The organism is Kitasatospora sp. NPDC057015 (assembly GCF_042673745.1).
Lineage (GTDB): Bacteria > Actinomycetota > Actinomycetes > Streptomycetales > Streptomycetaceae > Kitasatospora.
The window spans coordinates 114,328-171,101 of record NZ_JBHUSG010000012.1 but is presented as its reverse complement, the minus strand read 5'-3'; the positions used below and the strand labels follow the sequence as shown (position 1 = coordinate 171,101).

The window sequence follows — 56,774 nt, the reverse complement described above, 5'->3', positions numbered from 1 at the left end:
CAGCCGGCCGCAACTCACCCACATCGAGTCGGGCGGCCGCGTCCCGCAGCGCAACCTCGTGACCGCCTGCGACCGGATCCTCGGGACGGGCGGTGATCTCCTGGCCATCTGGGAGGAGATCGACTGGTACGTGCCGGTCGAGCATCCGAACTGGTTCCAGCGGTATGCGGGGATCGAGGCCAAGGCGGCGGTGATCCAGGAGTTCAACGTCCTTCGGATCTCTGGGCTGCTGCAGACCGAACGCTATGCCCGCGCACTGTTCCGGCATGGCGACGCGGCAGGGGATCCGGAGCTGGTCGAGGAGCGGGTGGCCGCCCGACTCGGTCGCCAGCAGCGCTTCAGCGGAGCGAACGCCCCGCTACTGATTGTCGTCCTCGCGGAGGCCGCCGTGCGCCAAGTGGTCGGCGGTCCGGAGGTGATGTACGAGCAGCTGCAGCACCTGCTGGACGTCGGTCGGCGCCCGAACGTGGTCATCCAGATCGCGCCCTACAGTCTGGGGGAGCGGGTGTCGTTCGGCACCTTCACCTCGCTGGTCGTGTCCCCTGACTGCAAGCGGCGGGTGTACTCGGAGAGCCTTGATCGGGGCCACTTCATCGAGGACCCGCAGGAGGTCCAGCGTCGGCAACAAGCCTATGATTTGCTGCGAGCCGATGCATTGTCGGTGCAGGAGTCGGTGCAACTGATTCGCAGTGTGATGAGGGGACTTCTCAACATGGCTACCAGTGCTCCCGACTTGTCCGCCGCGTCGTGGCGGAAGGCTTCCTACAGCGACAACAACGGCGGCGCCTGCGTCGAGGTGGCCGACGGGTTCCCCGGTCTGGTGCCGGTGCGGGATTCGAAGGACCCCGACGGTCCGGCGCTGGTGTTCCCGGCGGAGGCGTGGTCGTCGTTCGTCGCCGACGTCAAGTCGGGTCGCTACCGCGTGCTTTGAGGCCTCGACCCGTGGTCGCGTCCGCCGGGTGAACCCGGACGCCCCCGTGGTCCGGCTCGGTGGGCCGGACCACGGGGGCGCGATGGGCGGTGGTGCCGCGGGCGGCGCCGGCTACTTCACGGGGGCCCAGACGCGCTCCAGGGCCTGGCTGCCGGAGCGGCTGCGGTAGGAGCGGGTCCAGGTGCTGGTGGCCTCGCGCTTGGTGCGGTCGGAGAGCACGTAGTAGTCCATCTGGACCTGGTCCGGGGTGACGTCCAGGACGCCGTAGCCGTGCGAGTCCAGGTCGATCCACTTCAGGTGGCGGTTGGCCGCCTTCAGGGCGCCGGCGGCGACCAGGGAGACCGTCTGCGGGGCCACCTTCAGGAAGTCGTCCACGTTGTCGGAGGTCACCGAGGTGACCACGAACTCGGTGGCGACGCTGCCCGAAGCCGGGTAGGTGGCGGCCTCGTTGGGCACGTCGGCGGCCCAGGCGGAGTGGATGTCGCCGGTCAGGAAGACCGTGTTGCGGATGCCCTGGGCCTTCAGGTGGCCGAGCAGTTCGCGGCGGTCGTGGGTGTAGCCGTCCCACTGGTCGGGGTTGATCGCCAGGCCCTCGCCGGGGAGGCCGAGCAGCTTGGCCAGCGGGCGGAGCAGGTAGTCCGGAAGGGAGAGGAAGGCGACCGGCGAGATCATCACCGAGTTGCCGACCAGTCGCCAGGTGGTGTCGGAGGCGGACAGCCCGGCCTTCAGCCAGTCGAGCTGCGCCCGGCCGGTGATCGTACGGTCGGGGGAGTCGATGTCCCCGCTGCCGACCTTGGCCTGGGCGGTGCGGAACGAGCGCAGGTCGAGCAGCGAGAGGTCCGCCAGCTTGCCGTAGCGCAGCCGGCGGTAGGTGGTGCCGGCGATGGACGGGCGGACCGGCATCCACTCGAAGTACGCCTGCTTCGCCGCGGCGACCCGGGCCGCCCAGTCGCCCTCGGTGGCCGGGGTGTGGTTCTCGGCGCCGACCGAGGAGGCGTCGTTCGCGAACTCGTGGTCGTCCCAGATCGCGATGGTCGGGATGGTCGCGTGCAGGGCCTGGAGGTCCTGGTCGGTCTTGTAGTTGCCGTGCCGGGTGCGGTAGTCCGCGAGGTTCAGGATCTCGTGGGCCGGCAGGTGCGGGCGCACCACCTTGCCGGCCGCGCAGAACTCGCCCGTCTTGTACTCGTAGATGTAGTCCCCGAGGAAGAGGAACACGTCCAGGTCGCCCCGGGCGGCCAGGTGCCGGTAGGCGGCGAAGTAGCCCGCCTCCCAGTTGGCGCAGGAGGCGACGCCCAGGCGCAGCCGCTGCACGGCGGCGTCGGCCGCCGGCGCGGTGCGGGTGCGGCCGGTCGGCGAGGCGACGCCGCCGGCGGTGAAGCGGTACCAGTACGTGGTGTCGGGCCGCAGGCCGCGGGCGTCGACCTTCACGGTGTGGTCGGTGCCGGCCGAGGTGACCACCGTGCCGCTCGCCGCGACGGAGGCGAAGGCGCGGTCGGTGGCGAGCTCCCAGCGGACCTCGGTGTCCGCTCCGGCGCCCGAACCGGGCACGGCGGCCGGGGTGGGGGTCACCCGGGTCCACACCACGACACCGTCGGGGAGCGGGTCGCCGGAGGCGACGCCGTGGAGGAAGGCGGGAGCCTCGGCGGGCAGCGCGTCGGCGACGGCACGCTCGCCGAGCGCCAGCGGCAGGGTCGCCGCCCCGGCGGCGATGGCGGTGGCCTTCAGCACCTGGCGGCGGCGCGGGCGGGTGGTGGCGTCCGCGGGGGAATTGACATGTATGGGATGAGTCACGCGCTCAGGCTACCGCCCGGTAATGCGGCCTCACAGAGGTGGGACTGACTGTTCGTCGACTCTTCACCACGGCGTGGGTGCCGGCCCCGCCCGGCGCCCGCCAGGTCACCCGGCGGCCACGCGGCGGGCGGGGCGGCGGGCATGCGGAGCGAGCGGACGGGACCGGCGGCGGCAGGGGTCGCGGCGTGCGCCGAGGGCTACCGGGGGATCATGCGAGATCATGGGAGGCGACCCAGTCGAGATCGCGAAGGAATGCACCCGTGGCCCAGATCGTCCTCCTCCACTCCGCCTACGGGCTGCGCCCGGCCGTCCACGCGGCCGCCGACCGGCTGCGCGCCGCCGGTCACCAGGTGCACACCCCCGACCTCTACGACGGCCGGACCTTCGACACCGTCGAGGAGGGCATGGCGTACAAGGAGGAGCTCACCAACGACGAACTCCTGCGCCGAGCCGTCGCCGCCGTCGTCCCGCTGCTGACCCCCGCCAACGGCACCACGCCGCCGGACCGCCTCGTCTACGCCGGGTTCTCGCTCGGCGGCGCCCTCGCCCAGAACCTCGCCCTCGCGGACGAGCAGGCCAAGGGTCTGCTGCTCCTGCACGGGACCTCCGACATCCGCGACGACGCCGCCACCGCGATCCCCGTCCAGCTGCACGTGGCCGAGCCCGACCCCTTCGAGTCCGAGGACTGGTTGAACGCCTGGTACCTGCGGATGCGCAAGGCCGGAGCCGACGTCGAGGTGCACCGCTACCGGGGTGCCGGCCACATCTTCACCGACCCCGAGCTGCCCGACTACGACGCCGAGGCCGCCGAGCAGACCTGGGCCGCCGCACTGGACTTCCTGGCGGAACTGGACGACTGACGGGGGCGAGTGCCGGCCGCCGACCGACAATCATCGGCTGACGGCTGACGGCTGACGGCTGACGGCTGACGGCTGACGGCTGACGGCTGACAGATGTCAGACGCTGACTGACGGCGGTCCGATGACCGATGACGGATGCCCGATGACAGCCGATCGTCGTCGGCCCGCATTCGTCCCGCCGGCCCGCCCGTCACGTGTCGAGCACGGACAGGTCGAGCCGTCGGAGGCGCTCCGGGTCCGCGAGGACGTCGATCCCGACGATCAGTCCGCCCCGGACGGTGAAGCCCATCACCGAGAACGGTTCGCCCCGAGGTGCGGTGAGCAGCCCGGGCGTTCCGTTGACGAGCACCGGCTGGGCGAACCGCGCGGCCTGCGAGAAGGTGACCGCGCCCCGGGCGACGGCCGCCGCGCCGCGCACCGTCCGCGAGGCAGCGCCGAGGGCCGACCCGCCGTAGTCCGCACGGAGCACCACTTCGGGGTCGAGCACCGCCACCAGGGCGTCGAAGTCGCCGTCCCGGGCGGCGGCGAGGAAGGCGTCGACCACCTCGCGCTGCCGGGAGAGGTCGCCCTCCGCTGAGGGCGTGGCGCCCTGCACCCGGCGGCGGGCCCGGCTGGCGAGCTGCCGGGCCGCCGCCGGCGAGCGGTCCACGATCGGGGCGATCTCGTCGAACGGCACCGCGAACAGGTCGTGCAGCACGAACGCGAGGCGTTCGGCGGGCGGCAGCGTCTCCAGCACCACGAGCAGGGCGAGCCCGACCGAGTCCGCGAGCAGTGCCTGCTGCTCGGGGCCGGCCCCCTCCGGGCTGCTGATGATCGGGTCCGGCAGATGGACGTCCAGCGGGTCCTCGCGCCGCGTCCGGCGCGAACGCAGCATGTCCAGGCAGACCCGCCCGACGACCGTCGTCAGCCACCCGCCCAGGTTCCCGACGCCGTCCGACCCCGCCCGGCCGAGCCGCAGCCAGGCCTCCTGGACGGCGTCGTCCGCCTCGCTGAGCGAGCCCAGCATCCGGTAGGCCACGGCCCGCAGGTGGGTCCGGTGTTCCTCGAACCGCAGCGCCAGGAACTCCTGGTCGTTCATCGTCGTCAGCCTCCCGCTCGTGTGCCGTCACCGTGATGACGTACGAAACGGTGCGGATGTGACAGCGGCCCGCAGGTGGCAGGTGGCAGGTGGCAGGTGGCAGGCCGGCGCGGGTGCCGGTCAGCCGGGGTGGCGGTCCTCCGGCGCGGAGGCCGCCGGGGGCACGGGCGGCGGCGCGGCGGGCCGCGGCGGGGTGGACGGCTGGGCGGAAGCGTAGGGCTCCGAACCGTAGGAGGGGGTCGAACCGTAGGACGGGGGCGAACCGTAGGGCTGAGCGGAACCGTACGGCTGGACCGGGGCACCCGGCTGCGCCTGCTGCGGGGCGGCCTGCTGCGGCGCCTGCGGCTGGTACGAGAGGTACGGGTTCGCCGGAGGCGGGGCGGGGGCGTCGAACAGGACGGGTCCGCCGGAACGGGCGCCGGAGGGGATGGTGGATCGGGTGGCGGCCACCACGATCGCCACGACCACGGCCACCACGAGGATCAGCACCCGGGTGAGGTTGAGCAGCAGGTTGGTGAGCGGTTCGGCGAAGTGGCCGCGGCCGGACCCGTCCGTCAGCTGGCTGATCAGGAACACCCCCGAGGTGTAGGCGTCCACGGCGAACAGCACCACCGCGGCCGACCGTACCCAGCGCCCGCCGCTGAACGCCCCGATGGCCAGCGCCAGCAGCGCGACGGACAACCCGGTGTCGTAGCCGTAGAAGCCGACCGGGACGTCGAAGACGGCGTGCTCGTAGCTGAAGCCGAGCGCGACGGGCAGGTAGGAGACGCCCTCCCGGCTGATGTCGTAGGCGAGAACGCCCAGTTCGGAGAGGAGCAGCAGGGTCGACAGGATGCCGATGGCGACCAGGCCGCCACCGGTGCTCCGCCGTACGGGAGCCGCCCCCGGGTACCCGCCGGTCGGTACCGGTCGGTACGGGTCGAACGTCATGAAGTCCCCTTTGCGGTACCGGATTTCGCGTGGTCGGTCGAGGCTAGCGTGCCCTGATCGCCGGGGGAATACGACTGGTTCGCCGGGGAATGCGGCAGGTTCGGCGGGGAGCGCGGCGGGCCATGCGGCGTCGGTCTCGTCGGCCTCGTCGACTCCGTCGGCGGCCCGGGACCGGCGCCGCACCCCCGGCAGCCCCGGCCGCCACCGGCGGGAAATTCCGCGCAGCACCGCACGGCCCGGGCGTACCCTCGCGCGCATGGCATCCGATCCCCGGCACGGACACCCCGGACCAGCACCCCTCGGCCACCAGGGCGGAGGTGAGGTCGAACCTGACGGCGAGGGCGAACCCGGCGAGCGCAACGGCCCCGGCAAGCGCAACGGCCCCGGCGGGGCAGCGGGAGGTGGGCGTCCGGTCGTCCGTCGGGAGGTTGCCGCCGACCACCCGGCCGTCGGGGAGCTCCACACCCGGGCCTTCGGAGACGACGGGCGGGTCTCCCGGCTGGTGGACGCACTCCGGGTCGCCGGGGCGGGACCGGCGCCGATGTCCTTCGTCGCGGTGGCGGACGGCGCCGTGGTCGGGCACGTCCTGCTGAGCCACGGCCGGCTGGACGCCCCGCGCCGGATCGTCGACGTCCTCAGCCTCTCACCGCTGGGCGTGCTCCCGGAGTTCCAGGGCCGGGGCATCGGGACGCGGCTGATCGCCCACGCCCTCGCGGCGGCGGCGGAGGCCGGCGCGCCGCTGGTCTTCCTGGAGGGCGATCCGGGTTACTACCGCACCCGCGGGTTCGAGCCGGCCGGTCCCGCGGGCTTCCGCTCCCCGTCGCTGCGCATCCCCGAACCGGCGTTCCAGGTCGCCCGCCTGCCGGCCCACGAGCCCTGGATGACGGGCACCTTCGTGTACTCGGAGACCTTCTGGGCGCACGACTGCGTCGGCCTCCGCGACCCGGAGGCCTGACGGGGGCTCCGGACCTCGCCGCCTGACCGGGAGGCCCGACGGGGGAGGGATCGCCTCCGAGGAGCACACGGGACGCGGGCGCGGCCCCGGGGCGGGCCTCCTGACGGAGGGTCGCCCCGGGGCCGCGCCCGGTCTCTCGCCGTACCGGTCTCTCGCCGTACCGGTCTCTCGCCGTACCGGTCTCGCGCGATGTCGGTCCGCCCCCGCGGATCAGCGCGGGGGAGGTCCGGGCGGGGCTACTTCGGCGCCTGCGAGATCCGCACCATGTTGCCGGAGGGGTCGCGGAAGGCGCAGTCGCGCGGGCCCCACGCCTGGTCGATCGGCTCCTGGAGCACCTCGGCGCCGGAGGCCCGGAGCTTCTCGAAGGCGGCGTCGACGTCGTCCGCGCGGAAGACGAAACTCGGCAGCACGCCCTTGGTCAGCAGCGCCTGGAGGGCGTCGCCGTCGGCCTGGGAGCGGCCGGCGTGCGGCTCGGAGAGCACGATCTCCAGGCCCGGCTGGGCCGCGCTGCCGAGGGTGACCCAGCGGAAGCCGCCCGAGGCGACGTCGTTGCGCTCCTCCAGGCCGAGCGCGTCGCGGTAGAAGGCGAGCGACTCGTCCACGTCGTTGACGGTGATGTTGCAGTACTGAAGTGCGATGTCCATGCGAGCCACGTTAGGCGGCGCTCGGATCGCCCGCTTCTCGAATCCTGCTCGCCGGCGGCCCCGTCCTGAGGGGCCGGGTGCGGACCTTCGCCACGCACGCGGGCATCGCCTCCACCGCCGAGTGCTCGCGGGTCCGGTACGCGCTCGGCGTCTCGCCCACCACCTCGGTGAAGCGCGAACTGAACGATCCGAGCGAGGTACAGCCGACCGTCATGCAGGCGTCGGTCACGCTCATCCCGGCCCGCAGCAGCGCCATCGCGCGCTCGATCCGGCGGGTCATGAGGTAGTTGTACGGCGTCTCGCCGTAGGCCGCCCGGAACTGCCGGGAGAAGTGCGCGGGGGACATCAGCGCGTGCCGGGCCATCGTGGGCACGTCGAGCGGGCGGGCGTAGTCCCGGTCGATCAGGTCCCGGGCCCGCCGCAGGTGCGCCAGGTTGGCGAGCTCCTCGGGGGTCATGGGTCCAGGGTACGGCGCGGCTGCGCCCCGGCGGGTGGGGTCGTCGGGGCCGGGGAGGAATCCGCGGGTCGGGGCGGGGGACCGCTTCCGCGGGTCGGGGCCGCCGCCCGGGAGCGGACCGCGGCCCCGACCCGACACCGTGGATCCGGCCTCACAGCCCCGGGATGCGGCCGTTGCGGAACAGGTCGACGAAGATCTGGTGGTCCTGGCGGGCGCGGGCGCCGTAGGCGTGGGCGAAGTCGACCAGCATGCCGGTGAAAGCGCTCTCATCCTTTCCGATCGCGGTGTCGATGGCGTGTTCGGTGGAGAACGGCACCAGGGTGTGGCCGCTGGAGGACTCGTCCGCGGCGGCGTGCATGGTGGCGGTCGCGCGGCCGAGGTAGTCGATCACCGAGTGGAGGTCGGCCTGCTCGTTGAGGTCGGTCCAGTCGAGGTCGGTGGCGTACGGGGAGACCTCGGCGACCAGCTGCCCCCGGCCGCGCAGCGAGGCGTAGCCGAGCCAGGGGTCGCTGTGGGCCTGGAGGGCGCGCTGCGAGATGACGGTGCGGTGGCCCTCGTGCTCGAAGTACTCCCGGATCTCGGGGTCGGTGACGTGCTGGGAGACGGCCGGGGTCTGACCCTGCTTCATGTAGATGATGACGTCGTTCTCCAGGGCGTCGGTGTGGCCCTCCAGCAGCAGGTTGTAGGAGGGCAGTCCGGCGCTGCCGATGCCGATGCCGCGGCGGCCGACGACGTCCTTGACCCGCAGGGCGTCCGGGCGGGTGCGGGTGGCGGTCGGCAGGGTGGTCAGGTAGGCCTCGAAGGCGGTGAGCACCTCGGCCCGGGTGGCCTCGTCGAGTTCGAAGGCGCCCCCGCCCTTGCGGAAGCGGCGGTCGTACCCGTCGATGACGGTCTCGGAGTCCAGCAGCGCGACCCGGGTCTGCAGGCGGGCGCGGCGCAGGGTCTCCAGGATCGGGCCGGTGGCGGTGTCCAGGGTGACGGCGGCGCCCTCGTCGCCGCGGACCAGGGCGGAGATCCGTGCGCGGTACGCGGCGGCGAAGGTGCCGACCAGTTCGGTGATGGTGCGGTCGGAGAGCGCCTTGGCGTAGCCGATCAGGGCCAGGCTGGCGGCCAGCCGCTGGACGTCCCAGGTGAAGGCGCCGACGTAGGCCTCGTCGAAGTCGTTGACGTTGAAGACCAGCCGGCCCTCGGAGTTGAGGTAGCTGCCGAAGTTCTCGGCGTGCAGGTCGCCGTGGATCCAGACCCGGCTGGTGCGCCCGTCCAGGAACGCGGCGCCGTACGCCTCGTAGGGCTCGGTGGTGAGGTCGGCGTAGAAGAGGCCGGCGGTGCCCCGGTAGAAGGCGAAGGCGGAGGCGGCCATCTTGCGGAACTTCACCCGGAACGCGGCCGGGTCCTGGGCCAGCAGCTCGCCGAAGGCGGCGTCGAAGACCCGCAGGATGGTCTCGGCGCGCTCGGGTTCGCGGAGGGCGGCGGTGAGCTGGTCGGGCATGGGCGTGTCCTTCTGTGACGCATGGCCGTCCCCGCGCGGGGACGAGTCGGCGGGCGTGGCCATCCGGGAGACTATCGCTCCGGCGACGGCGTCCCGTACCGGTGCCGGACGGTGCGTCGTGCGACGCCGTGCGTGGGGCGCCGGCGGCCCCCGGTCGGCTGGCCGCGGTGCGATCCGATGCCGCCTCCCGCTGATGATCCTTGTGCCGATTGCGCGTCAGGTCACTTCTGTAGCAGTTCAGTTGGCATTGTTGACGCGCTCATTCAACGATGTAAAACTCGCTGCGCGGTCTGGACCAGTTCTACAGAGAGCGCTCTCTCCCCGTAAGGCAGGCCCCACCCCGCCACGGATCAGAGGAGTTCAACGGTGCGGAACATCGTTGCCCGGGTGGCTGTCGCCACCCTCATGACCCTGTCCACCCTCGGCCTCGGCGTCTCCGCCGCCTCGGCCGACGACCGTACGAGCGCCACCACCGCCGACCAGGCCCGGCCGCTGTCGCCCGGCCTCACCGAGGCACTCCGGCGCGACCTCGGCCTCACCGAGGGTCAGGCCGCCCGCCGGCTGGCCCGGGAGGACGCGGCGGCCCGGCTGACACCCCGGGCCGAACAGCTCGCCGGCCCCGCCTACGCCGGCTCCTGGTACGACGCCGACCGGGAGGCCCTCGTGGTCGCGGTCACCGACGCGGCGCACAGCGCGGCCCTGCGGGCGGCTGGGGCCGAACCGGTCCTCGTCCGGCACTCGCAGGCGGAGCTCGACGCCGCCAAGGCCGCCGTCGACGCCCGCTCCCGCAGCTCCGCCGCCCCGGCGGGGGTGAGCAGTTGGCGGGTCGACCCCCGGCGCAACAGCGTGGTGATCGAACTCGCCCCCGGCGCCCGGCAGGACGCCCGGGTGGCGGCCTTCGTCGCCGCCGCCGAGCAGGCCGGCCCGGTGGCCGTCGAGGAGCAGAGCGCCGACCGTACGCCGCGCACCCTGTCGGCCGGCGTGGTCGGCGGGGACCCGTACTACATCAACGGCAACACCCGTTGCTCGATCGGCTTCGCGGTGCAGGGCGGCTTCGTCAGCGCCGGGCACTGCGGCGGCGCGGGGAGCAGCGTGGTCGGCTGGGACGGTTCGGCGATGGGCTCGTTCGCCGGCTCGTCCTTCCCCGGCAACGACTACTCGTTCATCCGGATCGGCAACGGCTGGTGGACCGTCCCGGTGGTGCTCGGCTGGGGCACCGTCAGTGACGTGCTGGTCCGCGGGTCCTGGCAGGCGCCGGTCGGCTCCTCGGTCTGCCGCTCCGGCTCCACCACCCACTGGCACTGCGGCACGGTGCAGGGCCTCAACGAGACGGTGAACTACAGCCAGGGCGCGGTCTACCAGGTGACCCGCACCAGCGTCTGCGCCGAGCCGGGCGACTCCGGCGGCTCCTTCATCACCGGCGACCAGGCGCAGGGCGTGACCTCCGGCGGCTGGGGCAACTGCAGCAGCGGCGGCCAGACCTGGTTCCAGCCGGTGAACGAGATCCTCTCGGTCTACGGCCTCTCGCTGGTCACGGCCTGACCTGCCGAGGGCCCGACCCCCGCGGCCGGTACGGTACCGGCCGCGGGGGGACGGCCACGCCGGTCCGGGGCCGCCGCGCACCGGTGGCGGCGGCCCCGAACCGGCATACCCAAACCGGCGTACCGAACCGGCGTACCGACCCCCGGTCAGATGCTCCAGGCGGAGGGCCCGAGCAGCGTCTTCACCTCGCTGGCGAAGGCGTTGTCGGTGTTGACCAGGAAGCCGAGCTCGTACAGGACGTTCTTCTGCCGGCTGGTGGTGAGCAGGCGCACCGGTACGTCGCCGGGGTGGGCCCGCAGTGAGCGCTTGAGCTCGCGGATCATGTGCGGGTTGACCTTGGTCTCGGGCACGGTGATCTGGATCGGCGGCTTGCCGCCGTGCTCGGCGGAGGAGATGTCGAGCTGGACGATCTCCTGCCCGAAGATGCTCAGCGAGCCGTCGCGCTCGTTGAGCCGGCCGCGGGCCGAGATGACGTTGTCCTCGACCATCTGGTCGGCCATCAGGTTGTAGGTGGCGGGGAAGAACAGCACCTCGACCGAGCCGTCGCGGTCGGCCAGGGTGATGATCGCCCAGGCGTTGCCCGCCTTGTTGATCCGCCGGTCGACCGAGGTGATCAGGCCGGCGAGCTTGACCTCGCCCTCGGTGCGGCCGGAGCCGAGGAGTTCGGCGATGGAGATGTCGCGGTTGCGGGAGAGGATGTGCTCGGCGCCGTCCAGCGGGTGGCTGGAGACGTACAGGCCGAGCATCTCCCGCTCCAGGCTGAGCAGTTGCTTGCGCGGCCATTCGCGGTCGGTGAGCTCGAAGTCCAGGCCGATGGTCGGGATGTCCTCGCCGGTGTCCATCGCGCCGAACAGGTCGTCCTGGCCGATGGCCTGCTGCTTCTTGACGCCCGTGACGGCGTCGATGGCGTTCTCGTGGACGGTGGTCAGCGACAGGCGGGTGTGTCCGAGCGAGTCGAAGGCGCCGGCCTTGATCAGCGAGTCGATGGTGCGCTTGTTGCACACCACCAGCTCGACCTTGTCCAGGAAGTCCGCGAAGGAGGTGTACTTGCCCTTCTCGCCGCGGGTCCTGACCAGCGACTCGATGACCGGCACGCCGACGTTGCGGACGGCCTTGAGGCCGAAGCGGACGTCGTTGCCGACGGCGGTGAAGTCGACCACGGACTCGTTGACGTCCGGCGAGAGGATCTTGATGCCCATCTGGCGGCACTCCGCCAGGTAGACGGCCATCTTGTCCTTGTCGTCCGCCACCGAGGTCAGCAGGGCGGCCATGTACTCGGCCGGGTAGTTGGCCTTGAGGTACGCGGTCTGGTACGAGACCAGGCCGTACGCGGCGGAGTGCGATTTGTTGAACGCGTAGCCGGCGAACGGGACCAGCACGTCCCAGACCGCCTGGATCGCCTCGTCCGAGTAGCCGCGCTCCTTGCAGCCCGCGTGGAAGGGGACGAACTCCTTCTCCAGGACCTCCTTCTTCTTCTTGCCCATCGCGCGGCGGAGCAGGTCGGCCTGTCCGAGGCTGTAGCCGGCCAGCACCTGCGCGGCTCGCTGCACCTGCTCCTGGTAGACGATCAGACCGTAGGTGGGGCCGAGGACCTCCTTGAGGGGCTCCTCCAGCTCCGGGTGGATCGGGATGATCTCCTGCTGGGCGTTCTTGCGCAGCGCGTAGTTGGTGTGCGAGTTCATGCCCATCGGGCCGGGCCGGTACAGCGCCGAGACGGCGGAGATGTCGGCGAACTCGGTGGGCTTCATCAGCTTGAGCAGGGCCCGCATGGGGCCGCCGTCGAGCTGGAACACGCCCAGGGTGTCGCCGCGGGCCAGCAGCTCGTACGTGGTCGGGTCGTCGAGGGCGATCTTCTCGATGTCGACCTCGACACCGCGGTTGGCCTTCACGATCTTGATGCAGTGGTCGATGATGCCCAGGTTCCGCAGACCCAGGAAGTCCATCTTGATCAGGCCCATGGCTTCGCACGACGGGTAGTCGAAGCCGGTGATGATCACGCCGTCCTTGTCCCGCATGTGCAGCGGGACGAGTTCGAGCAGCGGGGTCGAGGAGAGGATGACGGCGGCGGCGTGCACGCCGGTGCCGCGGATCAGGCCCTCGATGCCCAGCCCGGTGTCGATGATCTTCTTGACGTCGGGCTCGTTCTGGTAGAGCGCCCGGATCTCGGTGCCCTCGTTGTACCGGGGGTGCTTCTCGTTGAAGAGGTCCGCGAGCGGGACGCCCTTGCCCATCACGTCCGGCGGCATCGCCTTGGTGATCCGGTCGCCCATCGCGAAGGGGTAGCCGAGGATGCGGTTGGCGTCCTTGACGGCGGCCTTGGCCTTGATGGTGCCGAAGGTGTTCACCTGGGCGGTGTACTCGGCGCCGTACTTGTCGGTGACGTAGCGCACCATCTGGTCGCGCTGGCGGTCGTCGAAGTCGATGTCGACGTCCGGGGGGTTGATGCGCTCGGGGTTCAGGAACCGCTCGAAGAGGAGGTCGTGCTCCAGCGGGTCCAGCTCGGTGATCCGGGTGAGGTACGAGACCATCGAGCCGGCCGCGGAGCCACGGCCCGGGCCGACCGGGATGCCGTTGTCGCGGGCGTACTGGCAGATGTCGGCGACCACGAGGAAGTACGCGTCGAAGCCCATCGGGGAGATGACGCCCATCTCCAGCTCGACCCGGTCCAGCACCTCCTGGCTCGGGTTGTCGCCGTAGCGGACCTGCAGGCCGGCCTTGATCTTCTGGCGCAGGAAGGACGCCTGGGTCTCGCCCTCGGGGACGTCGAACTGCGGCATCCGGTCGACGTAGTTGAAGACCTCGTCGTACGGCTCGATCCGCTCGGCGATCGCCAGGGTGTTGGCGCAGGCCTCCGGGAGCTCGCTGAACAGCGCCTGCATCTCGTCGGCGGTCTTGACGTAGTAGCCGTCGCCGTTGAACTTGAAGCGGTTCGGGTCGTCCTTGTTCTTGCCCACGCCGACGCAGAGCAGGCTGTCGTGGGCGTCCGCCTGGTCCGCGGTCACGTAGTGCGAGTCGTTGGTGGCCAGCAGCGGGATGTTCAGCTCCCTGGCCAGCCGCAGCAGGTCCTGGCGGACGTCCCGCTCGATGGACAGGCCGTGGTCCATCAGCTCCAGGAAGTAGTTCTCCCGGCCGAAGATGTCCTGGTAGGCGCCGGCGGCCTTGACCGCCTCCTCGTACTGGCCGAGCCGCAGGCGGGTCTGCACCTCGCCGGAGGGGCAGCCGGTGGTGGCGATGATCCCGGTGGAGTTCGCGGCGATCAGCTCGCGGTCCATCCGGGGCTTCATGTAGTAGCCCTCCATCGACGCGAGCGAGGAGAGCTTGAAGAGGTTCCGCAGGCCGGTGACGTTCTGCGCCCACATGGTCATGTGGGTGTAGCGGCCGCCGCCGGAGACGTCCTTGCCGCCCTCGCCGTCGGCGCTCACCTGCCGCTGCCCGCCCGGTGCCCAGAAGGTCGGCTTCTTGTGGAAGCGCGAGCCGGGCGCCACGTACGCCTCGATGCCGATGATCGGCTTCACGGCGCCGTCGAGCTTCTTCGCGCTCTGGAAGAACTCGTACGCGCCGAACATGTTGCCGTGGTCGCTCATCGCGATGGCGGGCATGCCCTGCCGCTGGGCCTCCGCGAACAGCTTGCCGTTCTTCGCGGCCCCGTCCAGCATCGAGTACTCGGTGTGGACATGCAGGTGAACGAAGCTGTCGGCCACGTGGGAATGACTCCTCGGACATAGATCTCCGGCGGGGGAAACCCCCACCCTAGCGCGGTCCGAAGATCGATTCCCGGTGCCTGACGGGGTGTCCGGGACGGGTGCGACAGTGACCGTCACTGCCCGTCGCCGGGTGGCGACCGAGCCGGTTCGGGGCCGCCCGGTGACCGGATCCGGTGCCCGCCCGCGGCCCGCCCGGTCCGCTGTGAGACCGGTCACGCCGACGGCCCCCCGGACGCCCGCGGCCCGTCGGCCACCGGCGCCCGGCAGGCCGCCCTCAGCCCTCCTTGACCACCACGGTGGTCGCCGCCTTGTCGTGCAGGCACTGCTGGAACGGCTTGTCCCACAGCTGCCACAGCACGTCCACCAGCGCGAACAGGCTGCCGACGCAGTAGACGGCGGACGGCAGCCCGTAGAGGGCGGCGCGGGTCCACAGGGCGCCGTCGGTGGGCCGCCCGCCGTGCTGCAGGGACACCACCCGGATCCGCATCGCCTTCTTGCCCACGGTCTGGCCCTGCTGGGTGAGCAGCATGACGATCTCGTACCCGAAGGTCGCCAGCCCGAGCAGCAGGTACAGCGCGATCGAGCCGGTGCTCGCCACCAGTGCCCAGAGGATCACGCACGGGATCAGCAGGACGGCGAAGTCGATCAGCCGCGCGAGGAACCGGTCACCGGGGGAGGCCAGGGCGCGGGTCCCCGGCGCGGGCGGCCCGCCGTACGGGCCGGGCGCGGCCAGCCACTGCGGCCAGGCCGCCTGCTGCGGGCCGTAGCCGGGCGGGGCGTAGCCGGGCTGGCCGTACGGCGGCTGCCCGTACCCGGGTTGGGCGGGCGGCTGCTGCCCGTAGCCCGGCTGCGCGTAGGGCTGCTGCTCGTACCCGGGTTGGGCGGGTTGCGGCTGCTGCCCGTAGCCGGGCTGGGCGTAGGGCTGCTGCTCGTACCCGGGCTGGCCGTAGGGCTGCTGCGGCGGCGGGGGAGGCCCGTACCCGGGCTGTCCGGCGGCGGGTTGCGGCTGCCCGTACGGCGGTTGCTGGCCGTACGGCTGCGGTTGCCCGGGCGGGGGCTGCGGTTGCCCGGGTGGTGGTTGCTTGCCGTACGGGGTCTGGCCGTACGGGTTGTCGGGGTCGGACGGATAGCCGTATCCCGGCGTGTTGTGAGTGCTCATGTTCCCGGCTCGCTCGTCGTTGCGTGTCCAGCCCGTTGTAGCCGTGCCGGGGCGCGCCCGGGGGGCGTTCGCGGCAATCCGCCCGTGGGCGGGCGGCTGCCGGTCGGGCCCGCCGTACCCGCCCGGCGCGGCTCAGCTCCAGCGGTAGCGGAGCTTCAGCCGGTCGACCACCAGGTTGAACCGGGCCCGGTCGAGGGCGCAGGCCTCGCGGCGCATCCCCTCGTCGTGCACCCGCAGCACCCGCTCCAGTGAGACCCAGGAGTCCCGGCCGGTGCGGTCCCAGGGGCCCGCGCCGATCGGCACCCAGTCGCCGTCCGAGGAGTGCGCCTTGCTGGAGAGCATCACGGTGAGCAGCGTCCCGCCCGGCTCGCGCGCGACCACCAGCACCGGGCGGTCCTTGCCCCGGCCGTCGTTCTCCTCGTAGGGGACCCAGGTCCAGACGATCTCGCCCGGGTCCGGGTCGCCGTCGTGCGCCGGGGCGTACTCGGTGCGGACGGGGCCGATCCGCGAAGGGTCGACCTCGCTGGTCGCGTGGGGGCCCCGGGCACCCGGGGCCTGCTCGGATCGGTGCGTCAATTCGGCCATGCGCGCAGGCTAGTGACCGCCCGCGAGGTGATCAAGGCCGATCCGGTGAATTCGACCGGGAGCCCGGCCCGGCCGGGGGCGGGCCGGTGCTCAGGGCGCGGTGTCCGGAGCCGGGCGGCCGGTGTCCAGGCCCGGCGGCAGCGCGGTGCGCAGGGCCGCGGAGAAGGCGGCCACCGCCGGGTGTGCGGCCGCGCCGCTGCGGAACGCCGTCCGGGTGCGGCGGCACATCGCCAGCCGGGTCAGGGTGACGCCCGCGAGCTCCTCCGGAGCGCCCAGCCGGGGCACCAGGGCGACCCCCTGGCGGGCCGCCACCAGGGCCAGCACGGTGGCGAACTCGTCGACCTGGTGGCGCACCCGGGGAGTGAAACCGGCCGCCTCGCAGGCCCGTTCGGCCATCGTCCGGCAGAGCGTGCCGGGGGTGCCCATGATCCACGGCGACCGCCGCCAGCGGCCGATCGGATCCGGGCCCGCGAGGACGGTGCGCGACGCCGTCGCGGCGATCCGGGTGCCGGCGCCGCCCGCCCCGGCCGCCCCGGCCGCCTCCACCGCCGCGTCCGCGCCCGCCGGGTCCTCGCCGGCCGGCGACGCCAGGTACATCGCCTCGCTGAACAGCGGATCGGTGCTCAGGCCCGGTTCCTCCGGCGAGGGGACGAAGTCGTAGTCGTGCACGAGCGCGACGTCCAGCTCGCCGGCCCGCAGGGCGTCGGCGACCCGGGCCGGGTCCATCTCGGCGACCATCGGCTCCAGTCCGGGGTGGTCGCGCGCCAGTGCGATCAGCGCGCCGGGGATGATGGCCCGGGCGGCGGACGGGAAGGTGCCGATCCGCAGCGGCCCCGCCAACCCCTGCCGGGCGTCCGCCAGTTCGGCTCCGGCCAGCTCCAGCCGCGCCAGCACCGCCTCGGTGTGGCGGACGAGGTTGCGCCCGGCCGGGGTCAGCGCGACCCGGCGTCCGGTGCGCTCCAGCAGGGGCACCCCGGCCTCCCGCTCCAGCACCGAGAGCTGCTGGGAGACGGCGGACGGACTGAAGGCGAGCGCCTCGGCCACGGCGGCGATGGTGCCGCGGTGGGCGAGCTCCCTGAGCAGGCGCAGGCGTCGTACGTCGAGCATCGGCTCAGCTTACGGTTCTCGCCACAAATATGAACTGGACCCGGTGATCGGGTACCGGCGAGGCTGATCACCATGAACCACACCCAGCTGCGCGGGATCCTCGTCCCCCTCGTCACGCCGTTCGCCACCGACGGCTCGGTCGCCCGCCCTGCCCTGGAGGCGCTGGCCCACACCGCCCTGGACGAGGGCGCCACCGGCCTGGCCGCCCTCGGCACCACCGCCGAGGCGGCCGCGCTCGACGAGGCCGAGCGCCGCGCGGTCGTCGAGGTGGTCGCCGGGGTCTGCCGCGAGCGCGGTGCCACCCTGCTGGTGGGCACCGGCGGCGCGGGCACCCGCGGGGCCGGCGAGGCACTGCTCGCGCTCGCCAAGAACACCCCCGAGGCGGCGGCCGCGATGGTGACCGTCCCGGCCTTCACCCGGCCGGGCGAGGCCGGCGTGGTCGCGCACTTCCGCCGGCTGGCGGAGGTCAGCCCCGTCCCGCTGGTGCTCTACCACGTCCCGTACCGCACCGGGCAGCAGCTGGGCGCCGCCGCACTGCTGGAGCTCGCCGCCGTCCCCGGCGTCGCGGGTGTGAAGTACGCCGCCGGCGGCATCGACCAGGACACCGTCGAACTGCTCGGCCGCGCGCCGGCCGGCTTCGCCGTGCTGGCCGGCGACGACGCCTTCGTCTCCCCGCTGCTGGCGCTCGGCGCCGCGGGCGGGATCCTGGCCTCGGCCCACCTGGCGACCGCCCGCTTCGTCGAACTCGCCGACGCCTGGCAGGCCGGTGACGTCGCCCGCGCCCGGCCGCTCGGCCACCGGCTCGCGGGGCTGGCCCTGGCCTCCTTCGCCGCCCCCAACCCGACCGTGATCAAGGGCGTGCTGCACGCCCAGGGCCGGATCCCCACCCCCGACGTCCGGCTGCCGCTGCTGCCCGCCGCCCCCGCCGAGGTCGCTGCCGCGCTCGCGCACACGGAGCAGCTGGCGGGTTGAGCCCGGCGGGCATTTCGCGGGGCGGACCGGAGGGGGCCGTTCACGCCTTGGAATGCCTGGCGGCCCCGGCCCGGGGACAGGGCATGATGGGCAGAGTGCGGCTGTGAACAGCAGGAACATCCAGATGGAGGAGTAGTCGGATGAGGATCGGCATTGTTGGGGCCACCGGCCAGGTAGGCGCCGTGGTGCGCGGCATCCTGGCAGAGCGCGCGTTCCCGGTGGAGCAGCTGCGGCTGTTCGCATCGGCCCGTTCGGCCGGGCGCACGCTGCCGTGGCAGGACACCGAGATCACCGTCGAGGACGCGGCCACGGCCGACTACAGCGGCCTGGACATCGTGATCTTCTCGGCCGGCGGCTCGACCTCGAAGGAGCTGGCGCCCAAGGTGGCCGCGGCCGGCGCGGTCGTGATCGACAACTCCTCGGCCTGGCGCCGCGACCCCGAGGTCCCGCTGGTGGTCTCCGAGGTCAACCCGGAGGCGATCGCCGACCGCCCCAAGGGCATCATCGCCAACCCCAACTGCACCACCATGGCCGCCATGCCCGTGCTGCGCCCGCTGCACGAGGAGGCGGGGCTGACCGCCCTGGTCGCCACCACCTACCAGGCCGTCTCCGGCTCCGGGCTGGCCGGCGTCGCCGAGCTGCACACCCAGGCCTCCAAGGTGGTCGGCGAGGCCGACCGCCTCACCCACGACGGCGAGGCCGTGGAGTTCCCGGCCCCGGCCGTCTACCAGCGGCCGATCGCCTTCAACGTGGTGCCGCTCGCCGGCAACCTGGTCGACGACGGCTCCTTCGAGACCGACGAGGAGCAGAAGCTCCGCAACGAGTCCCGCAAGATCCTGGGCATCCCGGAGCTCAAGGTCTCCGGCACCTGCGTGCGGGTCCCGGTGTTCTCCGGCCACTCGCTGCAGATCAACGCCCGCTTCGCCGGCCCGATCAGCGTCGAGCGCGCCTACGAGCTGCTGAAGGACGCCCCCGGCGTGGAGCTCTCCGAGATCCCCACCCCGCTCCAGGCGGCCGGCAAGGACGCCTCGTACGTGGGCCGGATCCGGGTGGACGAGACGGTCGACAACGGCCTCGCGCTCTTCCTCTCCAACGACAACCTGCGCAAGGGCGCCGCCCTGAACGCCGTGCAGATCGCCGAGCTGGTCGCCGCCGAGCTGAGCTGACCCGACGGACGAGGTCCGAGGCCCCACCCGCCGTCCGTGCGGGTGGGGCCTCGTCGGCTCCGGGCCCGCCCGACCCCACCCGGCGCACGTCGACGCCGGCGGGGCGACCACCTGCGCCGACACCGACGCGAGCCGGCGCACGCCGGCGCGGTGCGCCGTCCCCGTACGAAGGGATCGGCCGGTCGGGGTGCGGCGTGGACGGCGGAGGTTCACCGCCCGAAGCCTGGGTAAAGGAGATCCCAACGATCGGGCGGGCCCGGGCGCGGCCGGTCGTGGCGATCGGCGTGGTTCGTGACACCGCGGCCGGGCCGGTCGGGCAGACTGCTCCCTACGCCGCGCGCCGGGCCCCGCCCGAGCGCTGGGCGGACCGCGCCCGCTCGGGGCCGCCGGCCGGCGGCGCCGAACCCGGGGCCGACCGGAAAGAGGTGCGGACGTGGACCGCTGTGTCGTCCTGGTGGATGCCGGGTACCTGCTGGGCGCCGCCGCCAGCCTGCTCGCGGGGGACCCGTCCCGCTCGCGGGTGACGGTGGACCACACCGCCCTGATCGCCGCGCTGCGCGAACGCGCCGAGGACGAGACCGGGCTGCCGCTGCTGCGCATCTACTGGTTCGACGCCGCCCCCGACCGGCGCCCGATGCCCGAGCACCGCCGGCTGCGGGTGCTGCCCAGGGTCACCGTCCGGCTCGGGGCGCTGACCCGGGCCGAGGGACGCTGGGTGCAGAAGGGCGTGGACGCCGCGATGCACGCCGAACTCTCCGAACTCGCCCGCAACCGGGCCTGCGCGGACGTCGTGCTGATCACCGGCGACGGCGACCTGCTGCCGGGCATGATGTCGGCCAAGGAACACGGCGTCGTGGTGCACCTGTGGGCGCTGCAGGCCGCCGACGGGGACTTCAACCAGTCCGAGGACCTGGTCGGCGAGGCCGACGAGCGGCGGGTGCTGGACCGCGAGTGGATCGAGCGCTGGGTCAGCCCCCGCGAGACCCAGCCGGTCTTCCCCGCTCCGGGGCCGCGCCCCGAGATCGCCAAGATCCTCTCCGCCCCGCCCGCCGCCCGACCGCCCGCCGCGCCCTCCGTACCGGCGCGCCCGCGCCCGGCCGCCGCGATGGCCGGCGCCGCGGTGGGCCGCATGACCGGCCCCGCGATCCCCGGCCCCACCACCGGCGGGCAGACGGTGGCCGTGAACGGGCTCAAGGTCGTCCCCACCCCCAAGGACCTCGCCGGCCGCGCGCCCGCCCCGGCGGCGGCGCACGCGGTCGGGGCGGCGGCCGGCGGCCCCGTCCTGCGCTGGTCCTCCGACCGGGGCTGGGTCGACCGGCCCGGCGCCGACACCGCCGGCGCCGGCGACGCCCTGCCCACCCTCGCCCAGCTCACCACCGCCGAGCAGCGCTGGGCCGACCGCGAGGAGGACATCACCTCCGTCGGCGGCGACGCCCACGAGGTCGGCCAGGTCTTCGCCCGCCGCTGGACGGAGCGCCTGGGCGACGCCGAGCGGCTCACCGTCCTGTGGCCCGACTACCCGCGCATCCCGCACCGGGTGGACGGCGAGCTGCTCCGCTACGCCGCCCGCTTCGGCCTGCTCGCCCACAAGGACGACCAGATCGACGAGCACGACCGGTATGCGATCCGGGCGGGCTTCTGGAAGGAGCTCGCCGCCCGCGTCCCCGGTGGCGACCTGATCGTCGTCGACGACTGATCCCGCCCCGGGTCCACGCCCGATCCACGCCGGACCCACGCCGGATCCGCGCCGGATCCACGTCCGATCCACGCCGGTTCCGCGCCGGCCCGCGCACCGGGCCGGATTCGCCGGATCAGGCCCCCTTGTCCGGTTCTGGCACCCCAGCGCGTAGAGTCTTCGCTCGTGAGCGAGACCGACCGGCGGACACCACGCGCCGCGCCCCGGGGCGAGGCCGCCGGTACGCCGGGGCGGCGTGCCGGGCGCTGCTGCGCCGTGCGCGACCTGGTGAAGACGTACCCCGCCGGCCGGGGCTCCGGCGCCGGACCGATCCGCGCCAACGACGGCATCAGCCTGGACATCCGCGAGGGCGAGGTGTTCGGACTGCTCGGGCCCAACGGGGCCGGCAAGTCCACCCTGGTCCGCCAGCTCACCGGGTTGCTGCGCCCGGACAGCGGCAGCGTGGAGATCCTCGGCCACGACGTGGTCCGCCACCCCGAGCGGGCGGCGCGGCTGCTCGCCTACCTCGGCCAGGAGTCCAGCGCGCTGGACGAGCTCACCGTGTCGCTGGCCGCCGAGACCACCGGCCGGCTGCGCGGCCTCAGCCGCTCGCAGGCCCGCGGCCAGGCCGCCGACGTGCTCACCGAACTCGGCCTGGAGGGCATCGCCGCCCGGCCGCTCGCCAAGCTCTCCGGCGGCCAGCGCCGGCTGGCCTGCTTCGCCGCGGCCCTGGTGGGGGAGCGCCCGCTGCTCGTCCTGGACGAGCCGACCACCGGCATGGACCCGGTCGCCCGGCGGGCCGTCTGGTCCGCCGTCGACCGGCGCCGCGCCGAGCACGGCGTGACCGTCCTGCTGGTCACCCACAACGTCATCGAGGCGGAGACCGTGCTCGACCGGGTCGCGGTGGTGGACGAGGGCCGGGTGATCGCCTGTGACACCCCCGGCGGGCTCAAGGCCCTGGTCGACGGCGACGTCCGGCTCGACCTGGTCTGGCGCACCGAGGCACCCATGGACGTGCCGGCCGTCGCCCGGCTCGCCGAGCGGGCCGAGCGCACCGGCCGCCGCTGGACCGTGCGCACCAGCCCCGAGCAGGCCCGCGAACTGGTCGCGGCCGTCACCACCGGCCCCGCCTTCGCAGCCCTGGACGACTTCACCCTGGCCACCCCGAGCCTTGAGGACGCGTACCTCAAGCTGGGCGGCCGCCACGGAGGACTGGCCAAGTGACCCTGCTCTCCGCCCCGCCACAGACCACGGCCGCCCCCGCGCCCGCCCCGCTGGCGCCCGCCGCCCGGCTGCTGCCGGCGCTGGCCGCCGTCTACCGGGCCCAGCTGGCCCGGGCCCGGGTGGCCCGGATCCCGCTGCTCTTCGTCGCGACCTTCCAGTCGCTCGGCATCCTGGTGATGATGCGCGGGGTCGTCGACCCGGGGAACAACGCCGCCGCGCACGGCGTGGTGGCCGGCTCCAGCGTGCTGGTGGTCGCCTTCGTCGCGCTCAACCTGCTCGCCCAGTACTTCGGCCGGCTGCGGGCCACCGGCGGGTTGGACCACTACGCCACCCTGCCCGTCCCGGCCGCCTCGGTGGTGCTGGGCGCCGCCGCCGCGTACGCGTCCTTCACGCTGCCCGGGGCACTGGTCACGGCCGCCGCCGGGGCCTGGATGTTCGAGCTGCCGCTGGCCCACCTCTGGGTGCTGCTGGCGGTGGTGCCGCTGGCCGGGGCGGCACTCTCGGGCCTCGGAGCGGTCTGCGGGCTGCTCGCGCCCCGCCAGGAGATCGCCACCCTGCTGGGCCAGCTCGGCATGTCGGCGGCGCTGCTGCTGGGCGTGCTGCCGGTGGAGCGCCTGCCGCAGCCGGTGCTGTGGCTGCGCGACCTGCTGCCCTCGACGTACGGCGTCGAGGCCTTCGCCCGGACCTTCACCGCGAGCCCCGACTGGGCGGCGGTGACCGGTGACCTGGCGGTCTGCGCGGGCGTCGGCCTGGTCTCGCTGGCCGCCGCGACCCTCGCGTACCGCCGGGCCACCACCCGCTGACCGCCGGCCCACCCGTCCCGGACGGGCGGGTCACCGGCCCGGTACCGCCGGGCCGGCGGTACCGGCAGCGGCCTGTTCCCGGGCCCGTCCGAGGGGCCCCGCCGGGCCCGGCGGCCCGCCCGGGGCGTGGGCCGCACCGCGTCCACCGGGCCGATCGTGAAACGATGGGCGGGTGACCGTACCGAACACACCTCCGGATCCCGGCAAGGTCCCCGCCGGCGAGCTCACCGGCCCCGCCGCGGGCGCGGCCGGGAGCGCCGGTCCGCCCGCGCCCCAGGGCCCCGCCGGACAGGCCCCGCCCGCGGCCCCGTACCCCTACGGTGCGCCGCTGGTCCTGGAGTCGGCGAAGGCGCCCAGGCGCCCGCTGCTGCCGGAGCTGCGGATCGGGGCGCTGACGGTGGCCGTCTGCCTGCTGCTCGGCTTCGCGATGGCCGGGCTCTGGGTCTGGCTGGCGCCGCAGGTGCCGCTGCTGGTCAAGGGCAACCGGATCCTGTACGCCGACCCCGAGGGCGAGCAGCGCGCCGGTGCGGACGCCGTCTTCGCGCTGATCGGTCTGGGCGCGGGTGTGCTCACCGCGCTGGGGGCGTTCCTGCTGACCCGCCGCCGCGGTGGCGGGATCGCGGTGGCGATCGGCCTGACCGTGGGCGGCCTGCTCGGTTCGCTGCTGGCCTGGCGGCTCGGCATCCGGCTCGGCCCGACCACCGACGTGATCGCGCACGCCCGGCAGGTCGGCGACGGCCACCAGTTCACCGACGCGCTCCGACTGGGCGCCAAGGGTGCGCTGCTGGTCTGGCCGATGACGGCGATGGTGCTGCTGCTGGCCCTGTCGGCGGCCTTCGGCAAGCGCGAGCAGGACCCGCCGCCCTACTGGGAGGGGGCGTCCTGGCCCGCCCAGGCCCCGGCGTACGGGCCTCCGGCGTACGGGGGACCTGCGGACGGCGTCCCCCCGGGCCCGGCGCCCACCCCCGTCGACGCGCCGGCCGGCGACCGCGCCGCGGGGAACGACCACCCCGGCGAGCGTTCGTCCGGCGACCGTTCACCCGTCGACGAGCGCCCGGCCCCGCCGGCCTGACCGCTTACGGTCCGGCGCGGCGCGCCCGCGCCCGGTCGCCCCGACGGCCCCCTGCGCCTACCGGCCGATGGGGGCCGTCCGCGCGTCCGTGAGCGCCACCAGGTCGGCGGGGGCGAGCTCGACCTCCAGCCCGCGCCGGCCCGCCGAGACGTACACCGTCGGGTGGTCCAGGACGCTGTCGTCCAGCACCGTGCGCAACGGGCGCCGCTGGCCCAGCGGCGAGATGCCGCCCAGCACGTAGCCGCTGCTGCGCTCGGCGGCGGCCGGGTCGGCCATCGCGGCGCGCTTGCCGCCGACGGCGGCGGCCAGCGCCTTCAGGTCCAGTCGGCCGGACACCGGCACGACCCCCACGGTGAGGGTGCCGTCGACCTCCGCCACCAGGGTCTTGAAGACCCGGGCGGACGGGATGCCGAGCAGTTCGGCCGCCTCGCCGCCGTAGGACTCGGCGGCCGGATCGTGCTCGTAGGCGTGCACGGTGAAGGGCACGCCGGCGTTCTCCAGGGCCACCGTCGCGGGCGTGCCCTGCCCGCCCTTCTTCGCCTTCCTGGCCATCCGGCTCTCCCCTCGGTGTGGTGTCGCGGGCCGCCCGCCCGGGCCCGGTCGGCCGGGCCCGCGGCACCGGCCCCGTGCGGGGCGGTCAGTTCGGGCTGAAGGACTGCCGGGTCAGGTCGACGGCCGGCAGCGAGGGCAGCCAGGCCAGCACCGCCGTCTCGCGGCGCAGCAGCTCCAGTTCGGCGGTCAGCCGCTGCGCGGTGTCCGGGCAGGCGAGCAGCCGCTGCTTGACCGGGGTGTCGAAGACCGAGGCGGCCGCCACCAGGTACGAGAGCACCTGCGGGTCGGCCGGCAGCTCCTGCTCGCCGACGACGCTGGCCTCCCGGGCGCCCGCCAGCCGCTTCTGGTAGAGCCGGAAGGCCCGCTCCACGCCCGCCGCGAGGGCCCCGGCGCCCTCGCCCTGGTCCTCCCCGATCGTCTCGATCTCGCCCGTGAGGTACGGGCCGCCGGTGTCGACGCTGCGCAGCCAGAACCGGGTGGTGCCGGTGACCAGGAGCTCGTAGCGGCCGTCCGGCTGGGGCTGCACGGAGGCGACGTCGGCCACGCAGCCGATGTGGTGCAGCGCCTCCAGCGGGTCACCGGTGACGGTGCCCAGCCCGTCCAGCGGCCCGGCCGGGCCGTCGCTCTCGCGGACGGGGGAGACCTCCCGGCCGTCCTTGATCGCGAGGACCCCGAACCGGCGGGGCTGGTCCTCGGGCAGCGCCAGCAGGTCGGCGACGAGACGGCGGTAGCGCTCCTCGAAGACGTTGAGGGGCAGCACCAGGCCCGGGTAGAGGACCGAGTTGAGCGGGAAGAGCGGCAGCCGTTCTGTCACGGCGCTCAGCGTAGTTGCCCGGAGCGGCGCGGCGCGCCAGGATTGCCGCCCGCTCCCGCCCCGGCGGCCGCTCAGCCGCGCTGCAGCAGCCGGGTCGCGCCCGCCACCACCGTGGTCGCCAGCACCCAGCCGACCACGACCAGTCCGGCGCTGACCCACTGCCCGGCCCCGGCCGGGTTCCAGCCGCCCTGCCCGAAGTCGACCACCGGCAGCAGCTGGCTCAGCGTGTACAGGGCGGCGTTCCAGTGCGGCCGTTCGTCCGCCTTGAGCGGCTCCGGGGGGTGCTGGTGGAAGAAGAGCGTGCCCAGCACCCAGGCCAGCAGCAGCCAGAGCGCGGCCCGGCCGGGCCGGTAGCCGTACCCGACGGTGGCCTCCTGGAGCCGGCCCCAGACCCGGCTGGGCAACGGCAGGGTGGCCTGGCGGCGGCGCTGCTTGGCGTACAGCACCTCTCGGGCGTCGTCGTCGGCGCCGTCCCGGCGCAGCGCGGCCGCCAGCTGCTCGTACGACTCCGGCTGGAAGTCGACGGAGGCGCTCTCCAGCCAGGCGATCCGTTGCCGGACGCCGAACGGCGCCAGCGGGCGCAGGACCTCGTAGGTGAACCCGGTCAGCCCCAGGTGCCTGCCCTGTGGCCAGCTGCCGGGCGCGTCCACCAGGTTGCCGACCTTGGCGCGGGAGAGCGAGACGGTGCCGGTGGGCCGCATCCGGCAGGCGAAGCGCAGTTCGGGGGTCTGGATCCGGCGCAGCGACAGTTCCTCGTCCGCCCCGAGGTGGAACTCGCCCGAGACGAGGCAGGCGCTCTCGAACCTGGCGTCGGAGAGCCGGACCCTGCCGTACGCGCGGAACGGCGTGCTCGGCGAGTTGAGCGGCGCGTGCTCGCCGTACCCGGAGCCGTAGTACGAGCGGGAGCCCAGCCAGCCGCCGTCCGCCGAGCTGGTCAGGTAGAGGGTGTGGCCGACGGTGAGGCGCACCGCGTTGAGGCAGGTGCGGTTCTGCTCGGTGCAGCGCAGTTGGGCGCCGCGCAGCGAGAGCCGGCCGCCGATCCGGGCGGTGCGCAGGCTCAGCTCGCCGTTGGACTCCAGCCGGTCGGCCTCGAAGTCCTGGCTGATGTTCATGCCGTCGGCGGAGAGCGAGCGGCCGAAGCGGTCGGCGCCGACCACGGCCTGGTTGAGCAGCAGGTCGGTGCCGATCCGGGCGTCGGTCAGCCGGATGCCCTCGGGTATCCGGCAGCGGGCGAGATGCAGGTCGCCGTCGGTGGCCAGCCGGGACGCCTCGATCCGGGGTATCAGGCAGCTGACGAACCGCAGCGTGCCGGCCCGCGCCTCGGACATCAGCACGGTGTTGCGGAACCGGCAGTCGTGCAGTTCCACGTAGTGCGCGATGGTGCCGCCGGCCAGCACCAGCCGCCCGGTGATGTACGCGCCGGTGAGCTTGAGCGCGGCCACCCGGCCGGGTACGGCGGCCGGGCCGTCCAGCAGCAGCCGGGCGATCACCTCGGCGCGGATCGTCCGCTCCGGGCCCCAGAGCGACTCGCCGAAGACGGCGTCCTGCTCCTCGACGTCGGTCGCCAGGGTGTAGATCTCGCCCTTGCGGAACGCCTCCCACAGGCCCTGTTCCACGGGTGTCCAGTCGTCCGGTGCCTGCTCCACGATGCTTCCCCCCATGATCCCCGACCGTCTCGGCTTTCGTATCACGGACTGAAATGCGGGGCCGCCCGTTCCGGCCACTCCTTACACTGGGTGGCGTGATCTCTCGAATCGACCTCCGCGGCTCTCTCGAAGACCCGCGTGACCTGCTGCCCCGTGCCGAGTTCGACGTGGAGGCCGCCCTGGAGAGGGTGCGGCCGATCTGCGAGGACGTACGCCATCGCGGGGTCGCGGCGCTGATCGAGATCACCGAGCGCTTCGACGGCGTGACGCTGGCCTCCACCCGGGTGCCCGAGGCGGACATCACCGCCGCGCTGGAGACCCTGGACCCGAAGGTCCGCGCCGCGCTGGAGGAGTCGATCCGCCGCGCCCGCCTGGTGCACCGCGAGCAGCGCCGCACCGACCACACCGTCCAGGTGGTGCCGGGCGGCACGGTGACCGAGCGCTGGGTGCCGGTCGACCGGGTCGGCCTGTACGTGCCGGGCGGCCTGGCCGTCTACCCGTCCTCCGTGGTCATGAACGTCGTCCCCGCGCAGGAGGCGGGCGTGCAGGGCATCGCCGTGACCTCGCCGCCGCAGCGCGACTTCGGCGGATCCGTCCACCCGACCATCCTGGCGGCCTGCGCGCTGCTCGGCGTCACCGAGGTGTACTCCGTCGGCGGCGCCCAGGCGGTCGCGATGTTCGCGTACGGCACCGAGGAGTGTCGCCCGGTCAACCTGGTGACCGGCCCCGGCAACATCTACGTGGCCGCCGCCAAGCGCCTGCTCAAGGGCCGGATCGGCATCGACGCCGAGGCCGGGCCGACCGAGATCGCCGTCCTCGCCGACGACAGCGCCTCGCCGCGCGACGTCGCCGCCGACCTGATCAGCCAGGCCGAGCACGACCCGATGGCCGCCTCGGTGCTGGTCACCGACTCCCTCGCGCTCGCCGACGCCGTCGAGACCGAGCTGAAGGCCCAGGTCGCGAACACCAAGCACCGCGAGCGGGTCACCGAGGCGCTGGCCGGCCGGCAGTCCGGCATCGTGCTGGTCGACGACGTCGAGCAGGGCCTCGCGGTGGTCAACGCCTACGCCGCCGAGCACCTGGAGATCCAGACCCGCGACGCCCGCGAGGTCGCCGCCCGGGTCCGCAACGCGGGCGCGGTCTTCATCGGCCCGTACGCCCCGGTCTCGCTCGGCGACTACGCCGCCGGCTCCAACCACGTGCTGCCCACCGGCGGCTGCGCCTGCCACTCCTCGGGCCTGTCCGTGCAGTCCTTCCTGCGGGGCATCCACGTCGTGGACTACAGCCGCGAGGCGCTGGCGGACGTCGCCGCGCACGTGGTCAACCTCGCCGACGCCGAGGACCTGCCCGGCCACGGCGACGCCATCCGTGCCCGCTTCGACTGGACGGTACCGAACGCCTCGTGAAGATCGACGACCTGCCCGTACGGGACGAACTGCGCGGCCAGTCCCCGTACGGCGCGCCGCAGCTCGACGTCCCCGTCCAGCTGAACACCAACGAGAACCCCTACCAGCTGCCCGAGCCGCTGGTGGCCCGGATCGCCGAGCGGGTCGCCGAGGCGGCGCGCAACCTCAACCGCTACCCGGACCGCGACGCCGTCGAGCTGCGCACCGAGCTGGCCCGCTACCTCACGCGCACCACCGGGTTCGAGCGCGCCCCCGAGCAGGTCTGGGCGGCCAACGGCTCCAACGAGGTCATCCAGCAGCTGCTGCAGACCTTCGGCGGGCCCGGCCGCAGCGCGCTCGGCTTCGAGCCCTCGTACCAGATGCACGAGCTGATCTCGCGCGGCACCGGCACCCGCTGGATCGCCGGCCCGCGCCGCGCCGACTTCACCATCGACGTGGACGCGGCCGTCGCCGCGCTCGCCGAGCACCGCCCGGACGTGCTGTTCATCTGCTCGCCGAACAACCCGACCGGCACCGCCGTCGACGCCGCCACCGTGCTCGCGCTCCACGACGCCGCCCAGGCCGTGAAGCCGACCATGGTGATCGTCGACGAGGCGTACGTCGAGTTCTCGCACCGCGCCTCGCTGCTGCCGCTGCTCGAAGGCCGCCCGCTGCTGGTGGTCACCCGCACCATGTCCAAGGCCTTCGGCGCGGCCGGTCTGCGCCTCGGCTACCTGGCCGCCGACAAGGCGGTGGTGGACGCCGTGCAGCTGGTCCGGCTGCCGTACCACCTGTCGGCCGTCACCCAGGCCACCGCGCTGGCCTGCCTGGAGCACACCGACACCCTGCTCGGGTACGTCGAGCGGCTCAAGGCCGAGCGGGACCGCCTGGTCGACGCGCTGCGCGCGCTCGGGCTGGACGTCACCGAGTCCGACTCCAACTTCATCCAGTTCGGCACCTTCGAGGACCAGCACGCCGTCTGGCGCGCGATCCTCGACCAGGGCGTCCTGATCCGCGACAACGGCGTCCCCGGGCAGCTGCGCGTCACCGCCGGCACGCCCGCCGAGAACGACGCCTTCCTGGACGCCGTCCGCACCGTCACCAAGGAGCTTTGAACCCTATGTCCGCGAAGAACGACGGTGCCCGCACCGGCCGGGTCGAGCGCACCACCAAGGAGACCTCGGTCCTGGTCGAGATCAACCTCGACGGGTCGGGGAAGACCGACATCTCCACGGGCGTCGGGTTCTACGACCACATGCTCGACCAGCTCGGCCGCCACGGACTCTTCGACCTGACCGTGAAGACCACCGGCGACCTGCACATCGACACCCACCACACCATCGAGGACACCGCCCTCGCGCTCGGCGCCGCCTTCAAGCAGGCGCTCGGCGACAAGGTCGGCATCTACCGCTTCGGCAACTGCACCGTCCCGCTGGACGAGTCGCTGGCCCAGGTCACCGTCGACCTCTCCGGCCGGCCGTACCTGGTGCACACCGAGCCGGAGTCGATGGCGCCGATGATCGGCAGCTACGACACCACGATGACCCGGCACATCTTCGAGTCCTTCGTGGCCCAGGCGCAGGTGGCCCTGCACATCCACGTCCCGTACGGTCGCAACGCGCACCACATCGTCGAGTGCCAGTTCAAGGCCCTCGCGCGTGCCCTGCGCTACGCCTCCGAGCGCGACCCGCGCGCGGCGGGCATCCTCCCCTCGACCAAGGGCGCACTGTGAGCAAGGCCGCAACCCTCCTGATCATCGCCGGACTCTTCCTGTCCGGCGGCGTGTACTCGTTCTGGAAGCAGAAGCAGTCCAAGAGCCTGGTCGCGGTCCTCGCGATCGGCGCGGCGCTGTGCCTCGTTTCCGGCGTCATGCGCCTCTAGAGACTGGACGACAACCTTCATGGCCAAGAACGTGGTGGTCCTCGACTACGGGTCGGGAAACCTGCGCTCCGCCCAGCGGGCCGTCGAGCGCACCGGCGCCAACGTGACGGTGACCTCGGACTTCCAGACCGCCCTGGACGCCGACGGCCTGCTCGTCCCCGGCGTCGGCGCCTTCGAGGCCTGCATGCGCGGGCTGAAGGCGGTCCGCGGCGACGTGATCATCGGTCGCCGGCTGGCCGGCGGCCGCCCGGTGCTCGGCATCTGCGTCGGCATGCAGATCCTGTTCGAGCGCGGCGTCGAGCACGGGGTGGAGAGCGCCGGCTGCGACGAGTGGCCCGGCACCGTCGAGCCGCTGGACGCGCCGATCGTCCCGCACATGGGCTGGAACACCGTGGACGCCCCCGAGGGCAGCCGGCTGTTCGCCGGCCTGGACGCGGACGCCCGCTTCTACTTCGTGCACTCCTACGGCGTGCGCCACTGGGAGCTCCAGGTCACCAACGACAACATCGCCGCCCCGCTGGTCACCTGGGCCACCCACGGGCAGCCGTTCGTCGCGGCGGTCGAGAACGGCCCGCTCTGGGCCACCCAGTTCCACCCCGAGAAGTCCGGCGACGCCGGCGCCGCCCTGCTGACCAACTGGGTCAACACCCTCTGACATCCGGAGAGTTGCAACTCCATGAGCAACCGCCTCGAACTCCTCCCCGCCGTCGACGTCCGCGACGGCCAGGCCGTGCGCCTGGTCAAGGGCGCCTCCGGCAGTGAGACCTCCTTCGGCGAGCCGCTCGCCGCCGCCCTGGCCTGGCAGAGCGCCGGCGCCGAGTGGCTGCACCTGGTCGACCTGGACGCCGCCTTCGGCACCGGTGACAACCGCGCCCTGGTCCGCGAGGTCACCGAGCGCCTCGACATCAAGGTCGAGCTCTCCGGCGGCATCCGCGACGACGCCACCCTCGCCGCCGCGCTCGCCACCGGCTGCCGCCGGGTCAACCTGGGCACCGCCGCCCTGGAGACCCCGGAGTGGGTCGCCAAGGTCATCGCCGAGCACGGCGACAAGATCGCCGTCGGCCTGGACGTGGTCGGCACCACCCTCAAGGGCCGCGGCTGGACGAAGGACGGCGGCGACCTCTTCGAGGTGCTCGCCCGCCTGGACGCCGAGGGCTGCGCCCGCTACGTCGTCACCGACGTCAACCGCGACGGCACCCTGACCGGCCCCAACCTCCAGCTGCTGCGCGACGTCTGCGCCGCCACCGACCGCCCGGTGGTCGCCTCCGGCGGGGTCTCCTCGCTGGCGGACCTGCGGGCCATCGCCACCCTCGTCCCCGAAGGTGTCGAGGGAGCGATCGTGGGCAAGGCACTCTACGAGCAGAAGTTCACCCTCGAAGAGGCCCTGGAGGCCGTGTCATGACAGATCGTCAGATCGTACGCGGCAAGCTGGCCGGAGCCTCCCCCTGGGAGGACGACTTCGGCTACTCGCGGGCGGTGGCGGCGGGCGACCACGTCGTGGTGGCCGGCACCACCGCCTGGGTGAACGGGAAGATCGAGCACGAGGGCGACCCGTACAACCAGACCCTCGCCGCCTTCGGCGTGGGCCTCGGGGCCCTCGCCGCGTACGGTCTGACGGCGGACGACGTCGTCCGCACCCGGATGTACATCACGCACGTGCGCGACGCCGACGAGGTGGGCCGGGCCCACAAGAAGCTCTTCGACGCCGCCCGCCCGGTCGCCACCATGGTCGTGGTCGAGGGCCTGATCGACTCCCGGATGATGGTCGAGATCGAGCTGGAGGCCTACCGCGCCGGGCTCGCAAGCACTTTGGAAGGCAAACAGCCGTGACCCTCGCTGTACGTGTGATCCCCTGCCTCGACGTCGACGCGGGCCGGGTGGTCAAGGGCGTCAACTTCCAGAACCTGCGCGACGCCGGTGACCCGGTCGAGATGGCCAAGCTGTACGACGCCGAGGGCGCCGACGAGCTGACCTTCCTCGACATCACCGCCTCCTCCGGCTCCCGCGAGACCACCTACGACGTGGTCCGCCGCACCGCCGAGCAGGTGTTCATCCCGCTCACCGTCGGCGGCGGCATCCGCGCCGTCGAGGACGTCGACAAGCTGCTGCGGGCCGGCGCCGACAAGATCGGCGTCAACACCGCCGCGATCGCCCGCCCCGAGCTGATCCGCGAGATCGCGCAGCGCTTCGGGCGCCAGGTGCTCGTCCTGTCGGTGGACGCCCGCCGCTGCCCCGAGGGCACCGAGACCGCCTCCGGCTTCGAGGTCACCACCCACGGCGGGCGCAAGGGCACCGGCCTGGACGCGGTGGAGTGGGCCGGCCGGGCCGCCGAGCTCGGCGCCGGCGAGATCCTGCTCAACTCGATGGACGCGGACGGCACCAAGGACGGCTACGACCTGGACATGATCCGGGCCGTCCGCAAGACCGTCTCCATCCCGGTGATCGCCTCCGGCGGCGCCGGCAGGCTCGCCGACTTCGCCCCCGCGGTCGAGGCCGGGGCGGACGCGGTGCTCGCCGCCAGCGTCTTCCACTTCGGCGACCTGCGGATCGGCCAGGTCAAGGACGCCCTGCGCGAGGCCGGGCACCCGGTCCGCCAGGCGCACTGACCACGAGCGCCGTGCGCGGCCACAGGGTCTGATCACGGCGAAGGCCTCCGGTCCGGTTCGGCGTCGAGGCGCCGCACCGCACCGGAGGCCTTCGTGTTCCACCGCGATGCCCGGCGCCGGTCGGGGCGTCGTGGAGCCGGTCGTGCGCGCGGGCGGTGTGCGGACGCACCGAGCTACTCCGGGGGGATGCCGCGCGCGGTCACCCGCTCCCGTGGTGTGGCGCAGGTCACTTCTGCTCCATGTCACGAACGGGAGGGCAGCCTGCGTCTGGTGGTCGTCCCCGCAGCGGGGGCCACCGGCACGAAGGAGACAGCAGCGATGAACGCGACAGCAGCGCAGCGGCACGAGGTCCTCGTCCTGGGCGCGGGCTACGCCGGGCTCTCCGCCGCGATCCAGCTCGCGGCCCGCACCAGGAAGCGGGTGGACCTGCGGGTGACCCTGGTCAACCCCCACGACACCTTCACCGAGCGGCTGCGCCTGCACATGACCGCCACCGGCCAGGAGACGGCCGCGATGAGCATCCCGGAGCTGCTGGACGGCACCGGCGCCGCCTTCGTCCGCGGCTGGGTCACCGCCGTGGACGCCGAGGCGAAGACCGTCCGGATCGACGACGACCGGGTCCTGCACTACGACACCCTGGTCTACGGCCTGGGCAGCGTCGCGGACACCGTCACCGTCCCCGGCGTGGACGAGCACGCCCACACCCTCGACGGCCCGCAGGACGCCGCCCTCCTCGCCGACCGGCTGACCCGGCTCGACGACGGCGGGAGCGTGGTGGTGGCCGGCAGCGGCCTGACCGGTGTCGAGGCCGCCGCGGAGATCGCCGAGCGGCACCCGCGGCTCCGGGTGCTGCTGCTGGGCCGGCAGGAGCCGGGCGCGACCATGCACCCCAAGGCCAAGGCGTACCTGGACGCGGCGCTCGCCCGGCTCGGCGTGGCGGTGCGCAGCGGCGTCGACGTGAGCAAGGTGCTGCCGGACGGCGTCGAGCTGGCGGACGGCTCCGGCGTCCCGGCGGCCGCGGTGCTGTGGACCAGCGGTACCCGCGTCCCGCCGCTCGCCGCCGCCGCGGGCCTGACCGTCGACGAGCGCGGCCGGGTGGTCACCGACGGTGCGCTGCGCTCGGTCTCCCACCCGGACGTCTACGCCGTGGGCGACGCGGCGGCGATCCGTCAGGGCTACGGCGTGATGCACGGGACCTGCCAGGGCGGCATGCCCACCGGCGTGCACGCGGCCCTGTCGATCCTGCGGGTGCTCGCCGGCAAGGAGCCCAGGCCCTTCCGCTTCGGCTACTACCACACGCCCGTCAGCCTGGGCCGCGGCGACGCCGTCGTGCAGTTCACCCACCCCGACGACAGCCCGCGCCGGGTCGTGCTGACCGGCAGGCGGGCCGCGAAGTACAAGGAGACGGTCTCCGCCGCGCCGTGGGCGACCTTCGCCCGCATGAAGAGGATGCCCGCCTCGGGCGCCCTCTGGCCGCACGGTGGCCGCCACACCCGGACGAGGAGCGCCAAGTGACCCAGCACCAGCAGGCCGGCCCCGACCAGCTCGCCTTCCAGCAGTACCGCACCCTGCTCTTCTCGGTCGCCTACCGCATCCTCGGCAGCGCCGCCGACGCCGAGGACGTGGTCCAGGACGCCTGGCTCAAGTGGTCGTCGGCCGACCGGTCCCAGGTCGCCGACCCCAAGGCCTACCTGGCCCGGATCATCTCCAACCTGGCGATGGAGCGGCTGCGCTCCACCCGCCACCAGCGGGAGACGTACGTCGGGCCGTGGCTGCCCGAGCCCGTCCTCACCGGCCCGGACACCGCCGACGGCGTCGCCACGGCGGACTCCGTCTCGATGGCCCTGCTGGTGGTCCTGGAGACCCTGAGCCCCCTGGAGCGGGCGGTCTTCGTGCTGAAGGAGGTCTTCGCCTTCAGTCACGCGGAGATCGCGGAGGCGGTGGAACGCTCCGAGCCGGCGGTCCGGCAGGCCGCGCACCGCGCCCGCGAGCACGTCCGGGCCCGCCGCCCCCGCTTCACCGCGGACCGCGCCCGCCGGCGGGACGTCACCGAGCGCTTCCTCGCGGCGGCGACGGGCGGCGACATCAACACCCTGATGGAACTGCTCTCCCCGGACGTGACGCTCTGGACCGACGGCGGCGGCAAGGTCCGCCAGGCCCTCAAGCCGGTCGTCGGCCTGGAGACCGTGGCCCGCTGGTTCGCCGCCCTCGGCACCGTGTCCTACCAGGGCGTCGAGCCCGGGCAGATGCGGGCGGAACTCACCTGGATCAACGGCGGCCCGGGCGTGGTCTTCCGCGGCCCGGACCGCGTGGTCGCCACGCTGACCTTCGACCTCGATCCGGAAGGCCGCATCTCGACCATCCACAACGTGGCCAACCCGGACAAGCTGCACGCCGTCGCCGACGGCATCCGGCTCGAACTCCCCTGAGCCGCCGGATCGTTGCCGGCGCCCCCGGAACCCGCGCCGGGGCCCGGGGCGGCCGTGCGGTGGTCGGCGGCGGACAGGCCCTAGGGGCAGGACTGGCCGCCGACCGCGCCGGGGGGCAGCGGAAGCGCCCTGCCCAGTGCGGCCACCGCCTCCTCCGGGCCCTCCACCTCGACCTCGGCGCGGGCGCCGCGGCCCCCCGCGAACAGCACCAACTCGCCGGGATCGCCGATCACTTCGACGTAGTCGCCGCCGCCGGAGCCGACCTCGATCCGGCCCTGCCCGACCGCCCGCAGCCCCAGCCGCACCGGTGACCTCGGGGCCGCCTCCAGCCGCGCCACCATCGGCAGCCGGCGCCACAGCGCCGCGGCCAGGGCGGGCGAGACCTCCAACGGCTCCCACGGCCCGGCCCGGCGGACGTCCTCCGCGTGCACGAAGTACTCGACGGTGTTGGCCGCCTCGTCTGCGCCCGGCAGCGCGAACGGCGACAACCGCGGCGGCCCGGCGCGGAACATCCGCACCAGCTCCTCGTACGGCCGCCGCGCGAAGCCCGCCTGCACCCGCGCCGTCCACCCGGCCAGCGGACCGATCCGGATGCCCGCGGCCGCGTCCATCCGCCGCTCGCGCAGCACCAGGTGGGCGGCGAGGTCCCGGGTGGTCCACCCGGTGCACAGGGTCGGCGCGTCCGGGCCGGCCGCCGTCAGCAGGTCGGCCAGGCGGTGGCGCTCGGTACGGGCGTGGTTCGACATGGCGCTCACCCTACGCCGGGCCCCCGGCCGCCCGCCGGAAGTTCGTCCACCCCGCAGCCTTCCACGCCAACGCCGCCCGCTCCACGGCCGCCCACGGGCCGTCGTCGCACCGGCACCCTCAGCGCAGACTGCCCGTCAGCTTGGTGCCGCCCTGCTTGTTGCTGGCCGCCAGCGTGCAGGTGGCGTCCCGCATGCCCTGCTGGTAGTACGCCAGGTACGGCCCCAGCGGGAACCCGAAGTAGGGGCCGCCACCGCCCTGGCGCTGCTCCGCGCCGGCCACGGCGGCCGTGCAGGCCTCCCGCAGGGCCCGGCCGATCTGGCTGTCGCTGGTCAGGCCCTCCGGCAGCAGCACGTTGGCGATCGACTCGGCGTCGTGCGGGCCCTCGCAGGGCCGCGCCTCGGACTTCGTGATCACCTTGCTCAGCTGCGGGTGGTCCAGGCAGGTCCCGACCGGGAAGAACGGGTACGGCAGCACCTTGGTGGGCGTCGGGGTGGGCGTCGGCGTCGGGGAGGGCGTCGTGGCGGTGGGGGAGGGCGCGGGCGGCGGCAGCGCCACCGGCCTGCTCTCGGGCCACAGCAGCACGGTGGCGACCACCCCCAGCAACACCACCAGGACGGCGGCGACGGCGAGGACCAGGCCCCGCGACGGACGGGCGGCGGCGGGCGGCGGCTCGGTGCTCATGGTCCGAGAATGGCCCACCGGGCCGCCTCCCGGCAGGCGGTTCGCACAACTCGTGCCCGCCGGCGGCCCGCCGCGGGGGATCCGTTCGTCCGTACCGGCGGCCCCACCCGGTGGCTTAGGCTGGCCGCGGCACGACACGTTCCCAGGAGTAGCGGATGCGCGTCGGAATCACCGGGTACCAGGGGCTTTCGGGCATCACCGAGATGCTCGTACGCGGCGACCTCTGGAAACTGGTCACCACCTTCGGCCCGTACGAACTGGTCGGTGTCAGCTGCGTGGAGGAAGGACCGGAGAGCTGGTTCGCGCAGTGCGTCCTGGACCACGGCGGCAAGCTGGAGGTGATCGTCCCCGGCGGGGCCTCGGTCTTCGCGACGGTCGGCGACACCCACCGCAGCACCCGGCTGCGCCTGATGAACGAGGCGAACGCCGTCCACCGGCTGGCGCCCGTCGAGCTCGGCGGCCTCGGGGACGACACCGGCACCGCACTGGTCGGCATGGTCGACGAGGTCATCGCCGTCTGGGACGGGGCGCCCGGCACCGCGCCGGGCCGGGTCTCGGACCTCGCGCACCGGGCCGGCCTCTACGTCCACCGGATCTGGCCCGACGGCTGCGAGCCGCCCGCCTGACGCCCCGCCCGGCGGTGCTGGCGCGGGCGCCGGCACCGCGTGCTGACAGAATGGGACGCATGTCCACCACACCCGCCGCCCCCGGCAGCACCGCCCTGGCCGCCGACATCGCCGCCCGCCTCAAGCGCACCCCCGACGGGCTGCTGCCGGCCGTCGCGCAGCAGTACGACTCGGGCGAGGTGCTGATGCTCGGGTGGATGGACGACGAGGCGCTGCACCGCACCCTCACCACCGGCCGCTGCACCTACTGGAGCCGCAGCCGCAGCGAGTACTGGGTCAAGGGCGACACCTCCGGGCACTTCCAGCACGTCAAGTCCGTTGCCCTGGACTGTGACGGCGACACCCTGCTGGTCAAGGTCGACCAGGTCGGCGCCGCCTGCCACACCGGCGAGCGGACCTGCTTCGACGCCGACGTGCTGCCGCTCACTCGCTAACCTTTCCCCAGCCATCCCGCCGCTCGTACGCCTCCCGTCCGCCGTACAGGACGCCACACAGGAACCGGTGCCGCCGCTCATGGACCTCGACGCCTTCCGCAAGCTCGCCGTGGACACGCGGGTCATCCCGGTCACCCGCCGGCTCCTCGCGGACGGCCTCACCCCGATCGGGCTCTACCGCAGCCTGGCCGGCGAGCGCCCCGGCACCTTCCTGCTGGAGTCGGCCGAGCAGGGCAGCTGGTCCCGCTACTCCTTCGTCGGCGTGCGCAGCGCCGCCACCCTGACCGCCGGGCCGGACGGCCGGGCCCGCTGGCACGGCGAGGTACCGGTCGGCATCCCCACCACCGGCGACCCGCTCCAGGTGCTGCGCGCCGCCGTCGAGGCCCTGCACACCCCCCGGCACACCGACGGCCTGCCACCGCTCACCGGCGGCCTGGTCGGCTACCTCGGCTACGACGTGGTGCGCCGGCTGGAGAAGCTCCCCGAGCTGACCCCGGACGACCTCAAGCTGCCCGAACTCACCATGCTGCTCGCCACCGACCTGGCCGTCCTCGACCACTCCGACGGCACGGTGCTGCTGATCGCCAACGCCGTCAACCACAACGACCTGGCCAGCGGCGTCGACGAGGCGTACACGGATGCGCTGGCCCGGCTCGACGCGATGGAGGCCGAGCTGCGCAAGCCGGTCGACCCGGGCCTGGCCACCTTCACGCCCACCGCCGTCGAGGCCGTCTCGCCGTTCGGCGGGGCGCCCTACCGGGCCGCGGTGGAGGAGATCAAGGAGCGGATCCGGGCCGGCGAGGCCTTCCAGGTGGTGCCCTCGCAGCGCTTCGAGGCACCCTGCCCGGCCTCCGCGCTGGACGTCTACCGGGTGCTGCGCACCACCAACCCCAGCCCGTACATGTACCTCTTCCGGTTCCCCGGCCCGGACGGCGGCGCCGAGGGCGGCTTCGACGTGGTCGGCTCCAGCCCCGAGGCACTGGTCAAGGTCACCGAGGGCCGGGCGATGGTCCACCCGATCGCCGGCACCCGGCACCGCGGCGCCACCCCGCAGGAGGACGCCGACCTCGCCGCCGAGCTGCTGGCCGACCCCAAGGAGCGGGCCGAGCACCTGATGCTGGTCGACCTCGGCCGCAACGACCTCGGCCGGGTCTGCACGCCGGGCAGCGTCGAGGTGGTCGACTTCATGTCGGTCGAGCGCTACAGCCACGTGATGCACATCGTGTCCACCGTCACCGGCGAGGTCGCCGCCGGCCGGACCGCCTTCGACGTCCTCACCGCCTGCTTCCCGGCCGGCACCCTCTCGGGCGCGCCGAAGCCGCGCGCGATGCGGATCATCGAGGAGCTGGAGCCCACCCGCCGCGGCCTGTACGGCGGCTGCGTCGGCTACCTGGACTTCGCCGGGGACTCCGACACCGCGATCGCCATCCGCACCGCGGTGCTGCGCGACGGCACCGCCTACGTCCAGGCGGGCGCCGGGGTGGTCGCCGACTCCGACCCGCACAGCGAGGACACCGAGTGCCGCAACAAGGCCGCCGCCGTGCTGCGCGCCGTGGCCACCGCGAACACCCTGCGCGCGCCGCTATCGTGAGGGGTGCCGGTCCGTCCAGCCACGCAGGGAGGTGCCGGGGATGACCGGGACGCCTCCGGAGAGCGCCTGGGACGAGCCCGCGGTGGCGAAGCCGCCGCAGGGGTACCGGGTGGAGATCACCGACGGGAAGGTCATCATGACGCCCCAGGGCATCAGCAGGTGGAAGGTGATCCTCCGGGCGGCCCCGCAGATCGAGGCCCAGCTGGCCGGGCACGGGGACGTGCTGTCGGGTGTCCCGCTGGACTTCCCGTCCGCCCGCTCCGGCTACGCCCCCGACCTCGCGGTGCTGGCGCCCGGCGCCGTCGTCAACGCCCGTGGCCGCTACGAGTGGCACGACCTGGAAGCCGCCCTCGACGTGGTGCCCAGGCCCGACCAGGACGAGGACTTCGTCAAGAAGCTCCGGGTGTACGCCCGGAGCGGCGTGCCGCTGTACGCGGTCGTCGACCCGGCCGAGGCGGTCTGCACGGTGCACAGCGACCCGCAGGACACCGGCTCGTACCGGGACGCCGAGCGGGTGCCGTTCGGCAACGACGTCTACCTCCCGCTGGGGGAGCGCACGCTGGTGGTCCGCACCGACGAGTTCCCCGCCGAGGGCGCCGCGCCGACCCCGGGCGCCTGACCGGCCGCGAGTTCCCTGCCGAGGGCGCCGCGCCGACCCCGGGCGCCTGACCGGCCGCGAGTTCCCCGCCGAGGGTGCCCCGCCGACCCCGGGCGCCTGACCGGCCGACCCCCGGGAGACACTGGACGGGTGAGCGCACTTCCCGCACCCCGAACCGAAGAGGCGGCCCCGGCCGCCCCCGCCACGCCCCCCGCGGCGGCGGGCCGCCGCACCCTCGGGCCGATGCTGCTGCTGACGGTGCTCGGCGCGGTGCTGGTGCTGACCGCCGCCGGCCGGGTCTGGGCCACCGGCACGGTCGCCGGCGTCACCGGCGGCACGCTGCGGGTCTCGGTGACCGGCGGTACCGTCTCGGGCCTGCCGACCGGCCTGGCGCTGACCGCCCTGGCGGCGGCCGTGGCGGTCTTCGCGGTGCGCGGCGCAGGGCGGATCGCGGTCGGCGTCCTGACCGTGCTGGCCGGCCTGGGCGTCGCGGTCGGCGCCGCCCTGAACGCCGGCGACGCCACCGCGCTGCACGCCGAGGCGGCCCGCAAGCTCGCGCTGGCCGGCGCCCGGGCCGAGCAGGTCGACCACAGCGTCTGGCCCTGGCTCGCGCTGGCGGGCGGCCTGCTGATCGCGCTGGCCGGCCTGCTGACCGTCCGCTTCGGGCGGAGCTGGCCGGGCATGGGCAGCCGCTACGACGCCCCCACCCGCAAGGCGCCGGCGAAGGCCGCCGGGGACACCCCCGCCGACCTCTGGAAGGCGCTGGACCGCGGCGAGGACCCGACCGCGACCTGACGCCCGGGGCCGACCGCTCGGCCCGGCCGGGTGACCGGACATGTGAGCCGATAGACAGCGGCCCCCCTTTGGGGCCCGGCACGGCGGCCCGGCACAATGGACTACGACAACCCGCCAGGAGCCCCCGGACCTGCCTCGACCCCGCAGTCCCGGCCGGACCCCGGAGAACCAAGGAGCAGCATCAGATGTCGGCAGCAGCACACGGCCACACCCCCGCCGCCTGGACCGGCGTGACCATCGCCTTCATCGGCTTCACGGTCAGCGGCGTCGCGATGATCATTCCGAACGTCGCCCTGGTCTGGGCCGGCCTCGCGGTCGTCCTGCTCGCGGGTGTCGTCGGCAAGGCGATGTCGATCGCCGGCATGGGCCGCCAGCCCAGCCCGTACTACGAGGACGCCCCCGCCGTCGCCGCCGAGAAGCAGAAGGCCGCCGTCGCCGCCTGAGAGCCGGCGGCTCCCGGTAGCGCACACGTGCTCCCGGTGCGGCGGGCGCCACGCCCGCCGCACCGCTTCGCCCCCGCCGGAGGTCCGGCGGGGGCAGAATCGTCCGGGTGAACGCCGCTCCCGCCGCCCCCGCGCCGCAACCCTCCGTACTGCGCCGCCTGGGCACCCCGCTGGCCGCCCTGCTGGCCGTGGCCGCGCCCACGATCTACGTGGCCGCGGTGGACCCGAACGCCCCGGGCCACTACCCCACCTGCCCGTTGCTCCAGGCCACCGGCTGGTGGTGCCCGGGCTGCGGCGGGCTGCGCAGCGTCCACGCGCTCACCCACGGCGACCTGCTGTCGGCGGCGCACGACAACGTCCTGGCGGTGGCGCTCGCCGCGGTGCTGGCGGTGTTCTGGATCCGCTGGACGTGGGCGGCGCTGAGCGGCGGCCGGGCGCCGGTGGTCGTCCTCGGGGCCCGGCGCGCGGTGCTGCTGGGGTTGCTGCTGGTGGTCTTCATGGCGCTGCGCAACCTGCCGCTGGGGGCCGGGCTGGCGCCTCCGGTGGTCTGAACGGGTGCGCGCCGGGCGCGGGCGGATGCCCGCCATGTGGTCGGGGCGGTCCGCTCCGCGAGACGCGCGCCGGGTGGATGCGCCCCGCGCTCCCCGGTGCCGATACCATCGAAGTGCCGACGAGGGCGTACGGGCACAGAATCCTCACCGATCTGTGTGACATCGCAGCCGTCGGCTCGACTGGACTGCCAGGCCGGGAGGACCGCAGGTCGCCCGGGCTCGCAGCTCGCAGAACTAGCAGAATGATGGGGGCGCCCGCGTGAGTGTGCTCGACGAGATCATCGACGGGGTCCGTGAGGACCTCGCGGAGCGGCAGGCCCGGGTATCCCTGGACGAGCTCAAGGAGCTCGCCGCGAAGGCTCCCACCGCCAAGGACGGCGTGGCCGCCCTGCGCGGCGACGGGGTACGGGTGATCTGCGAGGTCAAGCGCTCCAGCCCCTCCAAGGGCGCACTGGCCGCGATCGCGGACCCGGCGGCCCTGGCGCTCGACTACGCGGCCGGCGGCGCCGCCGCGATCAGCGTGCTGACCGAGCAGCGCCGCTTCGGCGGCTCGCTCGCCGACCTGGACAGCGTCCGGGCGGCGGTCGACACCCCGCTGCTGCGCAAGGACTTCATCGTCACCGCGTACCAGCTCTGGGAGGCCCGCGCCCACGGCGCCGACCTCGCCCTGCTGATCGTCGCCGCCCTCGACCAGCCGGCCCTGGTGTCGCTGATCGAGCGCGCCGAGTCGATCGGCCTGACCCCGCTGGTCGAGGTGCACGACGAGGAGGAGATCGCCCGCGCGGTCGACGCCGGTGCCCGGATCATCGGAGTCAACGCCCGCAACCTCAAGACCCTCGAGGTGGACCGCAACACCTTCGGCAACGTCGTGGACAGCATCCCGGCGCACATCGTCAAGGTGGCCGAGTCGGGTGTCCGCGGCCCGCACGACCTGATCGCGTACGCCAACCTCGGCGCCGACGCCGTCCTGGTCGGCGAGTCGCTGGTGACCGGCAGGGACCCGAAGGCGGCCGTGGCCGACCTGGTCGCGGCCGGCGCCCACCCCGCACTGCGCAACACCGGCCGGGGCTGACCCGCCGCCATGTCACTCGCCACCCGCCTCGCTCCCGGCTGCCGCCCGCGCGGCTGCCGCGCGCCCGCACGTCGGGTGCTGGGGCGGCGGGTGCGCTACGTGATCGGCTGCGAGCCCGGGCAGGTGCAGGGGCGCCGATGGCGCAGGACGTACGGCTGAGCACAGCCCTTCCACGTCACTGCAGTCATCACCGAGAAGGACTTCCACCATGTCCGAGAAGGACTACCTGCCGGGCGCCCAGGTGCCCGACGCCCGCGGCTACTTCGGCGCGTACGGCGGCCGCTTCATCCCGGAGGCGCTGGTCGCCGCCGTCGAGCAGGTCGCCGAGGAGTACGAGAAGGCCAAGGCCGACCCGGCGTTCACCGCCGAGCTGGACGCGCTGCTGAAGGACTACACCGGCCGCCCGAGCCCGCTCACCGACGTCCACCGCTTCTCCGCCGAGGCGGGCGGCGCGCGCATCCTGCTCAAGCGCGAGGACCTCAACCACACCGGCTCGCACAAGATCAACAACGTGCTGGGGCAGGCCCTGCTGACCCGCCGGATGGGCAAGACCCGGATCATCGCCGAGACCGGCGCCGGCCAGCACGGCGTGGCCACCGCCACCGCCTGCGCGCTGTTCGGCTTCGACTGCACCATCTACATGGGCGAGGTCGACACCGAGCGGCAGGCGCTCAACGTGGCCCGGATGCGGATGCTCGGCGCCGAGGTCGTCGCCGTGAAGTCCGGCAGCCGCACCCTCAAGGACGCCATCAACGAGGCGTTCCGGGACTGGGTCGCCAACGTCGACAGCACGCACTACCTGTTCGGCACGGTGGCCGGCCCGCACCCGTTCCCGATGATGGTCCGCGACTTCCACCGGGTGATCGGCGTCGAGGCCCGCGAGCAGGTGATCGAGCGCACCGGCAAGCTGCCCGACGCGGTCGTCGCCTGCGTCGGCGGCGGCTCCAACGCGATGGGCATCTTCCACGAGTTCATCCCGGACGCCGGCGTCCGGCTGGTCGGCTGCGAGGCGGCCGGCGAGGGCGTCGACACCCCGCGCCACGCGGCGACCCTCACCAAGGGCGAGCCCGGCGTGCTGCACGGCGCCCGCAGCTACGTCCTCCAGGACGAGGACGGCCAGACCATCGAGAGCCACTCCATCTCGGCCGGCCTGGACTACCCCGGCATCGGCCCGGAGCACGCCTGGCTCAAGGACACCGGACGCGCCGAGTACCGCCCGGTGACCGACGACCAGGCCATGCAGGCGCTGCGCCTGCTGTCCCGCACCGAGGGCATCATCCCGGCCATCGAGAGCGCCCACGCGCTGGCCGGCGCCCTGGAGCTGGGCCGCGAGCTCGGCCCCGAGGCCACCATCCTGGTCAGCCTCTCCGGGCGCGGCGACAAGGACATGCACACGGCCGCCCAGTACTTCGGCCTCTACGACGACAAGGGCGGTAAGTGACCGTGGCTTCCAAGCTCAGTGAGACCCTGGCCGCGGCCAAGGCCGAGGGCCGGGCGGCCCTGATCGGCTACCTCCCGGCGGGCTTCCCCAGCGTCGAGGGCGGCATCCGGGCCGTCCGCGCGCTGATCGAGGGCGGCTGCGACATCGTCGAGGTCGGCCTGCCGCACTCCGACCCGGTGCTGGACGGGCCGACCATCCAGACCGCCGACGACATCGCGCTGCGCGGCGGCGTGAAGATCAAGGACGTGCTGCGCACCGTGCGGGAGGTGGCCGCGGCCACCGACGCGCCGGTGCTGGTGATGACGTACTGGAACCCGGTCGACCGCTACGGCACCGCCCGGTTCGCCGCCGACCTGGCCGCGGCCGGAGGAGCGGGCTGCATCCTGCCCGACCTGCCGGTCGAGGAGTCCGAGGAGTGGCGCAAGGCCGCCGGGGAGCACGGCCTGGACACCGTCTTCGTGGTCGCCCCGAGCAGCAAGGACCCGCGGCTGGCCGAGGTCACCGCGGCGGGCACCGGCTTCGTCTACGCCGCCGCCGTGATGGGCGTGACGGGCTCCCGGGCACAGGTCGGCACCCTCGCCGAGGACCTGGTCGCCCGCACCCGGGCCACCACCGACCTGCCGGTCTGCGTCGGCCTCGGCGTCTCGACCGCCGACCAGGCCGCCCAGGTGGCGGGCTTCGCCGACGGCGTGATCGTCGGCTCCGCGTTCGTGCAGCGCATCCTGGACGCCGCCGGGGACGAGGAGGCCGCGCTGACGGCCGTCCGCGCCCTCGCCGCCGACCTCGCGCAGGGTGTGCGCCGCCGCTAGCGGGCACCGCACCGAGCCGAAGGCCCGTCACCCCGCCGGGGTGGCGGGCCTTCCGCGTGCGCGGGTGCGGTGGCGGATGCCGGGGCCGGCCGGGCTCCGTGCCCGGTCCGCCCCCGCGGCACGTCGGAGCCACACCCGAACGGGTGAAGAGTTCGGGCTCCGCGCATCAGCGGCGGTTGACCCGCGTTGAGTGGGGGGACGGGTCGTCGACGCCCTGCGGCATCCGTCGTTCGTGCACAGCTCAGCCGTCCGGGGTGAACGAAGGGGTCAGCCGGTGCCGTGTCTCCAACGAGCCGTCCTGCTGCGGGCGGCGGCCGCGGCGCTGGCGCTCGGCATCGCGGTCGGGGCGGACACCGCGGTCGGACACGCGCTGGCCAGACGGGGTGTGGAGCGGGCCGAGCGGCAGGCCTGGGAGTGCGCCGAGGCGGCGCGGGCGGGCGCGGAGGCCAGGGGCGCCCGCCCGGGGGCGGCGGGCCGCCCGGAGTCCGCCGGTGCACTCCGACCGGTCGGCTGCGACGCCGGTGACCGATAGGGCGAACAGGACGGATACCGCAGAACATCACTCATTCGGCTTAATCCGGTGAATGTGGAGGAACCACCACCGATCCCCTACGGTTCACCAGGAAAGCGTGGGTGACACCACGGCAGATCCGCGTGAGGCCGCGCCCGGCGAGGGCGGACGGCGTGTCCCGAGGGGGTTTCCGATGGCCGGTCAGCAGGGCGCTCCGCCGCGCCCGTACCCCGCCGGCCGGTCCGGTACCGGGGCCGTGCGGCGGGTCGTCGACGGTCCGGCGGGGGAGTGGATCGGCACGGTCGTCAGGCTGGGCCTGGCCGTGGTCTGGGGCTGGGCCGGCCTGGCCAAGATCTCGGACCCGGCGGAGGCCGCCCAGGCCGTCCGGGCGTACGAGATCCTCCCCGAGTCGCTGGTCAAGCCGGTCGGCTACGCGCTGCCCTTCCTGGAGGTGGCGCTCGCCGTCCTGCTGGTGATCGGCCTCGGGGTGCGGGTCGTCGCCGCGGTCTCCGCGCTGCTGCTGCTGGCCTTCATCGCCGGGATCGCCTCGGCCTGGGCCCGCGGCATCTCGATCGACTGCGGCTGCTTCGGCGGCGGCGGCGCGGTCGACTCCTCGAAGACCGAGTACCTGCAGGAGATCCTGCGCGACACCGGGTTCCTGCTGCTGGCCGCCTGGCTGGTCTACCGGCCCCGCACCAGGCTCTCCGTCGACGGCTGGCTGGCGGCCTGAGCCGCCAGGCCGTCCCGCGCACCCGGCCAGCGCAGTCCCACCAGCCCGGCCAGCCCGGGCCGTTCGGCCCCCCACCTCCGTCCGCCGGCCCCGGCCCGGCCCCGACCCTGGATGTCCAGTCACATGAGCGAGAAGAACCGAGATGGCAAGCGCACCGCCCGCGAGCGGATGCAGGAGGAGCGGGCCGCGCAGGAGGCCAAGGCCAGGCGCAACAAGAAGCTCGTCGTCGGCGGGGCGGTCCTGGGCGTGATCGCGATCGCGGCGGTGGTCGGCGTGGTGGTGCAGAACAACCGCTCCAAGCCCGAGACCCCGGTGGCCGCGCCGGCCGGCACCATCGGCGACAAGAACCTGGTGATCCCGGTCGGCTCGTCGAACGCCCCCGCCACCCTCACCGTGTACGAGGACCCGCGCTGCCCGGCCTGCGGAAGCTTCGAGCGCGAGTTCGGTCCGACCATCGACCAGCTGGAGGACCAGGGCAAGATCTTCGCCAACTACCACATCGTGTCGTTCATCGACCGGGCCGTGCCGGGCAAGGGCTCCCGGAACGGCGCCAACGCGCTGGGCTGCGCGCAGGACGCCGGGCACTTCCGCGACTACCACGACGTGCTCTACCGCAACCAGCCGGACGAGACCAACGACGCCTTCGGCGACAAGGCCACCCTGATCGCGCTGGCCAAGCCGATCCCCGGCCTGGACACCCCCGCCTTCCAGGCCTGCGTGAACGACAACACGTTCGGCGGGTGGGTCTCGGCCGTGCAGCAGGACTTCGACAAGTCGAGCTTCAAGTCCACGCCGACCGTGCTGCTCAACGGCGAGCCGATCTACCCGAAGAAGGGCACCGAGGAGATCACCCCGGAGAACCTGGTGAAGTGGGTCGACGCCGCCAACCAGGGCAAGACGCTGGGCACGCCCGGCTCCAACGGCCAGAGCGCCGCCCCGACCAGCACCGCCTCGGAGAGCAACAACCCGTCCCCGGGTGCGGGTGGCTGACCGGGCTCCCGTCGGGGCCGGGGCACGGGACTGCGGCCCCGGGCCCCGGCCGTCGGCGCTTTTCGGGCCCGGGCTTTCGCCCCCCCTGGCCGGGCCGCGCGGACCGAGTGCGATCTGTGACCCTCGCCGGTGGCCGATCGGGCCCGTCGACACGGTAGCGTCGACCCTGCCATGAATATCGCTTACATTCCGAGCCCGTCGCGGGGCGTCCTGGAACTGGGACCGGTCCCGCTGCGCGCGTACGCCTTCTGCATCATCCTCGGTGTCGTCGTGGCCGTCTGGCTCGGCAGCAAGCGCTGGGTCGCCCGCGGCGGCGCCAAGCACACGGTGGGTGACATCGCCGTCTGGGCCGTCCCGTTCGGGCTGGTCGGCGGTCGTCTCTACCACGTGATCACCGACCACCAGCTGTACTTCGGGGACGGCCGTAACCCCTGGAACGCCTTCAAGGTCTGGGAGGGCGGCCTGGGCATCTGGGGCGCGATCGCGCTCGGCGCGGTCGGCGCCTGGATCGGCGCCCGCCGGCGCGGGGTGCCGCTGCCGCCGTGGGCGGACGCGCTGGCGCCGGGCATCGCGCTCGCCCAGGCCTGCGGCCGCTGGGGCAACTGGTTCAACCAGGAGCTCTACGGCAAGGCGACCACGCTCCCCTGGGGTCTGAAGATCGACAAGACCCTGCCGGACGGCGAGGTCGTCCACGGGATCTACCACCCGACCTTCCTGTACGAGTCGCTCTGGTGCGTCGGCGTGGCACTGCTGGTGATCTGGGCGGACCGCCGCTTCACCCTCGGCCACGGCCGGGCCTTCGCGCTCTACGTCGCCGCCTACACGGTCGGCCGGTTCTGGATCGAGGCGCTGCGGATCGACGAGGCGCACCGGGTCCTCGGCCTGCGGCTCAACGACTGGACGGCGATCGTCGTCTTCCTCGGCGCCGTGGCCTACCTGGTGATCGTGGGCAAGAAGCGGCCCGGCCGGGAGGACCCGGACTCCATCGACCCGGTCTCCCGGGACGAGCGCGCCGCCGCGGCAGCCGCGGCTGCCGCCGACGGTACGGACGCGGCGGACCGGGCCCCGGGGACGGACGTGGCCGACGTGATCGACGAGGCGGACGGGGCGGAGCGGGCCGAGGACGACTCCCGGGCCGCGGGCGACTCCGCCCTCCCGCGACCGGCGGAGTCGAAGAAGACCCCCTGACCAGGTACGTCCCGAGGTTCCGGCCGCTCCCACCGACCAGGTGGCGGGCGGCCGGAGCGCTGTTCGGACAGCCTTACTTTGCTGGAAAGAACCTGATCATCGGACTACGTTCACTGGTGTGAGAGCCCGGCGGGCAGCACTATCCTCACGGCTCATAGCCGTGCCCGCGTACGGGCTGGGGAGAGCAGTGACGGAGGACCGACGACGTGACCGTGACCATGGCCGAGCGCATCGCCGACGACCGGAACCCCAAGCCGAAGGTCCCCGCGGAGGGCCACCACCGGGACGTGAACGGCGGCTGGCTGCGGCCGGCGGTGTTCGGCGCGATGGACGGGCTGGTCTCCAACTTCGCCCTGATGACCGGTGTGGTCGGCGGCGCGGTGTCCAGCGGCACGGTCGTCCTGACCGGGCTGGCCGGCCTCGCCGCCGGCGCCTGCTCGATGGCCGCGGGGGAGTACACCTCGGTCGCCTCGCAGCGTGAGCTGGTGCAGGCCGAGATCGAGGCCGAGCGGCTGGAGCTCAGCCGCAACCCGCACGGCGAGCTGGCCGAGCTGGCCGAGCTGTACGCCTCGCGCGGCGTCGACCCGGAGCTCGCGCTGGAGGTGGCCCGCCAGCTGTCGGCGGACCCGGACCGGACGCTGGAGATCCACGCCCGGGAGGAGCTCGGCATCGACCCGAACGACCTCCCCTCGCCGCTGGTCGCGGCCGCCTCCTCGTTCGTCTGCTTCGCGGTGGGCGCGCTGCTGCCGCTGCTGCCGTACCTGCTCGGCGCCACCTCGCTGCTGCCGGCGCTGCTGCTGTCGCTGGCCGGTCTCTTCGCCTGCGGCGCGGTGGTGGCCCGGGTGACGGCGCGCAGCTGGTGGTTCAGCGGGGTGCGCCAGCTGGTGCTGGGCGGGGCGGCGGCGGCCGTGACGTACCTGATGGGTCTGCTGATCGGCGGCGCGGTCGGCTGAGGCCGGCGGCGCCCGCCGGGGCGACCGGGGGAGACGGGGGAGAACGGCCTGTTCGGACGGCGCGGGCGGGGTGGCGGGGGCGGGTCGGCCCGTCCCTCGTCCGCGCCGTCGTGCGATGCCACAGACTGATGCATGGTTATGCCGCCGGGCGCGTGACGTTCCGCACATGGGGGTGAGGTGCTCGGTTGTCCTAGCATCGCCTTCGAGCCCGTCGGCCCGAGGAATCCAATCCGCGGGTCGGCATCCGGGTGAGAATCGCAGGTCACCCTGGGGCGATCTTGGTTCGGGGGCGTTTCGCCTCTGTTTCAGTCCTGCGGCATGCGGGCACACTGGTGGAAGCGTGCGGACGGGTGTTCGCCTTCCCCAGCCGGTGCTACCGGTGGGTAATAGGCCCTGACCTGGGGTTTGCGTCCGCCATGTGGACGCCAATGTCCACTTCCCGGGATGTCGGGCATCATGTAACCTGCACGAAATCGCAGAGGGCCAACGTCGTCCCTGTTGCACAGAGTCCGTTCCAGGCCCTCGGCCGGGCGGGCCCCCAATACCAAGACGACGACGGGAGAGCCGATGCTGTCTGCATCCATGCACTCCGACAACGAGCCCAAGGCCGGCGCATCGCGCTCGCCGTACGCGCTCGTTCCGGATGCGCGACCTGCTGCTCAGGGCCTGTACGACCCGCGGAACGAGCACGACGCCTGCGGCGTCGGCTTCGTCGCGACGCTGACCGGCATCGCCGACCACAAGATCGTCGAGCAGGCGCTCACCGTCCTGCGCAACCTGGAGCACCGCGGTGCCACGGGCGCCGAGCCGGACTCCGGTGACGGCGCGGGCATCCTGACCCAGGTCCCCGACGCGTTCCTGCGCTCCAAGGTCGACTTCGAGCTCCCCGCCGCCGGCTCCTACGCGGTCGGCATCGCCTTCCTCCCCGACGAGGACGAGGCCGCCTCCGCCGCCGTCACCCAGATCGAGGCCATCGCCGCCGACGAGGACCTCGCCGTCCTCGGCTGGCGCGAGGTCCCGGTCACCCCCGACCTGCTCGGTGCCACCGCCCGCTCGGTCATGCCGCGCTTCCGTCAGGTGTTCCTCGCGGCCGCCGAAAGTAAGGGTGACCTTACCAGCATCGAGCTGGACCGTGTCGCCTTCGTCGTGCGCAAGCGCGCCGAGCGCGAGGCCGGCGTGTACTTCCCGTCGCTCTCCGCCCGCACCATCGTCTACAAGGGCATGCTGACCACCGGTCAGCTGGAGCCCTTCTTCCCCGACCTGTCGGACCGGCTCTACGCCTCCGCGATCGGCCTGATCCACTCGCGCTTCTCCACCAACACGTTCCCCAGCTGGCCGCTCGCCCACCCGTACCGCTTCGTCGCGCACAACGGCGAGATCAACACGGTCAAGGGCAACCGGAACTGGATGACCGCGCGCGAGTCCCAGCTCGCCACCGACCTCATCCCGGCCAACAAGAACGGCCGGGGCCTGGAGCGGATCTTCCCGATCTGTACCCCGGACCACTCCGACTCCGCGTCCTTCGACGAGGTCCTGGAGCTGCTCCACCTCGGCGGCCGCTCGCTGCCGCACTCGGTGCTGATGATGATCCCGGAGGCGTGGGAGAACCACGCCACCATGGAGCCCGCCCGCCGCGCCTTCTACCAGTACCACTCCAACCTGATGGAGCCCTGGGACGGCCCGGCCTGCGTCACCTTCACCGACGGCACCCAGATCGGCGCGGTCCTCGACCGCAACGGCCTGCGCCCCGCCCGCTACTGGATCACCGAGGACGGCCTGGTCGTCCTCTCCTCCGAGGTCGGCGTGCTCGACCTGGAGCAGGAGACGGTGGTCAAGAAGGGCCGCCTGCAGCCCGGCAAGATGTTCCTCATCGACACCGCGGAGCACCGCATCGTCGAGGACGAGGAGATCAAGTCCTCCCTCGCCGCGGAGCACCCGTACGAAGAGTGGATCGCCGCCGGCCAGATCCAGCTCGCCAAGCTCCCCGAGCGCGAGCACATCGCGCACACCCACGCCTCCGTCACCCGCCGCCAGCAGACCTTCGGGTACACCGAGGAGGAGCTGCGCGTCATCCTCGCCCCGATGGCCCGCACCGGCGGCGAGGCACTCGGCTCGATGGGCACCGACAGCCCGATCGCGGCGCTCTCCGAGAAGCCGCGCCTGCTGTTCGACTACTTCATCCAGCTCTTCGCGCAGGTCACCAACCCGCCGCTGGACGCCATCCGCGAGGAGCTCGTCACCTCGCTGCTGAGCAACCTCGGCCCCGAGGGCAACCTGCTGGCCGCCGAGGCCGCCGCCTGCCGCTCGGTCGGCATCACCTTCCCGGTGATCGACAACGACGAGCTGGCCAAGCTGGTCCACATCAACGCCGACGGCGACCAGCCCGGTCTCAAGGCCGTCACGCTCTCCGGCCTCTACCGGGTCTCCGGCGGCGGCGAGGCGCTCGCCGCCCGCCTGAAGGCCATCGCGGCCGAGGCCGACGCGGCGATCGCCGACGGCGCCCGCATCGTCGTCCTCTCCGACCGCCACTCGGACGCCGAGCACGCGCCGATCCCCTCGCTGCTGCTCACCTCCGCCGTGCACCACCACCTGATCCGCACCAAGCAGCGCACCCAGGTGTCGCTGATCGTGGAGGCCGGCGACGTCCGCGAGGTCCACCACGTGGCCCTGCTGGTCGGCTACGGCGCCGGCGCGGTCAACCCGTACCTGGCGATGGAGTCCGTCGAGGACCTCGTCGCGCAGGGCGTGTTCATCGAGGGCATCGAGGCCGACAAGGCCATCAAGAACCTCATCAAGGCGCTCGGCAAGGGCGTCCTGAAGGTCATGTCGAAGATGGGCATCTCCACCGTCGCCTCCTACCGCGGCGCCCAGGTCTTCGAGGTCATCGGCCTCGACCAGCAGACCGTGGACACCTACTTCGCCGGCACCACCACCAAGCTCGGCGGCATCGGCCTGGAGCAGGTCGCCAAGGAGGTGGCCGCGCGCCACGCCAAGGCCTACCCCGCCTCCGGCATCACCGCCGCGCACCGCGCGCTGGACATCGGCGGCGAGTACCAGTGGCGCCGCGAGGGCGAGCCGCACCTGTTCGACCCGGACACGGTGTTCCGCCTGCAGCACTCCACCCGCAGCCGCCGGTACGACATCTTCAAGCAGTACACCGAGCGGGTGAACGAGCAGTCCGAGCGCCTGATGACGCTGCGCGGCCTGTTCAAGCTCGACGGCAAGGGCCGCGCCCCGATCTCCGTCGACGAGGTCGAGCCGGTCTCCGAGATCGTCAAGCGGTTCTCCACCGGCGCCATGTCCTACGGCTCCATCTCGATGGAGGCGCACGAGACGCTCGCCATCGCGATGAACCGCCTCGGCGGCAAGTCCAACACCGGTGAGGGCGGCGAGGACCCGGAGCGCCTGTACGACCCGGAGCGCCGCTCGTCCATCAAGCAGGTCGCCTCCGGCCGCTTCGGCGTCACCAGCGAGTACCTGGTCAACGCGGACGACATCCAGATCAAGATGGCCCAGGGCGCCAAGCCCGGCGAGGGCGGCCAGCTGCCCGGCCACAAGGTCTACCCGTGGGTCGCCAGGACCCGGCACTCCACCCCGGGCGTCGGCCTGATCTCCCCGCCGCCGCACCACGACATCTACTCCATCGAGGACCTGGCTCAGCTGATCCACGACCTCAAGAACGCCAACCCGGCGGCCCGCATCCACGTGAAGCTGGTCTCCGAGGTCGGCGTGGGCACGGTCGCGGCCGGCGTCTCCAAGGCGCACGCGGACGTCGTGCTGGTCTCCGGCCACGACGGCGGCACCGGCGCCTCGCCGCTCACCTCGCTCAAGCACGCGGGCGGCCCCTGGGAGCTCGGCCTCGCCGAGACCCAGCAGACCCTGCTGCTCAACGGCCTGCGCGACCGCATCGTGGTGCAGACCGACGGCCAGCTCAAGACCGGCCGCGACGTCGTCATCGCCGCGCTGCTCGGCGCCGAGGAGTTCGGTTTCGCGACCGCGCCGCTCGTCGTCTCCGGCTGCATCATGATGCGCGTCTGCCACCTGGACACCTGCCCGGTCGGCGTCGCCACCCAGAACCCGGTGCTGCGCGAGCGCTTCACCGGCAAGCCCGAGTTCGTGGTGAACTTCTTCGAGTTCATCGCGGAGGAGGTCCGCGAGATCCTCGCCGAGCTGGGCTTCCGCACCATCGAGGAGGCCGTCGGCCACGCCGAGCACATCGACGCGGCCGAGGCGATCACGCACTGGAAGGCCGCCGGTCTCGACCTGGCGCCGCTCTTCCACGTGCCCGAGCTGCCCGAGGGCGCGGCCCTGCACAACACCACCACGCAGGACCACTCGCTCGACAAGGCGCTCGACAACCAGCTGATCGCGCTGGCCGAGGACGCCCTGGAGCGCGGCGACGCCGTCCGCATCCAGCTGCCGATCCGCAACGTCAACCGCACCGTCGGCACCATGCTCGGCCACGAGGTGACCAAGCGGTACCGCGGCGAGGGCCTGCCCGAGGGCACCATCGACGTCACCTTCACCGGTAGCGCCGGCCAGTCCTTCGGCGCCTTCGTGCCGCGCGGCGTCACGCTGCGCCTGGAGGGCGACGCCAACGACTACGTCGGCAAGGGCCTCTCCGGCGGCGTGCTGGTCGTGCGCCCGGCGCGCGACGCGGCCGCCATCGGCGCCGACGCCCAGAACCACGTGATCGCCGGCAACACCATCGGGTACGGTGCCACCAGCGGCCGCATCCACCTGCGGGGCAAGGCCGGCGAGCGCTTCGCCGTCCGCAACTCCGGCGCTACCCTGGTCGTCGAGGGCGTGGGCGACCACGGCCTGGAGTACATGACCGGCGGGCGGGTCGTCGTCCTCGGCGAGACCGGCCGCAACCTGGCCGCGGGCATGTCCGGCGGCATCGCGTACGTCCTGGACCTGCGCCCGGCGAACGTGAACGACGGCATGGTGGGCATCGAGGCCCCGACCAACGCCGACCGCGACTGGCTGCGCGAGACCGTGCAGCAGCACTACGAGGAGACCGGCTCCACCGTGGCCGCCGAGCTCCTGGCCGACTGGGGCGGCGGGGTCTCCCGCTTCTCCAAGATCATGCCGACCGACTACAAGGCTGTGCTCGCCGCCAAGGATGCCGCTGAGCGCGACGGGCTCTCCGAGTCCGAGACCACTCGCAAGATGATGGAGGCGGCACGTGGCTGACCCCAAGGGCTTCCTGACCACGCCCAAGCAGCTCGCCGAGCGTCGCCCGGTCGACGTCCGGATCCGGGACTGGAACGAGGTCTACGTCGAGCGCAGCCTCCTTCCGATCATCACCAAGCAGGCCGGCCGCTGCATGGACTGCGGCATCCCGTTCTGCCACAACGGCTGCCCGCTCGGGAACCTCATCCCCGAGTGGAACGACCTGGCCTACCGGGACGACTGGTCCGGCGCGATCGAGCGCCTGCACGCGACCAACAACTTCCCGGAGTTCACCGGCCGCCTCTGCCCGGCTCCCTGCGAGTCGGCGTGCGTGCTCGGGATCAACCAGGACGCGGTGACCATCAAGAACGTCGAGGTCACCATCATCGACAAGGCGTGGGACAACGGCGGCGTCACGCCGCAGATCCCCGAGCGCCTGTCCGGCAAGACCGTGGCCGTCGTCGGCTCCGGCCCGGCCGGCCTCGCCGTCGCCCAGCAGCTCACCCGGGCCGGGCACACGGTGGTGGTGTACGAGCGCGCCGACCGCATCGGCGGCCTGCTGCGCTACGGCATCCCCGAGTTCAAGATGGAGAAGCGCCACATCAACCGCCGCGTCGAGCAGATGCGCGCGGAGGGCACCCGCTTCCGCACCGGCGTCAGCGTCGGCGAGGACATCACCGGCCAGCAGCTGCGCGAGCGCTTCGACGCCGTCGTCGTCGCGGCCGGCGCCACCACCGCCCGTGACCTGCCCGTCCCCGGCCGGGAGCTCAAGGGCATCCACCAGGCGATGGAGTACCTGCCGCTCGCCAACAAGGTGCAGGAGGGCGACTTCGTCGAGACGCCCATCAGCGCCAAGGGCAAGCACGTGGTCGTCATCGGCGGCGGCGACACCGGCGCGGACTGCCTCGGCACCGCGCTGCGCCAGGGGGCGGCCTCGGTCACCCAGCTGGAGATCATGCCGCGCCCCGGCGACGACCGGCCCACCGGCCAGCCGTGGCCGACCATGCCGATGCTCTACAAGGTCACCTCCGCGCACGAGGAGGGCGGTGAGCGCGTGTACAGCGTGAACACCACCCACTTCACCGGCGACGAGGACGGCAACGTCCAGGAGCTCCACCTCGTCGAGGTCGAGTTCAAGGACGGCCGGTTCCAGCCGGTCGAGGGCACCGAGCGGTCCATCCCGGCCCAGCTCGTCACCCTCGCCATGGGCTTCACCGGCACCGACACCGCCAACGGCCTGGTCGAGCAGCTGGGCGTCGACCTCGACGCCCGCGGCAACATCAACCGGGACGGCGCCTTCGCCACCAACGTGGACGGCGTGTACGTCTGCGGTGACGCCGGCCGCGGCCAGTCGCTGATCGTCTGGGCCATCGCCGAGGGCCGTTCCGCCGCCGCCGCGGTGGACAAGTTCCTCGGCGGCAAGACCGCCCTGCCCGCCCCGATCCGCCCCACCGACCGCCCCCTGGTGGTCTGACCGGATCGACCCCGTACCGCCCGGTGCCGCATCGCCGGGCTGCACCAACCGCCGACCCGCCAGAGCCGCCGGGCCAATGCGGTCATGACAGCACCTGCCCCCTCCCCGACCAAGTTGGGGGCAGGTGCTGTTTTTTATTGGGGCGCTCGCTCGCCTCCGGGGCGCTTTGGTCCGGTGCCGACGGTCGTCGCTCCCGCGGTCGCTTCGCTCCCTTCCTCGCTCTCTCCCTTTCGGCACCGGCGCGCCCCTTCGGCTCGGAGCGCGCTGGCCGGGGGTGCGGTCACTGCGGGGTGGGTGGGGGCTGCCTTGTGGGGCGCTCGCTCGCCTCCGGGGCGGCTTGGAGCGCCCCTTCGGCTTGGAGCGCGCTGGGCGGAGTGGGTTGGGGGCCGGGTGTGGGAGACCGGTTGTGGGCGCCGGTTGTGGGGTTTGGGGGGCGGGGTTGTGGCGGGGCGGGTGGGGGTGTCGGGGGTGTCTGGGCGGGGGGCCGGGTCGGCGCAGTGGTGGTGGT

53 protein-coding genes (1 of these 53 running past the window's edge) are annotated in these 56,774 nt (G+C 73.5%); 38 read left to right on the top strand and 15 right to left on the bottom strand.

All coding sequences use genetic code 11. The features are described 5' to 3' along the window. Window positions 1-931, top strand: partial view of a Scr1 family TA system antitoxin-like transcriptional regulator gene (locus tag ACFTWP_RS14990; protein WP_380264931.1) — the 3' portion only. Its footprint begins 182 nt before the window's first position; only the last 931 of its 1,113 coding nucleotides appear in the window; the start codon falls outside the window, past its left edge; it ends in the stop codon at window positions 929-931. 111 nt (window positions 932-1,042) lie between these two features. Here ACFTWP_RS14990 and ACFTWP_RS14985 read toward each other — a convergent pair whose 3' ends face one another. After that, window positions 1,043-2,722: an alkaline phosphatase D family protein gene (locus tag ACFTWP_RS14985; RefSeq protein ID WP_380264930.1), complete on the bottom strand. Its 1,680-nt coding sequence runs from the start codon at window positions 2,720-2,722 to the stop codon at window positions 1,043-1,045. 260 nt (window positions 2,723-2,982) lie between these two features. Between ACFTWP_RS14985 and ACFTWP_RS14980 the strand changes: the two genes are divergently transcribed. Then, window positions 2,983-3,582 carry a dienelactone hydrolase family protein gene (locus tag ACFTWP_RS14980; protein WP_380264929.1) on the top strand — a complete coding sequence of 200 codons (600 nt, stop codon included), beginning with the start codon at window positions 2,983-2,985 and terminating at the stop codon, window positions 3,580-3,582. 190 nt (window positions 3,583-3,772) lie between these two features. On the opposite strand, the gene sigJ is transcribed toward ACFTWP_RS14980, so the two are convergent. Next, window positions 3,773-4,660 carry an RNA polymerase sigma factor SigJ gene (gene sigJ, locus ACFTWP_RS14975; protein ID WP_380264928.1) on the bottom strand — a complete coding sequence of 296 codons (888 nt, stop codon included), beginning with the start codon at window positions 4,658-4,660 and terminating at the stop codon, window positions 3,773-3,775. Window positions 4,661-4,780: 120 nt separating this feature from the next. Further along, entirely contained in the window at window positions 4,781-5,590 is an 810-nt protein-coding gene (locus ACFTWP_RS14970; protein WP_380264927.1) for a hypothetical protein, read from the bottom strand. A gap of 256 nt (window positions 5,591-5,846) precedes the next feature. Between ACFTWP_RS14970 and ACFTWP_RS14965 the strand changes: the two genes are divergently transcribed. Then, window positions 5,847-6,545, top strand: coding sequence for a GNAT family N-acetyltransferase (locus ACFTWP_RS14965; RefSeq protein ID WP_380264926.1), 699 nt, complete (start codon window positions 5,847-5,849; stop codon window positions 6,543-6,545). Window positions 6,546-6,781: 236 nt separating this feature from the next. On the opposite strand, the gene ACFTWP_RS14960 is transcribed toward ACFTWP_RS14965, so the two are convergent. The 3 genes from ACFTWP_RS14960 to ACFTWP_RS14950 form a co-directional block, all read right to left on the bottom strand. Beyond that, window positions 6,782-7,189, bottom strand: a complete 408-nt coding sequence (locus ACFTWP_RS14960) for a VOC family protein (RefSeq protein WP_380264925.1) — start codon at window positions 7,187-7,189, stop codon at window positions 6,782-6,784. Between the two features lie 10 nt (window positions 7,190-7,199). Beyond that, the gene (locus ACFTWP_RS14955; protein WP_380264924.1) at window positions 7,200-7,646 is read right to left on the bottom strand and encodes a helix-turn-helix transcriptional regulator; all 447 of its coding nucleotides are present in this window, start codon (window positions 7,644-7,646) and stop codon (window positions 7,200-7,202) included. A gap of 151 nt (window positions 7,647-7,797) precedes the next feature. Continuing rightward, window positions 7,798-9,135: a DUF2252 domain-containing protein gene (locus ACFTWP_RS14950; protein ID WP_380264923.1), complete on the bottom strand. Its 1,338-nt coding sequence runs from the start codon at window positions 9,133-9,135 to the stop codon at window positions 7,798-7,800. A 405-nt stretch (window positions 9,136-9,540) separates the two neighbouring features. On the opposite strand from ACFTWP_RS14950, the gene ACFTWP_RS14945 reads away from it, so the two are divergent. Beyond that, a complete protein-coding gene (locus ACFTWP_RS14945; protein WP_380264978.1) occupies window positions 9,541-10,677 on the top strand; it encodes a S1 family peptidase in 1,137 nt (378 codons plus the stop codon). Window positions 10,678-10,823: 146 nt separating this feature from the next. Here ACFTWP_RS14945 and dnaE read toward each other — a convergent pair whose 3' ends face one another. The 4 genes from dnaE to ACFTWP_RS14925 form a co-directional block, all read right to left on the bottom strand. Then, window positions 10,824-14,378 carry a DNA polymerase III subunit alpha gene (gene dnaE, locus ACFTWP_RS14940; RefSeq protein ID WP_380264922.1) on the bottom strand — a complete coding sequence of 1,185 codons (3,555 nt, stop codon included), beginning with the start codon at window positions 14,376-14,378 and terminating at the stop codon, window positions 10,824-10,826. A gap of 277 nt (window positions 14,379-14,655) precedes the next feature. Further along, window positions 14,656-15,540 (bottom strand): RDD family protein, encoded by an 885-nt coding sequence (locus ACFTWP_RS14935; RefSeq protein WP_380264921.1) that lies wholly within the window; start codon window positions 15,538-15,540, stop codon window positions 14,656-14,658. A gap of 132 nt (window positions 15,541-15,672) precedes the next feature. Further along, window positions 15,673-16,125 (bottom strand): type II toxin-antitoxin system PemK/MazF family toxin, encoded by a 453-nt coding sequence (locus tag ACFTWP_RS14930; protein WP_380264920.1) that lies wholly within the window; start codon window positions 16,123-16,125, stop codon window positions 15,673-15,675. Window positions 16,126-16,215: 90 nt separating this feature from the next. Continuing rightward, complete coding sequence (locus ACFTWP_RS14925; RefSeq protein ID WP_380264919.1) at window positions 16,216-17,232, bottom strand: LysR family transcriptional regulator; 1,017 nt, start codon at window positions 17,230-17,232, stop codon at window positions 16,216-16,218. 72 nt (window positions 17,233-17,304) lie between these two features. Here ACFTWP_RS14925 and ACFTWP_RS14920 point away from each other — a divergent pair, with 72 nt between their 5' ends. From ACFTWP_RS14920 to ACFTWP_RS14895, 6 genes are all read left to right on the top strand, one after another. Then, window positions 17,305-18,204 (top strand): dihydrodipicolinate synthase family protein, encoded by a 900-nt coding sequence (locus ACFTWP_RS14920; RefSeq protein WP_380264917.1) that lies wholly within the window; start codon window positions 17,305-17,307, stop codon window positions 18,202-18,204. 140 nt (window positions 18,205-18,344) lie between these two features. Continuing rightward, window positions 18,345-19,370, top strand: a complete 1,026-nt coding sequence (locus tag ACFTWP_RS14915) for an aspartate-semialdehyde dehydrogenase (RefSeq protein ID WP_380264916.1) — start codon at window positions 18,345-18,347, stop codon at window positions 19,368-19,370. 433 nt (window positions 19,371-19,803) lie between these two features. Beyond that, window positions 19,804-21,066, top strand: a complete 1,263-nt coding sequence (locus ACFTWP_RS14910; RefSeq protein ID WP_380264915.1) for an NYN domain-containing protein — start codon at window positions 19,804-19,806, stop codon at window positions 21,064-21,066. Between the two features lie 165 nt (window positions 21,067-21,231). Then, window positions 21,232-22,269 carry an ABC transporter ATP-binding protein gene (locus ACFTWP_RS14905; RefSeq protein ID WP_380264914.1) on the top strand — a complete coding sequence of 346 codons (1,038 nt, stop codon included), beginning with the start codon at window positions 21,232-21,234 and terminating at the stop codon, window positions 22,267-22,269. Continuing rightward, window positions 22,266-23,072, top strand: a complete 807-nt coding sequence (locus tag ACFTWP_RS14900) for an ABC transporter permease (protein ID WP_380264913.1) — start codon at window positions 22,266-22,268, stop codon at window positions 23,070-23,072. The genes ACFTWP_RS14905 and ACFTWP_RS14900 overlap by 4 nt, the downstream gene beginning before the upstream one ends. 172 nt (window positions 23,073-23,244) lie before the next feature. Beyond that, on the top strand, window positions 23,245-24,144 hold the full coding sequence (locus tag ACFTWP_RS14895) for a hypothetical protein (RefSeq protein ID WP_380264912.1): 900 nt from the start codon (window positions 23,245-23,247) through the stop codon (window positions 24,142-24,144). 57 nt (window positions 24,145-24,201) lie between these two features. Here ACFTWP_RS14895 and ybaK read toward each other — a convergent pair whose 3' ends face one another. The 3 genes from ybaK to ACFTWP_RS14880 all read right to left on the bottom strand — a co-directional run bounded on the left by ybaK (window position 24,202) and on the right by ACFTWP_RS14880 (window position 27,171). Further along, window positions 24,202-24,696, bottom strand: a complete 495-nt coding sequence (gene ybaK / locus ACFTWP_RS14890) for a Cys-tRNA(Pro) deacylase (RefSeq protein ID WP_380264911.1) — start codon at window positions 24,694-24,696, stop codon at window positions 24,202-24,204. Between the two features lie 85 nt (window positions 24,697-24,781). After that, a complete protein-coding gene (locus ACFTWP_RS14885; RefSeq protein WP_380264910.1) occupies window positions 24,782-25,510 on the bottom strand; it encodes an LON peptidase substrate-binding domain-containing protein in 729 nt (242 codons plus the stop codon). Between the two features lie 71 nt (window positions 25,511-25,581). Then, window positions 25,582-27,171: an oxidoreductase gene (locus tag ACFTWP_RS14880; RefSeq protein WP_380264909.1), complete on the bottom strand. Its 1,590-nt coding sequence runs from the start codon at window positions 27,169-27,171 to the stop codon at window positions 25,582-25,584. Between the two features lie 80 nt (window positions 27,172-27,251). On the opposite strand from ACFTWP_RS14880, the gene hisD reads away from it, so the two are divergent. The 10 genes from hisD to ACFTWP_RS14830 all read left to right on the top strand — a co-directional run bounded on the left by hisD (window position 27,252) and on the right by ACFTWP_RS14830 (window position 35,457). Then, window positions 27,252-28,562 (top strand): histidinol dehydrogenase, encoded by a 1,311-nt coding sequence (gene hisD, locus ACFTWP_RS14875; protein ID WP_380264908.1) that lies wholly within the window; start codon window positions 27,252-27,254, stop codon window positions 28,560-28,562. Continuing rightward, the gene (locus ACFTWP_RS14870; RefSeq protein ID WP_380264907.1) at window positions 28,559-29,656 is read left to right on the top strand and encodes a histidinol-phosphate transaminase; all 1,098 of its coding nucleotides are present in this window, start codon (window positions 28,559-28,561) and stop codon (window positions 29,654-29,656) included. The genes hisD and ACFTWP_RS14870 overlap by 4 nt, the downstream gene beginning before the upstream one ends. 5 nt (window positions 29,657-29,661) lie before the next feature. Beyond that, window positions 29,662-30,273, top strand: coding sequence for an imidazoleglycerol-phosphate dehydratase HisB (gene hisB / locus ACFTWP_RS14865; protein WP_380264906.1), 612 nt, complete (start codon window positions 29,662-29,664; stop codon window positions 30,271-30,273). Beyond that, window positions 30,270-30,422: a hypothetical protein gene (locus ACFTWP_RS14860; protein WP_190209161.1), complete on the top strand. Its 153-nt coding sequence runs from the start codon at window positions 30,270-30,272 to the stop codon at window positions 30,420-30,422. The genes hisB and ACFTWP_RS14860 overlap by 4 nt, the downstream gene beginning before the upstream one ends. A gap of 19 nt (window positions 30,423-30,441) precedes the next feature. Then, window positions 30,442-31,077, top strand: coding sequence for an imidazole glycerol phosphate synthase subunit HisH (gene hisH / locus ACFTWP_RS14855; RefSeq protein WP_380264905.1), 636 nt, complete (start codon window positions 30,442-30,444; stop codon window positions 31,075-31,077). Between the two features lie 21 nt (window positions 31,078-31,098). Further along, window positions 31,099-31,824, top strand: a complete 726-nt coding sequence (gene priA, locus ACFTWP_RS14850; protein ID WP_355646912.1) for a bifunctional 1-(5-phosphoribosyl)-5-((5-phosphoribosylamino)methylideneamino)imidazole-4-carboxamide isomerase/phosphoribosylanthranilate isomerase PriA — start codon at window positions 31,099-31,101, stop codon at window positions 31,822-31,824. After that, entirely contained in the window at window positions 31,821-32,252 is a 432-nt protein-coding gene (locus ACFTWP_RS14845) for a RidA family protein (RefSeq protein WP_380264904.1), read from the top strand. The genes priA and ACFTWP_RS14845 overlap by 4 nt, the downstream gene beginning before the upstream one ends. Further along, on the top strand, window positions 32,249-33,028 hold the full coding sequence (gene hisF, locus ACFTWP_RS14840; protein ID WP_380264903.1) for an imidazole glycerol phosphate synthase subunit HisF: 780 nt from the start codon (window positions 32,249-32,251) through the stop codon (window positions 33,026-33,028). Before ACFTWP_RS14845 ends, hisF begins: the two co-directional genes overlap by 4 nt. 318 nt (window positions 33,029-33,346) lie before the next feature. Further along, the gene (locus ACFTWP_RS14835; protein ID WP_380264902.1) at window positions 33,347-34,543 is read left to right on the top strand and encodes an NAD(P)/FAD-dependent oxidoreductase; all 1,197 of its coding nucleotides are present in this window, start codon (window positions 33,347-33,349) and stop codon (window positions 34,541-34,543) included. Beyond that, window positions 34,540-35,457 carry an RNA polymerase sigma-70 factor gene (locus ACFTWP_RS14830; RefSeq protein ID WP_380264901.1) on the top strand — a complete coding sequence of 306 codons (918 nt, stop codon included), beginning with the start codon at window positions 34,540-34,542 and terminating at the stop codon, window positions 35,455-35,457. The genes ACFTWP_RS14835 and ACFTWP_RS14830 overlap by 4 nt, the downstream gene beginning before the upstream one ends. 80 nt (window positions 35,458-35,537) lie before the next feature. On the opposite strand, the gene ACFTWP_RS14825 is transcribed toward ACFTWP_RS14830, so the two are convergent. Together ACFTWP_RS14825 and ACFTWP_RS14820 are read right to left on the bottom strand one after the other, a co-directional pair. Beyond that, on the bottom strand, window positions 35,538-36,203 hold the full coding sequence (locus tag ACFTWP_RS14825; protein WP_380264900.1) for a TIGR03085 family metal-binding protein: 666 nt from the start codon (window positions 36,201-36,203) through the stop codon (window positions 35,538-35,540). Window positions 36,204-36,321: 118 nt separating this feature from the next. After that, window positions 36,322-36,885: a hypothetical protein gene (locus ACFTWP_RS14820; protein ID WP_380264899.1), complete on the bottom strand. Its 564-nt coding sequence runs from the start codon at window positions 36,883-36,885 to the stop codon at window positions 36,322-36,324. A 155-nt stretch (window positions 36,886-37,040) separates the two neighbouring features. Here ACFTWP_RS14820 and ACFTWP_RS14815 point away from each other — a divergent pair, with 155 nt between their 5' ends. From ACFTWP_RS14815 to ACFTWP_RS14730, 18 genes are all read left to right on the top strand, one after another. Further along, entirely contained in the window at window positions 37,041-37,511 is a 471-nt protein-coding gene (locus ACFTWP_RS14815) for a hypothetical protein (RefSeq protein WP_380264898.1), read from the top strand. 59 nt (window positions 37,512-37,570) lie between these two features. Next, window positions 37,571-37,945 (top strand): phosphoribosyl-AMP cyclohydrolase, encoded by a 375-nt coding sequence (gene hisI, locus ACFTWP_RS14810; RefSeq protein ID WP_380264897.1) that lies wholly within the window; start codon window positions 37,571-37,573, stop codon window positions 37,943-37,945. Between the two features lie 79 nt (window positions 37,946-38,024). Continuing rightward, a complete protein-coding gene (locus tag ACFTWP_RS14805) occupies window positions 38,025-39,536 on the top strand; it encodes an anthranilate synthase component I (RefSeq protein ID WP_380264977.1) in 1,512 nt (503 codons plus the stop codon). 40 nt (window positions 39,537-39,576) lie between these two features. After that, the gene (locus ACFTWP_RS14800) at window positions 39,577-40,155 is read left to right on the top strand and encodes a Uma2 family endonuclease (protein ID WP_380264896.1); all 579 of its coding nucleotides are present in this window, start codon (window positions 39,577-39,579) and stop codon (window positions 40,153-40,155) included. Window positions 40,156-40,284: 129 nt separating this feature from the next. Next, a complete protein-coding gene (locus ACFTWP_RS14795) occupies window positions 40,285-40,929 on the top strand; it encodes a TIGR02234 family membrane protein (protein WP_380264895.1) in 645 nt (214 codons plus the stop codon). A 185-nt stretch (window positions 40,930-41,114) separates the two neighbouring features. Further along, window positions 41,115-41,372 carry an HGxxPAAW family protein gene (locus tag ACFTWP_RS14790; protein ID WP_380264894.1) on the top strand — a complete coding sequence of 86 codons (258 nt, stop codon included), beginning with the start codon at window positions 41,115-41,117 and terminating at the stop codon, window positions 41,370-41,372. Window positions 41,373-41,479: 107 nt separating this feature from the next. Next, a complete protein-coding gene (locus ACFTWP_RS14785; RefSeq protein WP_380264893.1) occupies window positions 41,480-41,923 on the top strand; it encodes a DUF2752 domain-containing protein in 444 nt (147 codons plus the stop codon). Between the two features lie 259 nt (window positions 41,924-42,182). Then, window positions 42,183-42,995, top strand: coding sequence for an indole-3-glycerol phosphate synthase TrpC (trpC, locus tag ACFTWP_RS14780; protein WP_380264892.1), 813 nt, complete (start codon window positions 42,183-42,185; stop codon window positions 42,993-42,995). 9 nt (window positions 42,996-43,004) lie between these two features. Beyond that, window positions 43,005-43,154, top strand: coding sequence for a tryptophan biosynthesis modulator TrpM (gene trpM, locus ACFTWP_RS14775; protein WP_380264891.1), 150 nt, complete (start codon window positions 43,005-43,007; stop codon window positions 43,152-43,154). Between the two features lie 49 nt (window positions 43,155-43,203). After that, on the top strand, window positions 43,204-44,436 hold the full coding sequence (trpB, locus tag ACFTWP_RS14770) for a tryptophan synthase subunit beta (RefSeq protein ID WP_380264890.1): 1,233 nt from the start codon (window positions 43,204-43,206) through the stop codon (window positions 44,434-44,436). After that, on the top strand, window positions 44,433-45,245 hold the full coding sequence (gene trpA / locus ACFTWP_RS14765) for a tryptophan synthase subunit alpha (RefSeq protein WP_380264889.1): 813 nt from the start codon (window positions 44,433-44,435) through the stop codon (window positions 45,243-45,245). The genes trpB and trpA overlap by 4 nt, the downstream gene beginning before the upstream one ends. Before the next feature lie 274 nt (window positions 45,246-45,519). Beyond that, window positions 45,520-45,777, top strand: a complete 258-nt coding sequence (locus tag ACFTWP_RS14760; RefSeq protein WP_380264888.1) for a hypothetical protein — start codon at window positions 45,520-45,522, stop codon at window positions 45,775-45,777. Between the two features lie 172 nt (window positions 45,778-45,949). Next, window positions 45,950-46,486, top strand: a complete 537-nt coding sequence (locus ACFTWP_RS14755) for a MauE/DoxX family redox-associated membrane protein (protein WP_380264887.1) — start codon at window positions 45,950-45,952, stop codon at window positions 46,484-46,486. Window positions 46,487-46,609: 123 nt separating this feature from the next. Then, entirely contained in the window at window positions 46,610-47,476 is an 867-nt protein-coding gene (locus ACFTWP_RS14750; protein WP_380264886.1) for a DsbA family protein, read from the top strand. A gap of 171 nt (window positions 47,477-47,647) precedes the next feature. Beyond that, window positions 47,648-48,664 carry a prolipoprotein diacylglyceryl transferase gene (gene lgt / locus ACFTWP_RS14745; RefSeq protein ID WP_380264885.1) on the top strand — a complete coding sequence of 339 codons (1,017 nt, stop codon included), beginning with the start codon at window positions 47,648-47,650 and terminating at the stop codon, window positions 48,662-48,664. A 218-nt stretch (window positions 48,665-48,882) separates the two neighbouring features. Then, the gene (locus tag ACFTWP_RS14740) at window positions 48,883-49,617 is read left to right on the top strand and encodes a VIT1/CCC1 transporter family protein (protein WP_380264976.1); all 735 of its coding nucleotides are present in this window, start codon (window positions 48,883-48,885) and stop codon (window positions 49,615-49,617) included. Between the two features lie 582 nt (window positions 49,618-50,199). Then, window positions 50,200-54,813, top strand: coding sequence for a glutamate synthase large subunit (gene gltB, locus ACFTWP_RS14735; RefSeq protein ID WP_380264975.1), 4,614 nt, complete (start codon window positions 50,200-50,202; stop codon window positions 54,811-54,813). Further along, on the top strand, window positions 54,806-56,266 hold the full coding sequence (locus tag ACFTWP_RS14730; RefSeq protein WP_380264884.1) for a glutamate synthase subunit beta: 1,461 nt from the start codon (window positions 54,806-54,808) through the stop codon (window positions 56,264-56,266). Before gltB ends, ACFTWP_RS14730 begins: the two co-directional genes overlap by 8 nt. Window positions 56,267-56,774 lie beyond the last annotated feature (508 nt).

Coding starts and splice junctions, on each gene's coding strand:
- ACFTWP_RS14950 (WP_380264923.1), bottom strand. CDS start 9,135: ATGCCCGACCAGCTCACCGCCGCCCTCCGCGAACCCGAGCGCGCCGAG.
- lgt (WP_380264885.1), top strand. CDS start 47,648: ATGAATATCGCTTACATTCCGAGCCCGTCGCGGGGCGTCCTGGAACTG.
- ACFTWP_RS14970 (WP_380264927.1), bottom strand. CDS start 5,590: ATGACGTTCGACCCGTACCGACCGGTACCGACCGGCGGGTACCCGGGG.
- ybaK (WP_380264911.1), bottom strand. CDS start 24,696: ATGGCCAGGAAGGCGAAGAAGGGCGGGCAGGGCACGCCCGCGACGGTG.
- ACFTWP_RS14750 (WP_380264886.1), top strand. CDS start 46,610: ATGAGCGAGAAGAACCGAGATGGCAAGCGCACCGCCCGCGAGCGGATG.
- hisI (WP_380264897.1), top strand. CDS start 37,571: ATGTCCACCACACCCGCCGCCCCCGGCAGCACCGCCCTGGCCGCCGAC.
- ACFTWP_RS14815 (WP_380264898.1), top strand. CDS start 37,041: ATGCGCGTCGGAATCACCGGGTACCAGGGGCTTTCGGGCATCACCGAG.
- ACFTWP_RS14755 (WP_380264887.1), top strand. CDS start 45,950: ATGGCCGGTCAGCAGGGCGCTCCGCCGCGCCCGTACCCCGCCGGCCGG.
- ACFTWP_RS14935 (WP_380264921.1), bottom strand. CDS start 15,540: ATGAGCACTCACAACACGCCGGGATACGGCTATCCGTCCGACCCCGAC.
- hisB (WP_380264906.1), top strand. CDS start 29,662: ATGTCCGCGAAGAACGACGGTGCCCGCACCGGCCGGGTCGAGCGCACC.
- ACFTWP_RS14920 (WP_380264917.1), top strand. CDS start 17,305: ATGAACCACACCCAGCTGCGCGGGATCCTCGTCCCCCTCGTCACGCCG.
- ACFTWP_RS14845 (WP_380264904.1), top strand. CDS start 31,821: ATGACAGATCGTCAGATCGTACGCGGCAAGCTGGCCGGAGCCTCCCCC.
- ACFTWP_RS14915 (WP_380264916.1), top strand. CDS start 18,345: ATGAGGATCGGCATTGTTGGGGCCACCGGCCAGGTAGGCGCCGTGGTG.
- gltB (WP_380264975.1), top strand. CDS start 50,200: ATGCACTCCGACAACGAGCCCAAGGCCGGCGCATCGCGCTCGCCGTAC.
- ACFTWP_RS14740 (WP_380264976.1), top strand. CDS start 48,883: ATGGCCGAGCGCATCGCCGACGACCGGAACCCCAAGCCGAAGGTCCCC.
- ACFTWP_RS14805 (WP_380264977.1), top strand. CDS start 38,025: ATGGACCTCGACGCCTTCCGCAAGCTCGCCGTGGACACGCGGGTCATC.
- ACFTWP_RS14800 (WP_380264896.1), top strand. CDS start 39,577: ATGACCGGGACGCCTCCGGAGAGCGCCTGGGACGAGCCCGCGGTGGCG.
- ACFTWP_RS14930 (WP_380264920.1), bottom strand. CDS start 16,125: ATGGCCGAATTGACGCACCGATCCGAGCAGGCCCCGGGTGCCCGGGGC.
- ACFTWP_RS14960 (WP_380264925.1), bottom strand. CDS start 7,189: ATGGACATCGCACTTCAGTACTGCAACATCACCGTCAACGACGTGGAC.
- ACFTWP_RS14955 (WP_380264924.1), bottom strand. CDS start 7,646: ATGACCCCCGAGGAGCTCGCCAACCTGGCGCACCTGCGGCGGGCCCGG.
- ACFTWP_RS14925 (WP_380264919.1), bottom strand. CDS start 17,232: ATGCTCGACGTACGACGCCTGCGCCTGCTCAGGGAGCTCGCCCACCGC.
- ACFTWP_RS14945 (WP_380264978.1), top strand. CDS start 9,541: ATGACCCTGTCCACCCTCGGCCTCGGCGTCTCCGCCGCCTCGGCCGAC.
- ACFTWP_RS14965 (WP_380264926.1), top strand. CDS start 5,847: ATGGCATCCGATCCCCGGCACGGACACCCCGGACCAGCACCCCTCGGC.
- ACFTWP_RS14820 (WP_380264899.1), bottom strand. CDS start 36,885: ATGAGCACCGAGCCGCCGCCCGCCGCCGCCCGTCCGTCGCGGGGCCTG.
- trpB (WP_380264890.1), top strand. CDS start 43,204: ATGTCCGAGAAGGACTACCTGCCGGGCGCCCAGGTGCCCGACGCCCGC.
- hisH (WP_380264905.1), top strand. CDS start 30,442: ATGGCCAAGAACGTGGTGGTCCTCGACTACGGGTCGGGAAACCTGCGC.
- ACFTWP_RS14825 (WP_380264900.1), bottom strand. CDS start 36,203: ATGTCGAACCACGCCCGTACCGAGCGCCACCGCCTGGCCGACCTGCTG.
- ACFTWP_RS14835 (WP_380264902.1), top strand. CDS start 33,347: ATGAACGCGACAGCAGCGCAGCGGCACGAGGTCCTCGTCCTGGGCGCG.
- trpM (WP_380264891.1), top strand. CDS start 43,005: ATGTCACTCGCCACCCGCCTCGCTCCCGGCTGCCGCCCGCGCGGCTGC.
- ACFTWP_RS14880 (WP_380264909.1), bottom strand. CDS start 27,171: ATGGGGGGAAGCATCGTGGAGCAGGCACCGGACGACTGGACACCCGTG.
- priA (WP_355646912.1), top strand. CDS start 31,099: ATGAGCAACCGCCTCGAACTCCTCCCCGCCGTCGACGTCCGCGACGGC.
- ACFTWP_RS14790 (WP_380264894.1), top strand. CDS start 41,115: ATGTCGGCAGCAGCACACGGCCACACCCCCGCCGCCTGGACCGGCGTG.
- sigJ (WP_380264928.1), bottom strand. CDS start 4,660: ATGAACGACCAGGAGTTCCTGGCGCTGCGGTTCGAGGAACACCGGACC.